Origin of the sequence: Aeromonas popoffii (assembly GCF_000820025.1) — a bacterium.
In the GTDB taxonomy this organism is placed as follows: Bacteria; Pseudomonadota; Gammaproteobacteria; order Enterobacterales; family Aeromonadaceae; genus Aeromonas; species Aeromonas popoffii.
The window spans coordinates 1-46,090 of sequence record NZ_CDBI01000024.1; the positions used below are offsets into that span (position 1 = coordinate 1).

The window sequence follows — 46,090 nt, forward strand, 5'->3', positions numbered from 1 at the left end:
TTCGGAACAGCTATTTAGAAAGTGCTGGATGTAATAGCGTTGATTCTTTACCTCTTTAGGTGCCCAAGATAGGGCCTTTTCCCGAAGGTAAGAATCAATCAGGAGAGACAGCCGCTTTACTTGCTGGTCAGCTTTGATGGGCTTTGTTGTCGCTGGTGTGGTCTTAGGCTTGGGCTCGGTCTCCCGTCTGATGGCAGATGTCCGAGAGCCCTTACAGGCCAACAAGTCAATTACCTTGGCTTGTGCTGCTCGCTTGTCCCTTGTTGCCAGTGACTTCTTGATTTCTTTACGACCCCCGCATGGGAGGATAGTCACCTTGCGAAAGTACCAAATGCCGTGCTTGCTTAACCATAAGTTCATCAGATTGACCCTATAAAGGTCATCCACTTGGTGTGTGCAAGATTGCTGGTTGGTCACTCAAGTGATTGATATTAAATAAGAAAGTTTTAATTATGCGGCTGGTGGGGCCACCACCTTTTTCAGAAAATCATCAAGTCACTCCCTATCTCCCTATCTCCCTATCTCCCTATCTCCCTATCTCCCTATCTTGTATCTCGGTAATCCACTTTGTATGGATGACTGGCAACACCCGCAATCATTCTCTGACTCAGTCACCATCAGGGACAGAGGCGTTTAATTTACCTCAGTACAGTCCGGTTCTATGGCTGCAATTGATGTCCTGTAAAACCACCACAACATATTTCGCTTGGCAAACAGGGACGACCATCCATGCCCAGGTTGTGTTCTCAACGTGTTCAAATTTCAGGCGCCGCAATGTTAAACCATGAACAGGGCATCTAAAGAGGCCCGTTCAGGTGATTTTGAAGTGAATAAATGCGGTATTTCTGGAAGGATGGGGCCCATAGAATGGGGCGAGCGTTTTTCGACTACTTTAGGAACGCAGCCTAATGCATATAAGGCAACAGGCGTTCCGTTTCCTGCTTGACCACCGAGTAACACTCACAGCTCAATTGCTCCAGTTTGGGGCGATCCAGTACTGTGATTTGGCCACGATGATATTCGATGACCCCCTGTTTTTGGAGCTTGCCCGCCGCATCTGTGACGCCTTCACGGCGTACCCCCAGCATGTTGGCGATCAATTCCTGGGTCATGGTCAGCTGGTTGCCGGGTAATCTGTCCAGTGATAGCAACAACCAACGGCACAACTGTTGATCAATGGAGTGATGCCGATTGCAGACCGCCGTTTGTGCCATCTGAGTCAGCAACGACTGGGTGTAACGCAACATGAGATGCAGCATATCGCCGTGGAGATGGAACTCGGATTTTAACCGCTGTCCTTTCAGGCGGTAGGCGTGACCTGCGCTCTGCACAATCGCTCGATTAGTGGTGCTTTCTCCGCCCATAAACAGTGCAATGCCGATCAACCCTTCATTACCGACGACAGAAATTTCGGCTGATGCCCTAATGCCAGTCAGTTAAGAGAATTTGAGTCCCAACCCGCAGGGGATAAGGGCTAAAGAGTGAGGGAGGCATGATGCCTCCCTCTTTTTATTGCATGCCAGTCAGGGCAAGGGTTGGAGCCAAATTGACTCTTTAACCATGGAACAGCTTTTGATATTCAATATCTCGAATATTTAGTCATAAAAATGCTTAACTGACTGGCATTACGGCTGATGCCCCGTTTTTCATCACATACAACAGCGAGACGATAGAATCGAGAGGAAAATAGACATGGTGCAGGGTATCGCCGGATTCATAGAGAACCATCCCTAACGGGAAACTCATCAATTCAAGATGGGGCTGCAATCTGCTATATGTGTCAGCTGATAGTGCAGCCAGCAGGTGATTTTGCTGGGGATGGTAATTATCCGTCATGCACATTCCAAATTATAAAAAAATCATTACCCAGCCTAACATAATCACACATCGCGCGCCTGCAGTTTGTGCGCTACAGCACATACGGGGATATAAATACGTGACGGTGATGGTACAAATGCGCTTTATGTGTTCTACCGTACAGACCCCCTTGGCCTGCAAGATTATGATCTTGATCGAAAAGGAATATATTGGTAGTCAAATTTATAGCGTGGTGAACGGATGTGGTAGGCTGAATTAGCCTCCCTGCAAATAGGGGTTATCCATTTACTCCTGCGTTGACCCGTGTCTTATGTAACACCGCCAGGTAATATTTTAATCCATGGCCGGTGTCCTTTCGCTAAGTCTCATGTTGTCAGGTCGGATAGTGATGGTTTCATCCGCCTTTTATCATATTGAATGGGAGAGCAATGATGAGTGAACAAAAGCAAGTCATGTCAGGCAAGAGTGTTTCTGATTCGGTTGACGATACCAGCAAGACGTTGCATGACGCTATCGACAGTACATCGCAGACAGTGTCTCCTGCGCTTAACAATTTGAGCGAATGCTCTCATAAAGCGGTGAATAAATTAGCTGACGTTGCTATTAATGTTGCCGAATCCCTTGAGCAGGAAAGTGATAGTCTGCGAAAAATGAAAATTAAACTTCTCGAACAGTGTCGTACACATATTAATGACAAGCCGCTCATGGTGCTCGGTCTTGCTATCTCCTCCGGATTTTTAGTGGGTTGGTTACTGAAGAAGCGTTAATGAAAATGAAGCGGACCTCAGATAGTGCACCCATTTCTGACGCAGAATTGACACCGACGAAACCGGTGTCAATTACCAGCTTGGCGACCTCTATTTGGGGGTTGCTTAGTGAACAACTGCAAGAGCGATTGCAGTTGTTCAGGCTGGAAGTTCAGCAAGCAGTGAGCAGCCTGATTGGCCTGCTTGTCTGTGGTCTGATCGGGGCTTTTTTATTAATCAGCTTGTGGTTGATGTTGGCTGCGGCCTCACTATTTTGGTTACTCGAGCAGGGAATGGCTACAAGTAGCGCCTTATTCATCATCAGTATTGGCAATGGACTTGCAATTGGCGGGGTTATGATAAGGTTTCGTCGTTATCAGCAGAGCATATGTATCAATGAGTAGTTAACCCATACCATCAATCAGATAAGCCCTCAACTATGCTTGGATCGTCTTTATGAAGCTGCCTGTAGCGTGTCACACCAGCCTCGTTATTCAAGGCTCCCGACAGGAGAAGATTGCCATCTTGAGGCAGCGGCTGCAGTCTCGTCAGTTGAAGATAGTCGGGCTGTCTCATCTCATGAAACGAGGGTTTCAATCGAACTTAACCCATCCTCTTACGCTTTGTTCTGCTGTCTGCGCTGGTTTTTTGCTCGGTTATGAGGGGTTGCAAAGGCAAGGTGCGCAAGTCACAACCAGCAGGGTGAAGTCACGTTTGGCGTCGGGAATAGATATGTTTTTGCTGGTATCTCGGTTGTTTAGTCAGCTTGAACAGAAAAATAAAGACATGTCACACCCTAAATAATACACGGCAGAAATGCTAAATATTATATTCATGAGCAATCATGACCCATTACTTAGGAGAGTGTATGCTATATACCCTTGCTATAATTATGCTTCTACTTTGGGCTGTTGGCCTGGTAACCGCCACCACACTTGGTGGTTTTATTCATGTGCTGCTTGTTATTGCGGTAGCTTTTGTTTTGCTGCGGATTATTCGAGGGAATCGAGGTCTATGACATGTTCGCTGATGCGCATGCTGAAAGTGGCTAATTTCAGTGGTTACCTTGTAAATATAGTTGAAGAGTAACTAAGCGTCATGTTCGTTAGCGCACAGACAGCAAGATGAGATGACAGTAAATTGGAGTGTAACAAGCCAGCCAATAAAATGTAGGCTGCTTTGTTAGAGAAAGGCGAATGCATATTTTGTGGTTCACAGTCCGCGCTTGCTATGCAAACGTCAGTATTCATAGATACGATTTTTAATGAATCATGCATTCCTGTTGTCGTAATTAGAATGTTTAACCTTATTTGGAGAAGACCTTAAATGAAAACTACAAATCGATTTTCAATTTTATTGGCTATTGCCGTTCTGATGACTGCGGTAGGCTGTGCATCAACATCAACCAAAGAAGGCACTGGCGAATATGTCGATGATTCTGTGATTACCACCAAGGTTGTCGCAGCCATATTTAAAGATCCGGATCTGAAATCGGCTGAAATCAATGTTGAAACCTTTAAAGGCGTCGTGCAATTGAGTGGTTTTGTTAAAGACAGGGCCAATATCAGCAAGGCGGTTTTTGTTGCAGGAAGCGTTAACGGTGTGACCTCTGTCAATAATGATCTGCGTTTGAAGTAGGGGGGAGGAAAGGCAAATCCAAGCCGGGTGACCCAGTGGCTTGACATCTGAATATAACCCGGAGCGGATCCTGTCATGCGATCCCTCCGGGCCCGCATTAATAAACGGGCTCGCACAAGCCAGTGTGATATTGAAGCCGACCGTCGATGTTATGCGCCTTATGCAGGGCGCGTTTTATCTTTATCGACGCAACGATTGCTCTGCGTGTAAGGGTGAGCTATTCGCCTGACACAGCTCTCCCAAGTGCAAGCCGTCTGAACAGGTTTGCTTCGTCTTCAACATTTCCGCAGTATCCCGCCCCATGTTGCACCTGATCCCCACGATAAAGCGTGCCATAGCACGGCGTTCGTTTAAGCGATCCCATGGCCAGGTCCTGTGCGCACCCCAAATGACGGTGTCTAGCCGGTGATCACGTGCTCCTGGGTATCAGCATGCGGTGCTACTAGAAGGGGGGGCGCGTCGTCATGGATGAGGGCACCTTGGTCGTTGGCCACCACAGTTTGGTTGCGACCACGATGCTTGGCTTCATAGAGCGCCTTGTCGGCCTGCTTCAACACGGCACTGAGATCGTCGTTACCCTCGCCAGGCCAATAGGCGACGCCGAGCGAGATGGTAATGTGCCCGGTGCCGGGCATGGGATGGGCGGCTACCCGTTGGCGCAGCCGTTCGGCGATCTCGTGGGAAAGGTGGAGCGGCAGCTCGGGCAGCAGCACCAGAAACTCCTCGCCACCGCTGCGACACAAGGCATCTGCCTGTCTGGCTCCCTGCTGCATCAGGCTGGCCAGCGCGCTGAGCACCTGGTCCCCGACATCGTGGCCGAAGCTGTCATTGATCTGCTTGAAGTGGTCTATATCCAGCGCTATCACGGCGAGGGGCCGGCCCAGGGCCTGATAGTGATCCAGCATCTGCTGCATGCCCCTTCGATTGGCGAGGCCCGTCATAGCGTCGGTGTGGCTGTCGCTGTGCAGCTTATCAATCTTGGTATTGAGCAGACCCAGCCCTTTGAGCATGGCTTGCTTGAGCTGGGCCGCCTCGAAGTACCAGACCCGGATCCTGGCGATGTTTTTCAGTGCCTCCTGCTGATCCATCAGCTTGGCCTTGTTGGCCAGTTGCCACAGGGGCCTGGAGATGAAGATGGCGGAAATCCAGATGAAGAGCAGGATCAGCAGATTGATGGGAATGAGCTTGAACAGTACTGTCATCATCTGCGTGTCCAGCCCGGCCAGGGTGGCGGTGCGGGGGCGCTGTGCGACGACTCCCCAGTGGGTCTGCTGGATGGGGGCGAATCCGGCCAGCATGTCAGTCCCCTCGTCATTTGTCAGTTCCAGCGCCCCCTCTTCGCCGTTTAGTACCTTGTCGACCACCGCATTGTCGCGGATCTTTTCGCCTACCCTGGCGTTGTCCGGGTGGTAGATGCGAGTTCTGTTGCGGTCAACCACATAAAGGGAAGAGCCATCCCGGTAGTAGTGCTGGCCCAATATGCCGGAGAGCATGTTCTGTGACTGGAGGTAGATGGTGCCCGTCACATAGCCCAGATAGGTTTGCTCTTTGTCGAAGATAGGGTAGGAGATGCTGATGAGATAGTTGCCAGAGAGTGAAACGAACGGATCCGTGATAATCGGCTGGTGGGTCGTGATGGACAGCTTGGCGCTTTGGGAGGTGAGCTTGGCACCCTTTATCTGCAGCGTATCGGGATAGACGGCCATGACCATGGCATCGGCATTCACGATGGCCACCGAGTTGAAGGTCGCCGTTTGCTGTTGCAGTCGCCGCACTTCGCTCAAGAGGGTATTGTGATCCGTCATGGCGGGGGCGAGGAGGGCGGCGCTGTAGGCCAGCTGGCTCTGACTGGACTGGATCATGGTGTTGGTCATCTCGGCCAGCTTGGCCGCATAGACGCGATTGGCATCCAGGGTGTTGCTGATCAGCAGTGCCCGCTGTGCCTCGTAAGTGGCATAAAAACTGTTGCCCAGGGTCGCCATGACGCTGATGACGGCCAGTACGAGTATGAGGCGGCGCAGGTCAATTTTCAGGAACCGAGGAAGTAGCATGAGCAGGAAGGCGTCCGGTATCAAGGTGCGGTAGTGGAAATCAGCCGGTTGATTCTAATGGAGCCAACTGTCGAAAAGCTACTACTATCCGGCCTGACCTACCTACCTTAATGCCTTGATCGAAAAGATGATCTGGTCTCTCTTCCCCATCATTGGCAGACGCGGTTCACGCAATAAAGGCCGTCATGGGGCCGCCATCCCTGGTGGGGACCTCTCCCGGGAGGGAGAGGCGGTGGGCGCGCGTGGCAGAGGTTAATCCGGTTCGACCGCTGGCGCCGTCATGGTAGCGATAATCTGCCAGAAGGCATCAATGAGCGGGCCCTTGCCGTGGGGCGGGCGAATGAGACCGATCGTCCAGCTTGCCTCGGCTTCGCGCAGGGGCAGGGTGAGCACATCCGGGTGCTCTATGGTGGTGGAGGAGGGCACCAGGGTCCAGGCGATATCCGCGGCTGCGGTGGCGACCCCGGCGGCGAAGTCATTCACGTACTGGATATCGCGAAAGCGCACTCCGCTCTGGGCAAGGTAGTGCATCAGGTTGTCGTAAAACGAGGGCGCCTTGTCCCGGCGCAGAATGGCCAGCGGCTTGTCCACCAGATCCGCCAGCTCGTGTACCTCTCTGTAACTGGCGGGCAGTACCGCGACAAAGTGTGCCTGCACCACAGGCAGGCAGTGCCACCCCTTGGGGGCAGGCAGGCGGCAAAAGCCGAGATCCAGCCTGCCTTCGCTCAGGGCCAGCAACTGGTGATGGGTGGAGAGGTCGTTGAGCTCTATGGTCACCTGCGGGCGCTCGGCCCGAAAGCGCGCGATGGCGGCGGGCACCAGTATCTTGGTGGCAACCCCGAAGCCGACGCGCAGGGTGCCGCTATTGCCTGCCAGCGCGTCGCGAGCGGTGCGCCCTAGCTGTTCGCTCTGGGCTACCAGGGCGCTGGCATCTTCATAGAGCGCCCGACCCAGCACGGTCAGGCGGGTGCTGCTGGCGTTGCGCTCGAACAGCTCACCGCCAAATTCCTCCTCCAGCCGCCTTATCTGCTTGCTCAGGGCCGACTGGGTGACATGCTGGCGCACTGCCGCCTGACCGAAGTGCAACACCTCCCCCAGGGTCACGAAGGCTTTCAGATCCCGTAGCTCCACCACAGCTCCTTTCATTCCTGTTGGGAATGTTGAATGGCCACATTTGTCATTGGACGGAATTTTAGAACTGTTCGATGCTTATGCCAATTTATTCGGGGCGCCTTGTATGGGGGCGTCGACGTATCAGAGATGGCTGAACCATCAGCGCAGAAGGAGCAACACCAGATGCATCACCACACGCTCAACGACTTCCCGAAAGATTTTCTGTGGGGCGCCGCCTCCGCCGCCTATCAGGTGGAAGGGGGCTGGAATGCCGATGGCAAGGGGCCCTCGGTGTGGGACCTCTTCACCAAGCTGCCGGGCAAGACCTTTGAGGGCAGCAACGGCGACGTGGCGGTCGATCACTATCACCGCATGGAGGAGGACGTGGCGCTGATGGCGGAGATGGGGCTCAAGGCCTATCGCTTTTCGGTTAGCTGGCCGCGCATCTTCCCCACCGGCCGGGGTGAGGTGAACGAAGCGGGTCTGGCCTTCTATGAGAAGCTGATTGACACCCTGCTGGCGCACAAGATCGAGCCGGTGCTTACTCTCTACCACTGGGATCTGCCGCAAGCGCTGCAAGAGGAGTACGGCGGCTGGGAAGACAGACGCATCATCGAGGATTTCGAGCGCTACTGCGTGACGCTGTATCAGCGCTTTGCCGGCAAGGTGAAGTACTGGGTGTCGCTCAACGAGCAGAACTACAACCTGACCAACGCCTATCAGCTCGGCACCCATCCGCCCGCAGTGCAAGATCGCAAGCGCTTCTTCGCTGCCAACCATATCGCATTTCTGGCCAATGCCCGGGTGATCAAGGCGTTTCGCCAGCATGTGCCAAACGGTCTGATCGGCCCGAGCTTCGCCTATTCGCCTGCCTATCCGGCGTCGTGTGACCCCGAAGACATGCTGGCGTTCGAAAATGCCGAGGAGTTCACCAGCTACTGGTGGCTGGATGCCTACTGCTTCGGCCGTTACCCCCAGGCGGCGCTTGCCTATTTGCGTGAAAATGGCGAGGCGCCTGAGATCCTGCCCGGCGATCTGGCGCTGCTGCGTGAAGGCATGCCAGATTATATTGGCGTCAACTACTACTACACCCTGACCTACACCGATAACCCCTTGGGCGGTCAGACCCTGCAGCGCATCAACACCACAGGGCAGAAGGGCACCACCCCCTCGAGCGGCATTCCCGGTCTTTACAAAACGGCGCCCAACCCGCATCTGGAAACCAGCAACTGGGACTGGGCCATCGACCCGACCGGGATGCGTATCGCCCTGCGCCGCCTCTCTTCCCGCTATGGTTTGCCGCTGATGATCACCGAGAATGGCCTCGGCGAGTTTGACCAACTGGGGGCGGGTGACAAGGTGGACGATGATTACCGCATCGCCTACCTCAAGAGTCATCTCATCGCCTGTCAGGAGGCGCTGCAAGACGGGGTTGAACTGATTGGTTATTGCGCCTGGTCCTTCACCGACATCCTGAGCTGGCTTAACGGCTATCAGAAGCGTTATGGCTTCGTTTATGTGGACCGCGATGAGCAGGGCGGATCCTTGCGTCGCATCAAGAAAGAGAGCTTCCACTGGTATCAATCGGTGATCGCAAGCGACGGCAAGACGTTGTAAATCACTCGGTTTGGATTGCGTTGGTACAACAGGCTCTGCCACATCAGGCAGAGCCTGTTTATTTATGGTGTGTATGGCGCGGATGACGGGCTGGGGGACGTAAAGAAGGTGCAATTCACACTTCAGATGCCGCTCTGGGTAGAGGCGACCATCTCATTAACCATGCCGAGATACATCTGACCGGAAAATATTCATCCAGCGTATTGAGCGTAACAACCTGACGCTCAGAACGTGCCTCAAGCGACGGGCCCGTAAAACCATCTGTTTTTCTCGATTTTTGAAATCCACGAGAAAGTCATCGGCGCCTTTATAGAAAAACACCACTGCAATGTATTGGAGGCATTACCTGGTTCCGCATGGGAACTTTCAACTCATATAAGGAGTTCATTTGCATCCCATCTTGGTTTTTAAAAACCTTTTTGATAATAGTGAATTATTGCGGCAAGTCACATTTTAAACTATATTACTCTGCTATGTTCAATATAAAATGCCGTTTGATTAATATCTATCTGCTAGCGGTAAAGGGCAGTAGTGGCAATTGAATTTTCCACCATTAAAATATGGTGATGTTGTAATAGGTGCATTTTCTTTATTAGCTCTGCATTTTAATTCTCATATAAAAACAATGAATGAGAATTTAATAAAACAAACACTCAGATGAAAGCAACGTTATCTATAAAAAGAGGTCTACATGTTAAAGCGGTTAACGATTGGGCAGAAGCTATTCGGTGCATTAGGCTTGGTGGGTATATTCATATTGAGTCTTATGTCGTATGAAGTGTCTAAAATATCCCATCTTGACGAAATAACAACGGTAATGGCTGAAAATCTTTTGCCATCTGTTAGTTATGCTGGAACAATGCAAAAAACATTGCAGAGCGCAAGGAGAAGTCAGCTGGCTGCAACGATTTATTTTTATAAAGGAAATCAGCCGGAGATCATTTCTCGGAAAGAACAAGTTAAAAATTTACAGTTGACCTATAATGCCGCCGCTCAAAACTATCTAGCTTTGGACTTTAACTCACCTGAGGAAGAGGCTGTTTTTCATGAGTTAAACAAGATGGGGAAAGAGTATTTAGCCTCACTGGAATCATATTACAATGCAATGATACGCAATGATACACATCAAGTTGATATGATTTTCAGCGACATTACAAGTATAAATAATGTTCTCCAGTTAGCTGACAAGTTGGATGATATAAATGTACGGGTAGGCCATACCCTTAATGATGAGTCTGAATTGGTTTATTATTCAGCCATGCGAAATAGTACTATACTAGGGATTGTATGTATTATATTCATGGTTTTTGTTTTGCGTTATTTAAATCGCCAAATTAAAACACCGATTAACGCGCTCCTTACAATAGTTGATGCAGTCTCTAACGGAGACCTTACAAAGACGGTCAAGTTACAAGAGTTTAATCTCGATGAGATAGGCATGCTTGCATCGGGCATTTCTAAAATGCAAAACAATCTACATAAACTAGTAAGTGAGGTTTCTGGTTCTATTGTGCAGTTAAGTTCCTCTGCGGAGGAAATTAGTGCGGTAGCAAAATTGTCTGCTGAGAGCATGAATAAGCAGCAAAATGAACTTCATCAACTTGCTACTGCGATGAATGAAATGCAAGCAACAGTTAAAGAAGTGTCAAGAAATACCTCTGATGCTGCCAACACTGCGACATTAGTGAGCCGTTCGGCGGAACATGGTTCAGAAACTGTAATTAATACAATTGCAAGCATAGAGAGTGTTGCTGAATCTATTGAAAAAACAGCATTAGTAATTAATCAACTTGATGAAAATAGTCATAATGTTGGTGTTGTACTGGATGTAATTCAAGGTATTGCGGAACAAACTAATTTATTAGCCCTTAATGCAGCAATTGAGGCCGCAAGGGCTGGTGAACAAGGCCGGGGATTTGCTGTTGTGGCTGATGAAGTGCGTACATTAGCAAAGCAGACTCAAGACTCGACCACAAAAATAAATACAATAATACAAGAGCTACAACAAAGAGCCTCACACGCCGGCCACACCATGCAACTTAGTCAAGCGATTGTACATGATACTGTCGAAAAGGCTCAAGAAGCTGGCACTGTGATCGCTAATATTCGTCTGGCGACAAACGAAATATCACAAATGAGCACCCAAATCGCAACAGCAACAGAAGAGCAAGAAGTAGTAAGTGAGGAGTTGAATCGTAACATCTCAAACATTAGCGTTGCAGCAGAGGATGTATCCGCTGGAGCGAATCAAATGTCGCAAGCTTGTGATGAATTAACGAGGCTTGCTAGCCAACTGCAGGGTTTGATTGGTAGCTTTCGTACATAATAATCAACGATAGCCCTAGGCTATTTATCGAATATAAATGCCTCAGTAATCGTTATGTACTGAGGCATTACTATATGATCCCAGTGAAGCGCAAAAACTGTTTACGCCATCATCAGTTCACAGATAAGCGCCGCATCATCTAACACAACGTTTTCGGTAGTTACTTGCCTTGATGCGAGTTTTTTAAGGCGCGCGGCACGGTGTAAATGCCAATGTAGCGGATGCGAGCGGTGGCACCGACACCTGAGCCGTTGAAGCTCATCTCGACAATCTTTTCTTTTACGCCAGGTTTACGGGCTTCATAGGTGTAAGTGAGCTGAAAAATGTGGGGACAGGCAGGGGGCTTACCGTGGCGATATACGCAGTCGAGTAGCAACGAGGGCAGTAAACGAGGATGGATGCCATGAAGATATGAGTCTCAAAAGCATCACAAACATGAGTTATCTATGTTTGAAGAAGATATTCTAATTCCTTTCCTTTATTTACATTTGAAGGGCAATGGTTATTAAAAATAACAAATGGTCCGGATGTCAATCAGCTGTACCCAGTTGTTGACCAAGCTGTGACTCTGCAGTTGGCTTGGGGTGCAATTGTCGATGGATTATCCATGGCCAAGATCCAGTAAGCGTCTGAGTTTTTCGTCATTGCAGTGAGCTTGACCCTGTCACGATCAAAAAGTCCCGCCAATGTCCGTTGGCGGGGCTTTGTTATGTGGACCATTTCATACCGGTCAGGATTAGAGCGCGGGCAGCATCCCGAGGCTGACGCTGACCTGTACTCCGACGATCAGCACGCCCATGGCGGCGGTCAGACCAAGTGCCACGACGCCACCTGGGGCCCGGTAGTGGTGGGCGGGCGCCTGTTTGCGGCTCTGCCATACCAGCGCCACCGGCAGCAGCACCGCCAGTATCGCCAGGGCGATGGCGGCGTAGCCGAGCGCCATGATAAAGCCCTGCGGGAAGTAGAGGGCAAACAGCAGGGGCGGTACAAAGGTGATAAGACCGGTCTGGCTGCGGCCCTGCCAGTTGTCCTTGCGGCGGGTCACCTTGGCCATAAAGTCAAACAGCCCCAGCGTCACTCCGAGGAAGGAGGTGGCGAGTGCCAGATCGGCAAACAGGTGCATCGCCTGATTAAACGTGGGCCAGCTCACCAGTTGACCGATGTTGGCCAACAGGCTATCGAGCGCACCGCCGGTTTGCAGCAGCGCTTGCTGGCCGAGCAGACCGAGGATCGCCACCTGCCACAGTACATAGAGGATCAGCGGCAGGGCAGAGCCCCACACAAAGACCCTGCGCAGCTGCTTGGGGCAGTCGCCAAGGTAGAGCATCACGCTTGGAATGGAGCCGTGAAAGCCGAACGAGGTGAAGATCACCGGCAGGCCCGCCAGCAGCAAGCCCTGACCCAGCGGCATGGAGAGCAGGTGCTGCCCTTCGGCGCGGGGTAGCAGCAGTGCCAGCACCGCCACCATGATCACCAACTTCACGGTGAACATTAGCCGGTTGAGGTAATCCACCTGCTTGGTACCGACACAGACCATGCCGCCAAACAGCAGGGTAAAGGCCCATGCCGCCTGCTCCTGAGTCAGCGTCATGCCCGCATCGGCCAGCGCTTGTGCCAGCAGGCTGCTGCCGCCGCTGATGTAGGCGGAAGCCAGCGAGTAGAACAGCATCAGGATACAGAAGGAGGCGATGCGCTTGCCCCAGGGGCCGAGCAGATGATCCGCCAGCTGGTGCAGGTACCACTTGCCGGTGTTGAGGCTCGCCTCCACCTGTAACATGGCGGTGAAGGCCATCAGGGCCCAGAGACCGACCATCAGCATCAGGGTGGCAGGGCCGCCAAGGGAAGAGGAGGCCAGCGGCAGGGCCAGCATCCCGGCGCCTATGGTGGTGCCAGCAATCAACAGGGTACAACCCAGGGTTTTGGTGTTCATGTTATCCATCCGAAAGTAGCGGTGTCAGTGCAAACCAGTGGTGCACAGTGTTTACGTCAACAAGAGGGCCAATGGGCGTGATCAGAAGGCGCCTCCGGGGATAAGGCCGGAGGCTAGCAATATCGGAACGGGAACATCTGTACCTAAAACCTGTCAGTTGTAAAAGATGGTTGCCACGTTAGCGGATCAAAATAACGGAAACAATCCCTTTTATGCGGATCTTGTGCTGGCTTGTGGCAATAAGTGGCAATAAAAGATGACAGACATGACTAAGTGCCGAAAAAATAGGCTGGAGCAGGGGGCGCCCATTCTTGCAAAGGCGCCAGGCATCGGGTTTGGGAGGGGTTGACTGCCGCAGGCAGAGAGTGTGCGGGCATGGGATGAAGAGAAGCAACGCTGCCGGACTTATGGGGTAAATCGGCCCGGCAGCGAGGTGGTCAGCGACGGCGTTTGAGGGTGCGGCTGACGTAGTACAAGCCACTCTGGTATTCGCCGTTGACGGCCTTGAGCGCCAGTTCCAGCGCCTGACTGGCCAGTGCATCGTGCTGCTGGGGCAGGGAGTTGATGCCAAAGGGGAGGAAGTCGAGCAGCCGATCGTCCCCGAAGGTGGCCATGGCGAGCTGGCTCATATCGGTTTCTTGTTCCAAGAGATAGTCGAGCACCCCCTCCATCAGGATATAGGAGGTGGTGATCAGTGCCTCCGGCAGCTGGCCCAGCTGCTGGTGCAGCGCCTTGATCAGGCGATACCCCTCGAGGCGGGAGAAGTGATCGCCCTCGCACAGGTGGCGCGCTGCGCTGTGACTGGCAACCGCCTGTTCGAAGCCGGCTTTGCGCTCCTCACTGATCGTGAGTGCTGGCAGGGCGGTGATCAAGGCGATATGGCGCAGGGCGGGGGTGAGCAGGGAGCTGGTGAGATCAAAGCTCGCCTTCTCGTTTTCACTGGCGACGGTGACGAACTGGTCGGCGGCCATGGCCCGGTCGATGGCGAGGATCTGGCTGCCTTGCGTTTGTAATTTGCCGTAGAAGGGGTCGTCCGGCGGCAGGCAGCTGGCGACCAGCAGGGCATCCACATGGCGGCTGACCAACATCTGGGCCAGCTCTTTTTCGGTGGCTGGATCATCTTCCGAGCAGACGATCAGCAGCTGATAGCCCTGCGCTCGCGCCCCCTGTTCCAGCCGCTTGGCCAGCTTGGCGTAACTGGCGTTTTCCAGGTCAGGCAGGATAAAGCCGAGGGTCTTGGTCTGGCCGCCCCGCAGGGAGGCGGCGCGGCTATCCGGCTGATAATTGTGAGCGGTGACCACCGCCATCACCTTGTCGCGGGTAGTCTGGCTGATGCGGTATTGGTCGGCCTTGCCATTGATCACATAGCTGGCCGTGGTGCGCGAGACACCGGCGAGGGCGGCGATTTCATCCAGTTTCATCATATTGGCTCTGTTTGAGTTGCAAGGCCCACGGTCACTGCCGGGTGAGGGCACCGAAAAGTGTGCGCAGGATCATATCATTGAAAAGCACCCTTGGTGGGTACTTGATCAATCCGCTGAAACGATTCAGTCTGAGTGTAGGTGAAACGATTCAGCCTGTCAGTAACGAATAGGCACAGTGGCCTGAAAATCGGGCCACGATCACAATCAACCCCGATCTTGTCTATTGTCAGCAGGCGAGTTACCCGAATGTTCAATTGTGTTGTACCGGCGCGGCCGGAACCTGATGGAGAGTCTCTATGTTGAAGTTGGCGCGAGAGCAAATCTTGCTGGGACAGTCGGTGGCGACCAAGTCGGAAGCCATTGCACTGCTGGCGGGCAAACTGACCGAAGCCGGTCTGGTAGAAGCAGGCTATGTGGATGGGATGCTGGCCCGCGAGGCGCAGCATGCTACCTATCTTGGCAGCGGCATCGCCATTCCTCACGGCACCACCGACACCCGCCATCTGGTGAAAAGCACCGGTGTCATGGTGGCCCAGTTCCCCCACGGCATCGAGTGGGATGAGGGGCAGATTGCCTATGTCGCCATCGGTATTGCCGCCAAGTCCGACGAGCATCTGGGCATTTTGCGTCAGCTCACCCATGTGCTGGGTGATGAGCAGGCTGCCGCGCAATTGAAAGAGGCCACTGATGCCGACACCATCATCAACATCCTGACCGGCGCCACGGCTGCGAAAGAGGCGCAATACCTGACCCTGGCGGATTTCCCGGCCGATGATCGCGACCAGCTGCTGTTGGGTGCTGCCGCCCGCGCCAAGTCAGCGGGTTGGGGCGATGCCACCATGGTGACGTCGCTGCTGGCAAGCGATCCCGCCTATCTGGGCGAGGGGATCTGGCTGGCTCGTGCGCAAGCCGCCCAGACCGGCTGGGTGCTGGCAACGCCGAGCAGTGCACTCACCGCAGGTGATCTGCCGGTCAACGCGATGCTGCTGCTGTGTGCCGCAGATAGCAGCCATCTGCCGCAACTTGAGAATCTGGCCAAACTGGCCGCAGCCGGTCAACTTGCAACGCTGGCGGGCAGCGATGGGCTGGCCATGCTGCAGGCTGGGCCCGCCAGTGGTCTTGCCGAGACCTTCACCATCATTAACCCCCATGGCCTGCATGCCCGTCCGGGTGCCATGCTGGTCAAGGTAGCCAAAGAGTTTGAATCGGACATTCGCGTTGCCAATCTGGACGGTAGCGGCGAAGCAGTCTCCGCCAAGAGCCTGATGAAGGTCATTGGTCTTGGCGTCAAGTGCGGTCACCGTCTGGCGTTTCGCGCCGAAGGGGTGGATGCCGAAGCGGCCCTCAAGGGGATCGGTGAGGCCATCGCTGCTGGTCTGGGTGAGGGGGCACACTGATGAAGATTGTCACCATTACCCTCAACCCGGCGCTCGATCTCACTACCCGTCTCGAGGCGATGAACCTTGGCGAAGTGAATCTGGTGAGCGAGGCGTCCTTACGCGCCGCGGGCAAGGGGATCAACGTCGCCATGGTGTTGAAAGATCTGGGCCGCGACGTGGGCGTGACCGGCTGGCTTGGCGCTGACAATGAGCAGAGTTTTGTTTCCCTGTTTACAGAGCGCGCGCTGGCTGATCACTTTGTGCGTGTGGCGGGCAGCACCCGTATCAACGTCAAGATCTCCGAGCACTCGGGCCGGGTGACCGATCTCAACCTGCCGGGGCTCACCATTCACGAAGGGGAAGTGAGTGCCCTGGAGCAGGCCATCGACGAGTTGGCACCGCAAGCCGAGTGGTTCGTGCTGGCGGGCAGCCTGCCCAAAGGGGTGGCCCCCAGTTACTGCGCCCATCTTATTCGCTTGCTCAAGGCCAAAGGCAAGCAGGTGATCTTCGATTGCAGCGGCGCGGCCTTAAGCGAAGGCATCAAGGCTGCGCCGACCCTGATCAAACCCAATCTGGAGGAGCTGAGCCAGTGGGCCGGTCGTCCCATCAAGACCCTGAGCGAGCAGGCCGCTTGCGCCCGCGAGTTACAGACTCAGGGGATCGCCCATGTGGTGATCTCCAATGGCGCCGATGGCCTCGTCTGGTTTGGTCCTGATGCCACCTGGCAGGCCATTCCGCCGCGTATGAATGTCATCAGCACAGTCGGTGCCGGCGACTCACTGGTGGCGGGGCTGACCCACGGTCTGAGTCTTGGCTGGGCGCCGGAGCAGATCCTGCGTCTGGCGACCGCCGTTTCGGCACTGGCAGTCAGTCAGGTGGCGGTCGGTTTTAGCGATCTCAGTGTGCTCAACCCCTTACTTGAGCAGGTGCGCGTACAGCGTCTGGATGATCTGGCACCGGTTCAATGCAATACCCCCTCAATGAAAAACTCAGGAGATGCCCAATGAAAGCAATCTTGGTTACGGCTTGCCCGGCGGGCATAGCCACCAGCTTTCTCGCTGCAAAACGGATAGAACAGCAGGCCAAACTGGCAGGCTGGGAGCTCACCCTCGACGTCGGCGCCAGCGTGCAACCCCGTCAGGTGCCGAACAAGGAGCAGATTGCCGCAGCCGACCTGGTGCTGGTCGTGGCAAGCGCCCCGGTGGATCTCGCCGCCTATGATGGCAAGCCGGTCTATCAGGGGAGCATGGATCTGGCGCTGCAGGATCCGGCCGCCGTGCTGGAAGCCGCGGCCAGCGGTGCCAGCGTCTATCGCCATCAGGCGGCCCCTGCTGTTGCCAAGCCGACAACGGGCGCCAAGCGCATTGTTGCTGTCACCGCTTGTCCGACCGGTGTGGCCCACACCTTTATGTCGGCGGAAGCGCTGGAGACCATGGCCAAGCAGCTTGGTTATCAGATCCGTGTCGAGACCCAAGGCTCGGTCGGTGCCCAGAATGCCCTGACCGCGGATGAGATTGCCGCCGCCGATCTGGTGTTCCTGGCGACCGATATCGAAGTGGACATGGCCCGCTTCGATGGCAAGCAGGTCTATCGCACCAGCACAGGTGCGGCGCTCAAGAAGACCCGTGCCGAGCTCGACAAGGCGTGGAACGAGGCGACACTCTATCGCCACAGCGGCGTCAACCAGCCCAAGAAAGAGGAAAAAGCAGGCCCCTACAAGCATTTGCTGACCGGTGTCTCCTTTATGCTGCCGATGGTTGTCGCGGGCGGTCTTATCATCGCGCTCTCGTTCGTGTTCGGGATTGAAGCGTTCAAGGTAGAAGGCACCCTGGCCGCCGCCCTGATGCAGATCGGTGGCGGCTCGGCTTTTGCCCTGATGATCCCGGTGCTGGCCGGTTACATTGCTTACTCCATTGCTGACCGCCCGGGTCTCGCGCCCGGCATGATTGGCGGTATGCTGGCAAGCTCGCTGGGCGCCGGTTTCCTTGGTGGTATCGTGGCCGGTTTTCTGGCCGGTTACAGCGCCAAGTACCTGAGTGACAAGGTACGTCTGCCGGTGACCCTGGAAGCGCTCAAGCCCATCCTCATTATTCCGCTGTTTGCCAGCCTGTTTACCGGTCTGGTGATGATCTACGTGGTGGGTGGTCCGGTGGCTGGCATCATGAATGCCATGACCGAATTCCTTAATAATATGGGCTCTGCCAACGCCGTGCTGCTGGGTGTCATTCTTGGCGCCATGATGTGCTTTGACATGGGCGGTCCGGTCAACAAGGCGGCCTATGCCTTTGGTGTGGGTCTGCTGGCCTCCAAAACCTACGCCCCGATGGCGGCTGTGATGGCGGCCGGTATGGTACCGGCACTGGGGATGGGGATCGCGACCTTCCTGGCACGCACCAAGTTCATCAAGGCGGAGCAGGAAGCGGGTAAAGCCTCCTTTGTGCTGGGTCTGTGCTTCATCTCCGAGGGGGCCATCCCGTTTGCCGCCAAGGATCCGATGCGCGTCATCCCGGCCTGTATGGTCGGCGGCGCCCTGACCGGTGCGCTCTCCATGCTGTTTGGCTGCGAGCTGATGGCCCCCCACGGCGGCCTGTTCGTGCTCTTTATTCCCCACGCCATCAGTAACGTCATGCTGTATATCGTGGCGATTGCGGCAGGCTCGCTGTTGACCGGTGTCTCCTACGCCATGCTCAAGCGCGGTGAAGCGCAGGGCAAGCTGGCGACGGCCTGAGTGGTGCAACGTAAATAAATGCAATTGATGACAAGGCGGCCTGCGGGCCGCTTTTTTGTGTCTGATGAGAAAGGGATAAAGAAGAGAGGGGGGAAAGTGGGGAAAAGTCAAAAGTCCCAGCCGGCCTGCTCTTGCTCACTGGCCTGGATGGCTTCTTGTGCCTTGCGACGCGCAGCGTCCACCCGGGCCTTGCGACCACGGCACAGGCGCATCACCTCCTGCTGCTCGGTGGGGGTCATGGTGAGCCAGTTGAAACGCTCCTCCCGGTTGCGCAGGCAGCCCTTGCAGTAGCCCTTGTTGTTGACTTCGCATACCCCGATGCAGGGGCTCTGCAGCGGGAAGATCTCGAGCTGTTCCATCCATGGCCTCTCACACCTTGTTACCTTGTTATAACCCAGAAGATCCCCTTAGGAGAAATCTGTTGCCAAGGGGCTGATGGCGTTTGCTTTCCCCCTGCAAATTTGGCATCTTCCCCGCCAAGCATGAGGCTTGGTGTTACATGAGGACATATGAATAAACATGCGTACTGGCTGACCGCCGCAGTGCTGGGGCTGGCCGGTTGTGCGGGCAACTCTGAGCAAGCACCGGTGCCCAAGAAGAAACCCGATGCCAGATGTTTTCTGAACTGCGAGGTGCCGGTCAATCTGGGCAAGCAGTATCTGGACGGCCCCCTGCCGGATGATCTGGTGCGGGTAGAAGGTGTCAACAGTCGCCAGCACGCTGACTTCAGTAAGTTTGGTCCCCAGAGCCAGCTGGTACTGGAGCGTTCCGGCAAGATGACCCGTCGCTATGGTGAGCTTTATAGCCAGCTCTCCCGCTGGGTGGCCAATGGCGGCAACCCGGCCCATATCACCCAGTACGGCATCAGCCTGGCCCAGATGGGGGGCGCCGATCGTATGGGCAACGTGCTGTTTACCGGTTATTACTCGCCGGTACTGGAGGTGCGTCATCGCCCGGATGCCAAGTACAAGTACCCCATCTATGCCATGCCCAAGTGCGGTGGCCGTTGCCCGAGCCGGGCCGAGATCCATCAGGGGGCCCTGGCCAACCGTGGGTTGGAGCTGGGTTACAGCAAATCCCTCATCGACAACTTCCTGATGGATGTACAGGGCTCAGGTTTTGTCCACTACGGCGATGACGATCGGCTGCAATACCTGGGTTACAGCGGCAAGAATGGTCACGGCTACGTGAGTATCGGCCGGGTGTTGATCGACCGGGGTGAGGTGCCCAAGGAGAAGATGTCCATGAAGGCCATCAAGGATTGGGCCAACAGCAAACCGGAGGAGAGCGTCAAGGAGCTGGTGGAGCAGAATCCTTCTTATGTCTTCTTCGAGCGTCGTCCCACCAATGACGTGATTGGGGCGGCCGGCATTCCGTTGCTGCCGCTGGCGGCCGTGGCGGCTGACAAGACCCTGCTGCCGATGGGCACGCCGATCCTGGCGGAAGTCCCCTTGCTCGACAAAGAGGGCAACTGGACCGGCAAACATCAGCTGCGGCTCCTGATCGCGCTGGATGTGGGGGGCGCCGTGAAGAAGGGGCACCTGGATCTCTACCATGGCATGGGTGAGGAGGCCGGTGTGGCCGCCGGTCACTACAAGCACTTTGGCCGGGTCTGGAAGCTGGGCCTGCACCAGGGGCCGACCGCTGCCCCCTGGCTGTGAGTCAAACCAGTTAGCCGCAATAAAAAAGCCGCCGGAGTCAAATCCGGCGGCTTTTTGTTTGGCAACGCGTGTGGTGCTTGCTGCGTCAGCCTTTCCTGATGTCCAGCCGGATGGCCCCGACCGGTTTGCAGCAGCAGGGTAGGCACTCGCCTGGGGAGACGAATGCCAACGGCACATGGGCATAGTGCACCGAGCCTGCCAGCAAGGGCGTGCGGCAGGCGCCGCAATAGCCGCTACGGCACTGGAACTCCACATGATGGCCGTGGCGCTCCAGGGTCTCCAACACGCTCTCGCCGGGATGGGCGAGCAGGGTACCGTCGCGGGTCTGCACCCGCGGCGCCTGTGTGGCCTCTTGCTGTGTTGCAGGCTGCGGGGCAGTTGCCAGCGTGTTGGTGGCGTCACTCACAGCTCAAAGTCACCGAGATCATTTGCGTGTACTTCGCTGTCGATCAGGTCGACCAGCATATCGGGTAGCTGACTCACAGCTCGAAGTCACCGAGATCGTCGGCATGTACTTCGCTGTCGATCTGGCCGACCAGGTAGGAACTCACTTCCACTTCCTGCGGGGCGACCTGCACGTTGTCAGAGGACAGCCAGGTGTTGATCCAGGGGATCGGGTTTTGCTTGGCGCCGGCAAAGGCTGACTGCAGACCGACCGCACTCATGCGCAGGTTGGTGATGTACTCCACGTACTGGCAGAGGATGTCCTTGTTCAGGCCGATCATGGAGCCGTCCTGAAACAGGTACTCGGCCCACTCTTTCTCCTGAATGGCGGCTTCCTTGAAGATCTCGAAGCAGGCCTGCTCGCACTCGGCGGCAATCTCGGCCATCTCGGGGTCGTCCTGGCCGGTGCGCATCAGGTTCAACATGTGCTGGGTGCCGGTCAGGTGCAGCGCTTCGTCGCGGGCGATCATCTTGATGATCTTGGCGTTGCCTTCCATCAGTTCGCGTTCGGCGAAGGCAAAGGAGCAGGCGAAGCTGACGTAGAAGCGGATCGCCTCCAGCGCATTGACGCTCATCAGGCACAGGTAGAGCTTCTTCTTCAGCTCGCGCAATGTGATGGTGCGCATGTGTCCGGCGACGCTATGGGTCCCTTCACCGTGCAGGTTGTAGAGTGCGGTCGCCTCGATCAGATCGTCGTAGAAGCAGCTGATGGAGCCAGCGCGCTTCAAGATCTGCTCGTTGGTGACGATGTCATCAAACACCTGGGCCGGGGTGTTGACGATATTGCGAATGATGTGGGTGTAGGAGCGCGAGTGGATGGTCTCCGAGAAGGCCCAGGTCTCGATCCAGGTTTCCAGCTCCGGAATGGAGACCAGCGGCAGCAGCGCCACGTTGGGGCTGCGACCCTGGATGGAATCCAGCAGGGTCTGGTACTTCAGGTTGGAGATGAAGATGTGCTGCTCGTGGGGCGGCAGGGCCTGATAGTCGATGCGGTCGTGGGAGACATCGACCTCTTCCGGGCGCCAGAAGAAGGAGAGCTGTTTCTCGATCAGTCGCTCGAACACTTCGTGCTTTTGTTGATCATAACGGGCCACATTGACCGATTGGCCAAAAAACATCGGCTCTTTGAGCTGGTCGTTTTGGGTTTGGCAGAAAGTTGAATAGGCCATGGTTACCAGAATGTATTAAATGGGTAAAACAGGAGAGCGGGAGCTTGTCGCTCCCGCCCGGTTGTCAGATCTTGCAATGGCTTATATTTTACAAGCCCCACCGGCACAACCGTCATCTTGCATATCGGCTTGTGCGTCATCCGCACCATCACGGGTGTTGTGATAGTAGAGGGTCTTGAGGCCGTATTTGTAAGCGGTCAGCAGATCCTTGAGCAACTGTTTCATCGGCACCTTGTTGCCTTCAAAACGGGCGGGGTCGTAGTTGGTGTTGGCGGAGATCGCCTGATCCACAAACTTCTGCATGATACCGACCAACTGCAGATAGCCATCGACGCTCGGTTGCTTCCAGAGCAGTTCGTATTGATCTTTCAGGCGATGATACTCGGGCACCACCTGTTTGAGAATACCGTCCTTGGAGGCCTTGACCGATACCAGGCCGCGCGGCGGCTCTATGCCGTTGGTGGCGTTGGAGATCTGGCTGGAGGTCTCGCTTGGCATCAGGGCGGTCAGGGTGGAGTTGCGCAGACCCACGGTGCGGATCTCTTCACGCAAGGTTTCCCAATCCAGGTGCAGCGGCTCGTTGCACAGGTTGTCGAGATCCTTTTTATAGGTATCGATGGGCAAAATGCCCTGGGCATAAGTGGTCTCGTTGAACGCCGGGCAGGGGCCGAACTCGCGGGCCAGCTGCACGGAGGCTTTCAGCAGGTAGAACTGGATCGCCTCGAAGGTGCGGTGCGTCAGCGCCAGACCGGAACCGTCGGAGTAACGGGCGCCGTTTTTGGCCAGGTAGTAGGCGTAGTTGATGACGCCTATCCCCAGGGTACGACGGTTCATGCTGCCTTTCTGGGCAGCCTTGAGCGGGTAGTCCTGATAGTCGAGCAGGGCATCCAGGGCACGCACGGCGAGATCGGCCATCTCTTCCAGATCTTCCAGCTTCTCGATGGCGCCGAGGTTGAACGCGGAGAGGGTGCACAGGGCGATCTCGCCCTCTTCGTCATCCACGTTGTTGAGCGGCTTGGTCGGCAGCGCGATTTCGAGGCAGAGGTTAGACTGGCGTACCGGCGCCACGCTCGGATCGAACGGGCTGTGGGTGTTGCAGTGATCCACGTTCTGGATGTAGATGCGGCCGGTACCGGCACGCTCCTGCATCATCAGGGAGAAGAGGTCGACCGCCTTGATGGTCTTCTTGCGAATGGCCGGGTCCTGCTCGTACTTGACGTAGAGTGCCTCGAACTTGTCCTGATCGGCGAAGAAGGCATCGTACAGGCCAGGGGCATCGGACGGGGAGAACAAGGTGATGTCGCCGCCCTTGATCAGGCGCTGGTACATCAGCTTGTTGATCTGCACGCCGTAGTCCATGTGACGGACCCGGTTCTCTTCCACGCCGCGGTTGTTTTTCAGGACCAGCAGGCTCTCCACCTCGGTGTGCCACAGCGGATAGAAGAGGGTGGCCGCACCGCCGCGCACGCCGCCCTGGGAGCAGCATTTGACCGCAGTCTGGAAGTATTTGTAGAAGGGGATGCAACCGGTGTGGAACGCTTCGCCACCACGGATGGGGCTACCCAGACCACGGATACGGCCAGCGTTGATGCCGATACCGGCGCGCTGGGAGACATAACGCACGATGGCGCTGGCGGTGGCGTTGATGGAATCCAGGCTGTCATCACACTCGATCAGCACGCAGGAGCTGAACTGGCGAGTCGGGGTCCGCACGCCGCTCATGATGGGCGTCGGCAGGGAAATTTTGAAAGTCGAGACTGCATCGTAGAAGCGCTTGATGTAGTCCAGACGGGTATCTTTCGGGTACTTGGAGAAGAGGCAGGCCGCTACCAGGATGTAGAGGAACTGCGGGCTCTCGTAGATCTCGCCGGTGACGCGGTTCTGCACCAGGTACTTGCCTTCCAGCTGCTTGACGGCGGCGTAGGAGAAGTCCATATCACGCCAGTGATCCAGGTGCTCGTTGAGCGCCTCAAATTCGGCCTGGGTGTAGTCGGTCAGCAGGTGCTTGTCATATTTGCCCATGTCTACCAGACGGGCGACGTGCTGGTAGAGATGGGGAGGTTCGAACTGGCCGTAGGCTTTCTTGCGCAGGTGGAAGATGGCCAGACGGGCAGCCATGTACTGGTAATCCGGGCTTTGCTCGGAGATCAGATCAGCAGTGGCCTTGATGACGGTTTCGTGGATATCGGCGGTACGGATACCGTCATAGAACTGGATGTGGGACTTGAGTTCCACCTGGGATACCGACACGTTGTCGAGTCCCTCGGCGGCCCAATCCAGCACGCGGTGAATTTTATCCAGATCGATGGGTTCTTTGTGGCCGTTACGCTTCGTCACAAACAAGTTCATTGGCTGATGACCTTTGTAGTTGATTCCCGAAAAACCATCGCACGGCCTTGACCGCCTGGTCGTGATCGACTGAGGGAGCGGGGGCATGTTGTGCGATGAATCACAAGATATAGTGTTATTTTAAGTTCGAGCTACAAGATAGTGAGGTCTACCCGGCTTTGCAATCTGTGGATAAGGCATTAGCTGTGGATAAATTGTGGGTGTTGCGACCCATGTTAGTGGCTGCTCACAGTGAGTGGGTTTTCATGCGTCCGATCCGGTAAATGCAAGCCTGATGATCGAACATGGAAAATTTAAATAACTTTTTTTGCTTGCGAAAACGGGGTGTTTTTACTAGCAAATTCAGTCTGGTTATCCCTTGTGCAGCCTGGGTCAAAAGGTGTCCTGTCCCTGTCGGTTAGCGGTTGCCAAACGGCAAAAATGGGAGATCACTCCTGACCTCCCATCGCATCCTTGCGTACCCCTATGCCCCAGCGGGTGGTGCTCAATTGGGTTTCTTTTGGCAACAAAACTGCCTTTATGATCCATCAATGCCTGTGACCAAGCGGATCATGGGGTCAGGCTACCTCGTAACGCAGCCAGTGGTGCAGGGCCTGTACCGTATCGAAGTGCAGATCTGCGCCCCAGTCGGCGGGATCCTCGTCATCGCTCAGATAACCCCAACCCGCGACGGCGGTGCGCATACCGGCGTTGCGGCCCGCTTCGATGTCGCGCACATGATCCCCTACGTAGAGGCAGTGGGCTGCCTCGACCCCTAGCTGGTCGCAGGCGAAGAACATGGGGGCGGGGTCGGGCTTGCGTACCGGCAGGGTATCGGCACTGACCGTCACGCCGCAGCTGGCAAGCTCAGGCAAGGCCGCCAACAGCGGCTCGGTGAGAAAGCCCGGCTTGTTGGTGACTATGCCCCATGGCAGGGCGCGTTCGTCCAGCCATTCAATGAGCTCCAGCATGCCCTCATAGGGACGGGTACCGACACACAGGTGGGCGGCGTAGAAGTCGAGCAGCGCGGCGCGCAGGCGAGTGGCGCCCAGCTCCTCGAGCAGCTCATCGCCAAGCCCGGCCCTGAGTAGCCCGAGCGCCCCGTTGGAGGTGGTCTGGCGAATGATGGCATCAGAGAGCGGGGCAAAGCCTTCGCTCACCAGCACATGGTTGACGGCCGCGCCCAAGTCAGGTGCGGTATCGAGCAAGGTGCCGTCGAGATCAAACAGCACGCAGCGCAGCGGCGCCGGGTGAGAGTCGCCCATCAGCCTTGCTCCGGGCGGATGAATTCCACCATGTAGTTGACGTCGACGTTCTTGCCGAGTTTGAACTGGCCGGTCAGCGGCGAATAGTGTACGCCGCTCATGTCCCGCACCAACAGACCCGCCGCTTCACCCATGCGGCACAGTTCGGCGGGGGTGATGAATTTTTTGTGATCATGGGTGCCCTTGGGGATCATCTTCATCAGGTATTCGGCCCCCAGGATCATCATCAGATAGGCTTTCGGGTTGCGGTTGATGGTGGAGATGAACACCCGTCCGCCGGGGCGTACCAAGGTGGCGATGGCGCGCAGCACTGAAGCCGGATCCGGCACGTGCTCCAGCATCTCCATGCAGGTGACCACGTCATACTGGCCAGGGGCCTGGCCGGCATGTTCCTCCGCCGTCATCTGCTGGTATTGGAGCTCCACGCCCTGCTCGAGGGCGTGCAGGCGGGCGACGCCGAGCGGCTCCTTGCCCATGTCGATGCCCATCACGCGAGCGCCCCGACGGGCCATGCTCTCGGAGAGGATGCCGCCCCCGCAGCCGATGTCGAGAACCTGCTTGCCAAACAGGCCGCCGCTCTTGTCGGTGATCCAGTCAAGGCGCACCGGATTGATTTGATGCAGTGGCTTGAATTCGCCCTCCATGTCCCACCAGCGGGAGGCGATGGCTTCAAATTTGGCGATTTCTGTCAGATCGACATTGGCATCACTATTCATTTTTTGATGATCCTGTGGCAGGGCGCGCAGGTAGCAAGACTTGGGCGCAATCTATTGTCCTGGCGGGCATTATAACGGACACATTTTGTCACACCAGCCCGACTTGTTATCCGGATTTGTGGCTTAAGGTATTTGGCTCAGTGTGTTACCATGGCGCGCTGTTTAAGCCAAAGAACAACTAATTAGGGATTAAGGCTTTCTATGAGCGATCTGGCCAGAGAGATCACGCCGATCAACATCGAAGAAGAGCTCAAGAGTTCCTATCTTGATTACGCCATGAGCGTGATCGTAGGACGAGCTCTGCCGGATGTGCGTGATGGCTTGAAACCGGTTCACCGCCGCGTTCTGTTTGCTATGAACGAGTTGGGGAACGACTGGAACAAGCCCTATAAAAAATCGGCCCGTGTGGTCGGTGACGTAATCGGTAAATACCACCCGCACGGCGACAGTGCCGTGTATGACACCATCGTCCGCTTGGCGCAGGATTTCTCCATGCGCTACATGCTGGTCGATGGTCAGGGCAACTTCGGTTCGGTCGACGGCGACAGCGCCGCCGCCATGCGTTACACCGAAGTGCGGATGGCCCGCATCTCCCACGAGCTGCTGGCCGATCTGGACAAAGAGACCGTGGACTGGGTGCCCAACTATGATGGCACCGAGATGATCCCGGCTGTCATGCCCACCAAGGTGCCCAACCTGCTGGTCAACGGCTCATCCGGTATCGCGGTGGGCATGGCGACCAACATTCCTCCTCACAACCTGACCGAGATAGTCAACGGCTGTCTGGCGCTGATCGAAAATAGCGATCTCACCATCGATGAGTTGATGACCTATATCACAGGGCCTGATTTCCCCACTGGCGCCATCATCAATGGTCGCGCCGGCATAGTGCAGGCTTACCGTACCGGTCGCGGCTCCGTCTATGTGCGCGCCAAGGCCGAAGTGGAAGTGGACGACAAGACCCATCGTGAGACCATCCTGGTTCACGAGCTGCCTTATCAGGTGAACAAGGCGCGGCTGATCGAGAAGATCGCCGAGCTGGTCAAAGAGAAGAAAGTCGAGGGCATCAGTGCCCTGCGCGATGAGTCCGACAAGGACGGCATGCGCATCGTTATCGAGATCAAACGTGGCGAGTCTGGCGAGATTGTGCTGAACAATCTCTACAAGCACACCCAGCTGCAGACCACGTTCGGCATCAACATGGTGGCGCTCGATAACAACCAGCCCAAGGTGATGAACCTTAAAGACATCCTGGATGCGTTCCTGCTGCACCGCCGTGAAGTGGTGACTCGCCGGACCGTGTTCGAACTGCGCAAGGCGCGGGATAGGGCCCACATCCTTGAAGGTCTGGCGGTCGCACTGGCCAACATAGACCCCATCATCGAGCTGATCCGTCACTCCGACACCTCTGCCGACGCCAAAGCCAAGCTTGTAGCTCGGGGATGGGATCTCGGCAACGTGGCCGGCATGCTGGAAAAAGCAGGCGACGACGCGGCCCGTCCGGAGTGGCTGGAGCCGGAGTTCGGCATCCGTGAAGGTCAATACTTCCTGACCGAACAGCAGGCCCAGGCCATCCTGGATCTGCGTCTGCACAAGCTGACCGGCCTCGAGCACGGGAAGATCCTGGAAGAGTATCAATCTCTGCTGGATCTGATCGCCGAGCTGCTGTTCATCCTGGCAAGCCCGGAACGGCTGATGGAAGTGATCCGAGATGAACTGCTGGCCGTGCGCGAGCAGTATGGCGACGAGCGCCGCACCGAGATCAGCGCCTCCAGTGCCGAGATCAACATCGAAGATCTGATCACCCCGGAAGACGTGGTCGTGACCCTGTCTCACCAGGGTTATGTGAAGTACCAGCCGCTCTCCGACTACGAGGCCCAGCGCCGCGGTGGTCGTGGCAAGTCGGCCACCCGGATCAAGGAAGAGGACTTTGTGGAACGTCTGCTGGTGGCCAACACCCACGACACCATTTTGTGCTTCTCCACCCGTGGCAAGGTCTACTGGCTCAAGGTGTATCAGCTGCCGGAGGCGTCCCGTGGCGCCCGTGGTCGTCCGATCATCAACTTGCTGCCGCTGGAAGAGGGTGAGCGCATCACCGCCATCCTGCCGGTGAAAGAGTATGCCGATGACAAGTATGTCTTCTTCGCCACCGCTGACGGTACCGTGAAGAAAACCAGCCTGTCTGCGTTCAGCCGTCCGCTCTCCTCCGGTATTCGTGCTATCAACCTCAAAGAGGGTGATGAGCTGATCGGGGTGGACATCACAGATGGCAGCAACGAGATCATGCTGTTCTCCGATGCGGGCAAGGTGGTTCGCTTTGCAGAAGGTAGCGGTCGTGCCGATGCCGCCGATGCCGATGTCAGCGATGATGTCGACGGGGATGACGAGAGTGTCATTGACGCCGGTAACGACGACGATGGCAGCGACAACGGCGAAGGCACCGAAAGCAAGGGTACCTTCAAGGGCGTGCGTCCCATGGGTCGTACCGCCGGTGGGGTACGTGGTATCCGTCTGCTCAACGGTGACAAGGTGGTGTCCCTGATCGTCCCCCGTGGCGAGGGTGCCATCCTGACCGCGACCGAGAACGGTTACGGCAAGCGTACCGCGCTGACCGAGTACCCGACCAAGAGCCGTGGTACCCAGGGCGTTCGCTCCATCAAGGTGGACGAGCGTAACGGCAAGGTGATCGATGCGATCCAGGTCGAAGATACCGACCAGATCATGCTGATCACCAATGGCGGTACCCTGGTCCGTACTCGCGTTGCCGAGGTGAGCGTCATTGGCCGTAACACCGGCGGTGTGCGTCTGATCCGTACCGGTGAAGACGAGACCGTGGTTGGCCTGCAGCGTATCGCGGAGAGCGACGAAGAAGAGAACGACATCGTGGCCGTTGACGGTGAGGTGTCCGAAGGCACTGATACCGCGCCAGATGCCGGCTCTGCCGATGCAGGATCCACTGAAGGGTCCACTGAAGAGGGTGCCGCGAGCGACGAATAATCGCCCGTTTGCCTTACATGCGAAAGAGCGGCCCTTTGGGTCGCTCTTTTTGTTGTTGCCGTTTGCCCCAGATGGCGAGCGCCCACAGGTCTGATGGATCAGCCTGATCCTGTTGCTGTACGCGTCGCTGATCACTTGCACCGCTAGCATTGCCGTGCTCCTCCTTAATGTCGTTGTCCCCAATTCATCATGCTTGCGTCATCCCCCTGTCATGGGATGAGGCCAAGCTACCCCTGTCGCATTTAACAGACGGCGATGTGTAGCCATCAAACAGGAGCACCTTATGACTAGCTGGGTAATGTGGGAGATCTGGTGGAGCCGGGTATGGGGCGAACATCAACCAGCATCGCTGACAGAGGAGTATGAGGACGAAGTGGCCCATGAGCCATCACGACTGCCAGCCGAATTGATCGCGCAGGGCAAGGCCACGCACTCGCCTCGGCCAAGGGGGTGAGGCCCTGCTTGTCGGCAGGGTTTGTGGTGGCCGGCGAAGAGGGCGTTGTGAGCGCGGTTGACTTGTCGGGGCGATCAGAACAGCCGCAGTTGTTCGCCCGGGCGAATGAAGCCGTCCCGCCGCAGTTGAAGATGGCGCTGGCCCAAGCCCAAGCGCTTGCTGATGAGCCGAAAGCGCTGGGCGAGCAAGTCGGCAAACTGGCCTTCACCGCGCATGCGGGCGCCAAAGGCGGGGCTGTTGAGTCCGCCATCCCGACTGGCCCGTAACTGGTTCAGGATGGCCTCCTTCTGGCCGGGGTAATGCTCATCCAGCCAGTCGCTGAACAGGGTGGTCAGTTCGTGGGGCAATCGTAGCAGTATGTAATCGGCGCAGTGGGCACCGGCCTCGGCCGCCGCCTTGATGATCTGTTCCAGCTCAGGCTCGTTGAGGCGCGGGATGATGGGCGCGGCCAGCACGCCGACTGGTACCCCGGCCTGTGCCAGCTTCTCGATCACCTTGAGCCGACCCGTGCCTGTGCTCGCCCTGGGTTCCAGCTGTCGCCGCAGGGTTTCATTTAATGTCGTCACCGACACCATCACCTGGCAGAGACCCTCCCGGCCCAGCGCGGCCAGCAGATCGAGGTCGCGCAATATCATGGCGCTCTTGGTGATGATGCCGACCGGATGGCGATGGGCCAGCATCACTTCCAGCAATTGGCGGGTGAGGCGATAGTGATGCTCGATGGGCTGATAAGGATCCGTATTGGCGCCCAGCACTATGGTCTGTGGCTGATAGGTTGGCTTGGCAAACTCCCGGCGCAACAGGGTGGCGGCGTTGAGCTTGGCAAACAGCCTGGTCTCGAAGTCGAGACCGGGGGAGAGCTCCAGGTAGGTGTGACTGGGTCTGGCATAGCAGTAGATGCAGCCATGCTCGCACCCCTGATAGGGATTGATGGAGCGACCAAAGGGCACATCCGGTGAGCGGTTGTAGCTGATGATGCTCCTGGCCTGAGTCTCGCGAACCTCGGTCTGGGGGGCAGGGGTGTTGAACGCCGGTTCCCACTCGGTTTGCTGCCAGCCATCGTCGACGGCCTCGACCAGCGGGCCACTGAAACGATGCTCGATATTGTGGGTGCTGCCTCGTCCTGCCATCACATCACACAGATACTGTTTATATATACAGTTATATTGCAAGTGAGCGCATCGAAATACAAGCCCCTGTTTAGTAATCGTTGCCTGAAACGGCATGGCAAATGGATCTCTTGCTTGATCCTGTCGCTACATTTCGTTTACATAGACAAAGTGCGAACTGGATCACGGAAATCATCATGAAACCCATTGTCTCCCGCTGGCTATTTATCGGTGTGCTTGGCCTGGTCATCTGGCGGCTGATCCCGCTCTCCACCGAGCAGGCGCTGGCATCGGCCAACCGGGCCTGGCGCAGCGGCCAGTTCGAGACGGCGACAAAGATTTGGCAACCGCTGGCCGAGCAGGGGCTCCCCCGTGCGCAGGCGCTGATGGGGTGGAGCCACGAAGTGGGGCAGGGCACAGATCAGGACATGGATCTGGCCATCAGCCTCTATCGCCAGTCGGCGCAGGCGGGCGATGCCTTCGGCCAATACCGGCTGGCGGAGGTCTATCTGCGCGGCGCCGGGGTGAAACGGGATCTGCGTCAGGCATTTCACTGGATGGAGCTGGCGGCCCGAAACGGTGACGTGCCCGCCATGCTCAAAGTCGGTGTGCTGCACCTGATGGGGGTGAGTGGCCGGGTCGATCTGCCTCAGGCCAAGCAGTGGCTCTATCAGGCGGCGCAAAAGGGTAACAAGCTTGCATTGAAGGTGTTGGAGGAGATCGCACTGGCCGAGGAGGGGAGCAGTACCTTCGATTTCAACTGGCAACCCCTGCTTGGTGGCTAACTGGCAAGCGCCTCATTTGGTTGTAGAAAATCTCATCAAACCCGATACACCCCCGCCTACTTCTGGTAGCATGGTTCGGTTTTTGGTTTGTCTTGTGCCGTTAAGCAAGCTGTTTGCGGTGCTGGGCGCCTCTGCAAAGTGCTGTAGAGAGCCAGAACATCACCCTTTTTGAATGATTTTTCCATCCCGCATGTGCCCTTTGGTAGGGGGCACCACTGTATAAGGAAACACACAATGCCAATCATTACTCTGCCTGACGGCAGCCAACGTCAATTTGCCCACTCCGTTTCCGTCATGGACGTGGCCGCGGACATAGGTCCGGGTCTTGCCAAGGCGTGCATTGCCGGTCGGGTAAACGGTGAACTGGTGGATGCCTGCGAGCTGATCGAAGCCGATGCTTCCCTGGCCATCATCACCGCCAAAGACGAAGAAGGTCTGGACATACTGCGCCACTCCTGTGCTCACCTGCTGGGTCATGCCATCAAGCAACTCTGGCCCCAGACCAAGATGGCCATTGGTCCCGTCATCGATAACGGTTTCTACTACGACGTTGATCTGGATCGCACCCTGACCGACGACGATCTGGCTGCCCTGGAAGAGCGCATGCTGGCGCTGGCCGCCAAGGATTACGACGTCATCAAGAAGAGAGTCTCCTGGCAGGAAGCACGCGACGTGTTCGACGCCCGTGGCGAGTCTTACAAGGTCGAGATCCTGGATCAGAATATTGCCCGTGATGATAAGCCCGGTCTCTATCATCACGAAGAGTACGTCGACATGTGTCGTGGCCCGCACGTGCCCAACATGCGTCACTGCCACCACTTCAAGTTGCAGAAGATGTCCGGCGCCTACTGGCGTGGCGATTCCAACAACAAGATGCTGCAGCGCATATACGGTACGGCCTGGGCTGACAAGAAGCAGCTCAAAGGCTACCTGCAGCGTCTGGAAGAGGCGTCCAAGCGCGACCACCGCAAGATAGGCAAGCAGCTCGACCTGTATCACATGCAGGAAGAAGCGCCTGGCATGGTGTTCTGGCACAACGATGGCTGGACCATCTTCCGTGAGCTGGAAACCTTCATCCGTGGCAAGCTCAAAGAGTACGACTATCAGGAAGTGAAGGGTCCCTTCATGATGGACAGGGTGCTGTGGGAGCGTTCAGGTCACTGGGAGAAGTATGCCCAGGCCATGTTTACCACCCAGTCCGAAAACCGCGAATACGCCATCAAGCCGATGAACTGCCCGGGTCATGTGCAGATCTTCAACCAGGGTCTGAAGTCCTACCGCGATCTGCCGCTGCGCATGGCCGAGTTCGGCTCCTGCCACCGCAACGAGCCGTCCGGTTCCCTGCACGGTCTGATGCGGGTGCGTGGTTTTACCCAGGATGACGCTCACATCTTCTGTACCGAAGAGCAGATCATGGCAGAGGTGTCCGCCTGTATCCGTATGGTCTATGACGTCTACGGCACCTTTGGCTTTGAAAATATCGTGGTCAAGCTCTCGACTCGTCCCGAGCAGCGTATTGGCTCCGATGAAGCCTGGGATCGCGCAGAGGCCGCCTTGGCCGAAGCTCTGGTGCTGAACGGCCTGAAGTACGATTTGCAGCCGGGTGAGGGCGCCTTCTACGGTCCCAAGATCGAATTTACCCTGCATGATTGCCTTGATCGTGCTTGGCAGTGTGGTACCGTGCAGCTCGACTTTGCCCTGCCTGGACGTCTGGGTGCCACTTATGTGGGTGAAGACAACGAACGCCACGTACCGGTGATGATCCACCGGGCCATTCTGGGTTCACTCGAGCGTTTCATCGGTATTCTGACCGAAGAGTACGCCGGGCTGTTCCCGACTTGGTTGGCTCCGACTCAGGCTGTGGTCATGAATATCACAGATAATCAGGCCGATTATGCGGTAAAAGTAGCCAAAGCATTGAATGATGCGGGTCTTCGCGCAAAAGCGGACTTGAGAAATGAGAAGATTGGCTTTAAAATCCGCGAGCATACTTTGAAGCGAGTACCTTTCATGCTGGTCTGCGGCGATAAAGAAGTTGAAGCCGGTAAGATTGCAGTACGGACTCGTAAAGGGGCTGACCTGGGCACTTATCCTGTTGAAGAGCTAGTGGCTCTGTTGACCCAGGAAGTTCAGACCCGCGGACAAAAGAAAGTGGAGGAATAAGCTATAAAAGGCGGAAAAAAACTGGGCAAGCAACCGCAAGCCCGCGCTCACCGGATCAATACCGAGATTCGTCTGAAAGAAGTTCGTCTCACTGGTATTGACGGAGAGCCTTTGGGTGTCGTCGAGATCCATGATGCACTGAACTTGGCCCTTGAGGCTGGAGTAGATCTGGTCGAGATCAGCCCTAACGCTGAACCGCCCGTTTGCCGGATCATGGATTACGGCAAATTCCTCTACGAAAAGAGCAAAACAACCAAAGAACAGAAGAAAAAGCAGAAAGTCGTCCAGGTCAAGGAAATCAAATTCCGTCCTGGCACTGACGAAGGCGACTATCAGGTAAAACTACGCAACCTGGTTCGCTTTCTGGAAGACGGGGACAAGGCTAAGGTCACCCTGCGCTTCCGTGGTCGTGAAATGGCCCACCAGGATCTTGGTATCAAGGTTCTGGAGCGCGTCAAAAACGATCTGGAAGAGTTGGCCGTAGTAGAGTCGTTCCCGAAAGTCGAAGGCCGTCAAGCAGTGATGGTCCTCGCACCTAAGAAGAAATCTTAAGGCCCACAAGAAATTGACTCATGGGTTCGCCCATGAGTCGGTTCGCCTTGCGATTTTGTTGTCACTCACAATGCGGAGTATGAAATGCCGAAGATGAAAACCAACCGGGGTGCTGCAAAGCGCTTCAAGAAGACTGGCTCGGGTCGCTTCAAGTGCAAGCACAACCACCTGCGTCACATCCTGACCAAGAAGAGCAGTAAGCGTAAGCGCAAGCTGGGGCCGAAGTTCATGGTTTCTGCTGCCGACCACAAACGTGTTGTCGCTTGTCTGCCGTACGCATAAGGGGGATGTGAAAAATGCCAAGAGTTAAACGTGGTGTGACTGCTCGCGCTCGTCACAAGAAAGTAATGAAAGCCGCCAAAGGTTACTACGGCGCCCGTTCCCGAGTTTACCGCGTAGCGGTACAAGCGGTAACCAAAGCTGGTCAGTATGCCTATCGTGACCGTCGCCAGAAAAAGCGTCAGTTCCGTCAGCTGTGGATTGCGCGTATCAACGCTGCAGCCCGTCAGAATGGTCTGTCCTACAGCCGTCTGATCAACGGTCTGAAGAAAGCTTCTATCGAGATCGATCGCAAGATCCTGTCCGATATCGCCGTTCACGACAAGTTGGCTTTCACCGCCCTGGTTGAAAAGGCTAAAGCAGCGCTGGTTTAATCCGGTCCTGTTATGAAAGATAAAAGGAGGCTTCGGCCTCCTTTTTTGTTGCTCGTCTTTTGCTGCCCGTCATTCTTCTATCCTGTTATTGAGCCCACCCAGTGCGCTTCATCCCTGCAACAAGTGCCTTCATATGCCAACAAGCTAGTATTCTTTCCCCATATTTAATGCAAGTAGAGGGCAGGGTAGGCTGCTTACCCGATAACAAAATGATTTCTAGGGAGAAAAGCCCACCATAACTATGGTCAGCCACGGGGCTTTTTTTGTATTATTCTCCTCTTGACCTTATTTAGCCTAACAGGCTCCTGTTTCGGGAGTGGTGACGAGGAAGACATGCAACAGCTTGAAGAAGTAGTCGGCCAGGCCAAGGCCGAGATTGAGGGCGTCAATGACGTTGCGACCCTTGACGAGATCCGGGTCAAATATCTGGGTAAAAAGGGCTTTTTTACCGAGCAGATGAAGACATTGGGCACCTTGTCCGCCGAAGAGCGTCCCGCTGCGGGGGCCGTGATCAACCAGGCCAAGCAGCAGGTTCAGGATGCGTTGAACGAGCGTCGTGAGACCCTCGAAGTGGCTGTTCTGAACCAGAAGCTGGCAGCCGAGACCATCGACATCAGCCTGCCGGGCCGTCGCATCGAGAACGGTGGTCTGCACCCAGTGACTCGCACTGTCGAGCGCATCGAACGCCTGTTTGGCGAGATGGGTTTCAAAGTGGAACGCGGTCCCGAGATTGAAGATGGCTTCCACAACTTCGATGCGCTGAACATTCCGGCTCACCACCCGGCGCGTACCGATCATGATACCTTCTACTTCAATCCCGATCTGATGCTGCGTACCCACACCTCCGGTGTACAGATCCGTACCATGCAGCAGCAACAGCCGCCGATCCGCATCATTGCGCCGGGCCGCGTCTATCGTAACGACTACGACATGACTCACACCCCGATGTTCCATCAGGTTGAAGGCCTGCTGGTTGACGAACATGCCAGCTTTACTGAGCTGAAGGGCATTCTGCACGACTTCCTGCGCAACTACTTCGAGGAAGACTTGACCATTCGCTTCCGTCCTTCCTATTTCCCGTTCACCGAGCCGAGCGCTGAAGTGGACGTGATGGGCAAGAACGGTAAGTGGCTGGAAGTGCTGGGCTGCGGCATGGTGCACCCGAACGTACTGCGTTCGGTCGGTATTGATCCGGAAAAATACTCCGGCTTTGCCTTCGGCATGGGCGTTGAGCGCCTGACCATGCTGCGTTACGGGGTCAACGACCTGCGTGCCTTCTTCGAAAACGATCTGCGCTTCCTCAAGCAGTTCAAGTAAGGGCGAGAGAACATGAAATTCAGTAAATCCTGGGTGATGGAGTGGGTCCGCACCGAGTTGAGTGACAATGCACTGGCTGAGCAGATCACCATGGCCGGTCTGGAAGTGGACGCCGTGGAAGCGGTGGCTGGCCAGTTCAACAATGTGGTCGTGGGTGAGGTGGTTGAGTGTGCCCAGCATCCGGACGCCGACAAGCTGCGGGTGACCAAGGTCAACGTGGGCGAGGCCGAGTTGCTGGATATCGTCTGCGGCGCGCCGAACTGCCGCGCCGGCCTGAAAGTGTGCGTGGCCAAAGTAGGGGCGACCCTGCCGGGTGATTTCACCATCAAGAAAGCCAAGCTGCGTGGCCAGCCGTCTCACGGCATGCTCTGCTCTTTCAGTGAGCTGGGTATCGACGTCGAAGCTGATGGCATCATCGAGCTGCCGCTGGATGCACCCATTGGCACCGATATTCGCGACTACCTCGATCTTAATGATGTGGCGATCGACGTGGACCTGACCCCGAACCGTGCCGATTGCCTCGGCATCGCGGGGCTCGCCCGCGAGATCGGCGTGCTCAACAGCGTGGACGTGGTCGAGCCGACCTGGACGCCAGCTGCTGCCACCTGTGATGCGACCTTCCCGATCCGGGTTGAGGCTCCGGCCGATTGCCCCCGTTATCTGGGTCGCGTGATCAAGGGGCTGAACCTGCAGGCCCAGAGCCCGCTCTGGATGCAAGAGAAGCTGCGCCGTGGCGGTATTCGCTCCATCGACGCCATCGTCGATATCACCAATTACCTGCTGCTGGAATACGGTCAGCCGATGCACGCCTTCGATCTGGCTCGGCTTGACGGGGAACTGGTGGTGCGTCGCGCCCACGCTGACGAGCCGATGACCCTGCTCGATGGCAATGAAGTGAAGCTCAAAGAGACCACCTTGGTGATTGCCGATGCCAAAGGCCCTGCCTGCATGGCCGGTATCTTCGGCGGTAATCGCACTGGCGTCTCTGAGACCACCACCGACATCCTGCTGGAGTGCGCTTTCTTTGCGCCGCTCTCCATCACAGGTCGTGCCCGAGCCTATGGTCTGCACACCGACTCTTCCCATCGCTTCGAGCGCGGGGTTGATCCCGAGCTGCAAGCCAAGGTGATGGATCGTGCCACCCGCCTGCTGCTGGATATCTGCGGCGGCGAAGCGGGCCCGGTCATCGAGGTCAAATCCGATGCCCATCTGCCGAAAGCGGCCCCTATCCGCTTGCGTCGCACCAAGCTCGACAAAGTGATCGGTATCAGCGTGGCTGATGCTCAGGTGGTCGAGATCCTGACCCGCCTCGGCATGCAGGTGACGGTTGATGCTGATGGCTGGACTGCGCTGGCACCCTCCTGGCGTTTCGATATCGCCATTGAGGAAGACCTCATCGAGGAAGTGGCCCGCATCTACGGCTACAACAACATCCCGAACCTCAAACCGGCCGCCTCTCTGGCGATGGTTGAGCAGGCAGAAGGGCAGGTGACCTTGAAGCGGGTCCGTGATCTGCTGGTTGACCGCGGCTTCCAGGAAGCGATCACCTACAGCTTCGTCGATCCCAAGACCCAGCAAACCCTGTTCCCGCAGAGCGATGCTATCGTGCTGCCTAACCCGATTTCGGTCGAGATGTCCGCCATGCGCGTCTCTCTGTTCCCAGGTCTGGTACAGGCGGTGGTCTACAACCAGAACCGTCAGCAGCCGCGCGTGCGCCTGTTCGAGCAGGGTCTGCGTTTCATCAAGGATGAAAGCGCCGAGAACGGCATCCGTCAGGAGCCGATGCTGGCCGGTATCATCATTGGCAACCAGAGTGATGAACACTGGGACATCAAGAGCCGCGCCGCCGACTTCTTTGATTTGAAAGGAGACTTGGAAGCGATACTGGATCTCACCGCCGAAGGGGCCACCTTTACCTTCGAGCGTACCGAGCACAGCGCCCTGCATCCGGGCCAGAGCGCAGCCATCTTGCGTAATGGCGAGGTCATCGGCCATATCGGCGTGATCCACCCGAGCCTCGAGAAGAAGCTGGGTCTCAAGAGCCGCGCCGTCATGTTTGAACTGGAGCTGGACAAGCTGACGCCTGCCCAGGTGCCGGTTGCAACCGAGGTCTCTCGCTTCCCTGCCAACCGTCGCGATATCGCAGTGGTGGTCGACGTTGCGGTTCTGGCTGGCGATGTCCTTGCAGTAATTAAAAAAGTTGGCGGAAATCAGGTAGTTGGAATAAACTTGTTTGACGTATACCAGGGTGCTGGTATGGCAGAGGACAAGAAGAGCCTGGCCATCAGTCTTGTATTGCAAGACACCCAGCGCACCCTGGAGGAGAAAGAGATTGCCGAGACCGTAGACAATGTCGTGCGGGCCCTTGGTGAAGAGTTGAATGCATCCTTGAGGGATTGATCTATGGCGCTTACCAAAGCCGACATTGCAGAGCACCTGTTCACCCAGCTGGGGATGAGCAAGCGTGAAGCCAAAGATATGGTGGAAGCCTTCTTTGAGGAAATCAGACAGGCGCTAGAGCGTGGTGAACAAGTCAAGATTTCAGGCTTCGGTAACTTTGACCTTCGTGAGAAGAATCAGCGTCCCGGACGCAACCCCAAAACGGGCGAGGATATTCCTATCAGCGCTCGTCGTGTGGTGACCTTCCGGCCTGGCCAGAAGCTCAAGGCTAGGGTAGAAAATGTTGAACCCAACGAGTGATAAAAAGCCAGGCAACCGCCTGGCTTTTACTTTTTCATGATAAAAAACCACCTTTTACTCACACTGCTGCTGGCAATGCCGGTGCAGGCTATGACCTTACCCCTGTCGCCGGCCACCCAGGCCTATACCGACGCACTCAAGCCGCTGACCATCTGCTATCCGGCCCTGATCCTGCCACCCTATCTCGAAGAGTCGGGGGGCTTGCTGATCGATCAGCTGGAGCGGCTGGCCGAGCAGCTGCCGGTACCATTGCTGCACGAAAAATTGCCAAACTGGTCCGCCGTGCAGCAGGGGCTGCTAGCGGGACGCTGTGATCTCATCCCGTATGTCGGCTCTTCACTACAGGTATTGCCGGGCATGGCCCTGAGCCGCGCTCTGCTGGAGGCCGAATCCGCCATTGTCTATCGCGGTGAGCTGGAACGCGCCACCTTTCTGGTATCGCCCGTCTGGCAGGCGAGTGAGGTGCTCAAGTCGCTCTATCCCCATGCAACCCAGTTGGCCCTGACCGACGCTGACAACTGGTATGCGGCGTTGGTGGCAGGCAAGGGGACTGCCTATCTCGGTGACTACCTGCAACTGCGTTACCTGATGCGCGAATATCCGGATGAGGGATTGCGGTTGCGCCGGTTGCGCAACGATGAACTGGTGATCAGTTATCGCCTTATGATGCGGGACAAACCGGAGCTCAGGGAGCTAATCGACACGGCGCTCCGCTACATGTCCCCCGGTAGCCTCTACAAGGATCTGGATCGCTATCTAGAACAGGGAGAGCAGGACATCAATCCACTGCACTTCACCGATGAGGAGCAGGCCTTGCTGGTCGGTACCTCCCGCACCATCAAACTGGTGGTGGATCCTGCGCTTATGCCCTATAGCGGCATCGACGGGCAGGGGCAGCTAACGGGCTGGAGCGCCGATGTGCTGCGCCGGGTTAGCCTGCAGACCGGACTGAACTTTCATGTGGTGCCAGCCCGGGACAGGGAGGAGGCCCTGGACAAGCTGCGCAGTGGCGAGGCGGACATGATGGCGGGCCTGCTGGAGACCCCGGCCCTGACCCGCGAGTTCGACTTTACCCGCATCATGGTCGAGAGTCGCTATGCTCTGGTCAGCCGCAAGTCTCAGCCGTTCGGACGACTGGAAGCACTCAAGGGGGAGGTACTGGTGCCTGCCAGCCTCTATGACTCCGACATGCTGGCACATTTTGGCCAGCATGAGTGGCGCAAGAGCGAGACGCTTGAGTCAGGCATTGCGAAGGTGCGGGCAGGCAAAGCCGATGCCATGCTGACCGAGCTGTATCAGCTGCAATATCCACTGCGCAACAACCAGCTGGATGGCTTAAATATCAAGGAGTTGCCGGTCCGCTTCGGGCTTGGCTTTGCCATAGGCTCCCGCAGCCCCAAACTGGCTGGGGTGATGGAACAGAGTCTTATGACCCTCACCGGCAGGCAGAATGATGAACTCAACCAGCGCTGGCGCCGGCTGGTGCTGACCCAGCAGGCGGGGGTCAGTTACGGTATCTGGCTGGGATCCATATTGCTGGCACTGCTGATCAGTGCCAGCGTCATCTGGCTGATCTGGCGCTCCCGCCAGCAGCTGGCGCGGGAGGTGAATCAGCGCCAGGAGATGGAACAGATCTTGGCGCTGGAGAGCCAGTTCAGGGAGTCCCTGTTCCAGGCGCTGCCGGCCCCCGTCTTCCTGCGGAACAATCAGGGTGAGATCATCAAGCGCAACAAGCAGGCCAAACGGCTGGAGGCCCGTTATCTGACCGAACTCAGCCTGCCATCGCCCCAGTTACAGGGGACGGAAGGAACCTTGTCCCTCGGGGATCAGGTGTTCTCCTACGCCCAGATCCCGCTGCAGCTGGGCAAGCCGACACAGGCAGGGGATCTGATCGCACTGTCCGATATCAGCGCTCTGCGCGAGCGCACCCGTTTGCTGCATCAGGCCGAGCGTCGCCTGCGTGCCCTCACCAATACAGTGCCCGGGGTCGTCATTCAGTTCATCCTGCAGCAGGGCAGCATAACGCAGGTCGAGTTCATCAGCCGCGGCAGTTACGAGCTGTTGGGGTTGGCCAGTCAGCAGATCCGCCGCGATCCCGACATCGTGCTCAGCCGGCTGTTGCATCAGGACAGGCGCGAGATGCGGATGCCCATGCTGGTCATGTTGCAGTCAGGGCAACCCTTCTCCTATGCGCTGCGTTATGCCCATCCGGGCAAAGGAACGCGGTGGTTGCAGTTCTATGGCCGGGGTCGCAGCCAGCCGGAAGGGGGGTGGCGCGTTTACGGCGTGGTGCAGGATGTGACCGCCCGAGTCGAGCAGGAGCATGCCCTGCAAGCCTCCCACGAGCGGGCCGAGCAAGCTGTGTTGGCCAAGGGGCGCTTTCTCGCGGCGGTGAGCCATGAGATCCGTACCCCCATGAATGCCATTCTGGGGCTGCTGGAGTGGCTCGATCAAACCCCCTTATCGGCAGAGCAGCGCTCTGCGCTCTCCCATGTGAGACAGGCGGGGGACGAGCTGCTCGGCTTGCTCAACGATGTGCTCGATTTCAGTCGCAACGAGAACCGGCAGCTGGCGCTCTCTCCCCAGCCGACCGATCTGGTGGACTTGTGTGAGCATATAGCGGCGGTGCACTGGTCCAAGGCCCGCTCCAAACGGTTGCAACTGCGACTGGATATCGATCATCACTTGCCCGCACAGGTTGAGCTGGATCCCCATAGGGTGCAGCAGGTGCTGCATAATCTGCTCGCCAACGCCATCAAGTTCAGCCCTGCCGGTGAGGTGGTGCTGTGGGCCCGGCGTGAAGAGAACTGCCTGCTGTGTGGGGTTGATGATGAAGGGCCAGGCATCAGTGACGATCTGTTGCCTCGTCTGTTCCTGCCATTCGAGCAGGGAGGAGAGGAGGGGCAGCCCAGAGCTCAGGGCACCGGACTGGGGCTGGCTATCAGCCATCAGCTGATGGAGCAGATGGGCGGCGAGATCCGGGTCGAGCCGCGTCCCCTCGGGGGCAGCCGTTTCACCTGCACCTTGCCGTTGGTGTTGTTGCATGAGGCGCCGCGCTGGCAACCGAAAGTGGCCTGCGTCAATATCCAGTTGAACGATACGGAGCGTGCTTATCTCTTGCCCTGGCTTGGCGAGCTCGGCCTGAGCGAGGATCCCACCGGTCCCCTGTTGCGCGCCGCCGACGATGATCAGGGACTGCGTTACTGGGACTGGCAGGGCGAACCCTGGGTACCAGGCGCTGTGGTCAGCTTGTTGCAGCCCAGGCTGGTGTCCTCTGCTCAAGAGGAGATGAGTCTGCCGGGGCAGGGGATGCGGGTGCTGCTGGTCGAAGATCACGAGGTAAATCGGGTGTTGATCAGCATGCAGCTGACCCAGCTGGGGGCCCAGGTACTGAGTGCGGCCAATGGCCAGCTGGCGCTCGACATTTTGCAGCACGAGACGGTGGATCTGGTGCTGACCGATCTGCAGATGCCAGTGATGGATGGTGCCCAGCTGTGTCAGCAGTTGCGTGACTCGGTGCGCTGGCAGCATCTGCCAGCCTACGTGATCACCGCCGATCTCAGCGAGCAGGCGGCCCAGCGATTGGCCAGTTGCGGTTGCCGGGGACATCTGGACAAGCCCCTGCTACTCAAGGATTTGGCCAACTTGCTGCGCAGCCTGCCGACGTCAGGTGACACAGTCCCGCCCCCGCTCAAGGCATCAGACGAGGATCTGGCGCCGGAATGGCCGACACAGGCGCTGCCGCTGCTGAGCGCTGAACTTGTCACCCTCTATCTGGAGGCCACTCGCCAAGATTTGGCCGACATTGATCACTACATCGCACAAGGGGATGAGATGGCGCTCGATGCAGCTTTACACAAGGTGAAGGGGGCCGCCAAAATGGTCGGGGCCACCCCGCTGATCCAGGTGATCGAGCAGTGGAAACAAGATCCACGGCAACCCCTTATATCCCCACTGCGGCACGCTCTGGATGAGGTCTGCCGGCGATTAGGTGAGAGAGTCTGACATGATCATCACAGATGAAGAGTTATTGGCGTTACTGGATTCGGAAGGAACACAAGAGCGTTTCTTCTATCCCGTGACCATCTATGCGCTGGATGGGATTGCCTATCGGGCGGCCCAGGCGGTCAGCCTGCCCGAGTTTGCGACCCTGCGTCGCACCAGGCCAGACGCCTGCTGGCACTGGGAGGGGGTGTTTGCCGCCGGTGCCATCGCCCTGTTTGACCCAGCCTCGCACGCTGGCGCCGACTATCTGCCGCAACTGGTGGCGCAGGGTGAGGGCATCTATCGGCTCTCGGATGACTGGCTAGCGGGCGTGCATGACCGTTATCAGCAGTGGCGGCAGTGGCTGGCCGGGACACAGATCTTGTTGCTGGAGGATCACCCGTTTCAGGGTGCTCACATTCAGCAAGAGATCCAGGGGGTGGGACTCTCCTGTCAATGGGTGCAGGATGGCAATGCCTGTATCCAGGTGTTGGCGGAGGGGAAGGTCACACTGCTCATCAGCGATCTCAGTCTGGTGGAGCAGGATGCCATCAGCCTGTTGATGAGCCAGCCCCAGTACCGGCAAAGCGGCCTGCCCATTATCTTGCTGTCTGCGCATGACCAGACCCTGATCGACGGTGCACGGCGCCTGTTGCATGACGCCGGTTTCAACGTGGTGGCAGCCCTGGCCAAGCCCCTGTTGACTGACGATCTGCTGCGCTTGCTCAAGGTGTTTTACCTGGGGCCCCAGCGGCAACAGCGGCTCAGTGGCCAGCGTCGCACCATTCGTACTTGGCAGGGAGCTGAGAAGGGGCTGTTGGGGCTTATCTCGGATCCCCCCTCCAAGTTGCCTGTCTGGTTGGCGGTGACCGGCTTGCCACCACGCTGGGAGCTGGTGCGGGAGTGGTTGGGCAAGCAGGGGCGAGACGCCAGTGACCTGACGCTGGTCATTCACCGCCGTGACCACCTGCTCAGTCAGGCGGATCGGTTTGCCCTGGTGCTACAGGCGAGTCTGGCCGGGGCCAGGCTCGCCTTGCTGCTCGACAATGATCAGCATATGCCGTTCGATCTGCTGGAACGTATTCCCCTGCAGCACCTGCTGCTGGGACAGAGCCTGCTGCCCGGGCTGGAGGCCATGACGCCGGACTCCCTGATCGGGCGTTTCATCAACCGCGCCAGGGAGCTCGGCATCGCCCTCTATCTGGATGACCCCTTCAACCTGCTCGATAACGAGCTGTGGCGTGATCGCGGCATGACAGGGCGCTGGTAACCCGTGCCCCGCTACTTGTGTTGGCCTCCCGATAAAGCGCGCTTGCGCCACAGCCTGGCTGGCTGGCTGCATCCCACCTCGCGGGCATCCTTGCCCCTGATGATGGAAGTGGGGGGCATCCCCTGCCGGTTGCAAGAGCTGGCGGGGGCCGATCCCGAGTGTATCAAGGCGGCTTATGAAGCACTGAGCGAGCAGAGCATTTACTTGCGCTTCATGCGGGCCAAACAGCCCCCCACCGCCGATCAGATCGCTTTTTTTCTCGATTATCCCAGAGCGCCCCAGATAGGCTTGTTGCTCACCGATGGTCTGGGGCGGCCGCTGGCCCAGGCCCAGTCCATCCGGCGGCGGCTGCACCCGGATCGAGCCGAGTTCTCCTGCCTGGTGGCGGATCACTTCCAGCACAGGGGGGCGGGCAGGCGCATCTTGTTGGCACTGGCGCTGCTGGCGCGCGCGGAAGGTATTCGTGAATGGACGGCAGAGGTGCTGGCCCAGAATCGCCCCATGCTGGCACTCCTGCGCGGGCTGGGGCTGCCGCTCACCCTGGTGACGGGGCGGGAGCTGGTGTTTGTTCGGCTTGATCTGAGCGTGCTTGATACCCTGTGATGCGGGTATTCTCATAAGACCAAGGGCGAATAGGCCTGTTTTTCACCCTGTGCTAAGGTCAGCCTTGTATGCGGTCAGAGGAAAATCATCATGGTGCAGTCAGCTAAACACATCGTCATCCTTACCGGCGCCGGGATCTCTGCTGAATCCGGCATCAAGACCTTCCGTGCCTGCGACGGTTTGTGGGAAGAGCACAGGGTGGAGGATGTGGCGACCCCGGAAGGGTACGCGCGGGATCCCGCCCTGGTACAAGGCTTCTACAACGCGCGCCGCCATCAGTTGCAACAGCCGCAGATCCACCCCAACCCGGCCCACTATGCGCTGGCTCGCCTCGAGCGCCTGCTGCCGGGCACAGTCACCCTGGTGACCCAGAATATCGACAACCTGCACGAGAGTGCCGGTAGCACTAACCTCATCCACATGCACGGGGAGCTGCTCAAGGCCCGCTGTCCCGAGTCGGGCCAGGTGATCGAGTGGCGTGGCGATCTGCATCAGGATGAGCTCTGCTCCTGCTGCCAGTTTCCTCAGCCATTGCGCCCGCACGTGGTCTGGTTTGGCGAAATGCCGCTCGGGCTGGATCGCATCTACGGCGCGTTGGCCCAGTGCGATCTCTTCATTTCCATCGGCACCTCGGGGGCTGTCTATCCCGCCGCCGGTTTCGTGCATGAGGCCGGGCTGAATGGTGCCCATACCATAGAGCTCAATCTGGAGCCGAGCGAGGTGGGCAGCCAGTTTGACGAGAAGCGCTACGGACCGGCGTCCTTGCTGGTGCCCGCCTTCGTTGACGAGCTGCTGCAACATTGTGGTGTGCATCAACCCAAACAGATCGATGGTCACAACTGGATGGAGATGCGCGGTTCCTGAGCTACTGTGTCATGCCACCGCTGCAATGACCTGGTGAAATCGCCACACTGACAACCCAAACGTGGGACTTTTTTGGCACAAATAGTCATATAACCTGCTGCTGGAACCGTTGTTGATACGCCTGGCACCGGGTGCGCAGTGAGCTGCAGGCCTTATTGGCTGCGATAAAAAGGGCGAACCAGGGGTTAACGTCAGTCAGTTAAGCATTTGTGTGACTGAATATTCTAAATTTCGAATAACAGGAGCGGTACCATGGTTAATGGCTTACACCTTTGCCCTGACTGGC

38 protein-coding genes and 3 pseudogenes are annotated in these 46,090 nt (G+C 57.0%); 26 read left to right on the forward strand and 15 right to left on the reverse strand.

What is annotated here, in order from left to right; all coding sequences use genetic code 11:
• The 3 genes and pseudogenes from BN1129_RS23960 to BN1129_RS23105 all read right to left on the reverse strand — a co-directional run.
• A pseudogene (locus BN1129_RS23960) lies at positions 1 to 360 on the reverse strand (integrase); the annotation flags it as partial.
• Between the two features lie 545 nt (positions 361 to 905).
• Entirely contained in the window at positions 906 to 1,385 is a 480-nt protein-coding gene (locus BN1129_RS05150; protein ID WP_244463018.1) for a Crp/Fnr family transcriptional regulator, read from the reverse strand.
• Between the two features lie 226 nt (positions 1,386 to 1,611).
• Positions 1,612 to 1,836, reverse strand: a complete 225-nt coding sequence (locus tag BN1129_RS23105; RefSeq protein ID WP_244463019.1) for a cyclic nucleotide-binding domain-containing protein — start codon at positions 1,834 to 1,836, stop codon at positions 1,612 to 1,614.
• Between the two features lie 410 nt (positions 1,837 to 2,246).
• Between BN1129_RS23105 and BN1129_RS05155 the strand changes: the two genes are divergently transcribed.
• From BN1129_RS05155 to BN1129_RS05170, 5 genes are all read left to right on the forward strand, one after another.
• Positions 2,247 to 2,585, forward strand: coding sequence for an ElaB/YgaM/YqjD family protein (locus BN1129_RS05155; RefSeq protein WP_042034915.1), 339 nt, complete (start codon positions 2,247 to 2,249; stop codon positions 2,583 to 2,585).
• Complete coding sequence (locus BN1129_RS05160) at positions 2,585 to 2,968, forward strand: phage holin family protein (protein WP_042034917.1); 384 nt, start codon at positions 2,585 to 2,587, stop codon at positions 2,966 to 2,968. Before BN1129_RS05155 ends, BN1129_RS05160 begins: the two co-directional genes overlap by 1 nt.
• 52 nt (positions 2,969 to 3,020) lie before the next feature.
• Positions 3,021 to 3,368: a hypothetical protein gene (locus tag BN1129_RS05165; RefSeq protein ID WP_042034918.1), complete on the forward strand. Its 348-nt coding sequence runs from the start codon at positions 3,021 to 3,023 to the stop codon at positions 3,366 to 3,368.
• 64 nt (positions 3,369 to 3,432) lie between these two features.
• Positions 3,433 to 3,582 (forward strand): lmo0937 family membrane protein, encoded by a 150-nt coding sequence (locus BN1129_RS23110; RefSeq protein ID WP_157013264.1) that lies wholly within the window; start codon positions 3,433 to 3,435, stop codon positions 3,580 to 3,582.
• Between the two features lie 308 nt (positions 3,583 to 3,890).
• Positions 3,891 to 4,202 carry a BON domain-containing protein gene (locus BN1129_RS05170; protein ID WP_042034919.1) on the forward strand — a complete coding sequence of 104 codons (312 nt, stop codon included), beginning with the start codon at positions 3,891 to 3,893 and terminating at the stop codon, positions 4,200 to 4,202.
• A 398-nt stretch (positions 4,203 to 4,600) separates the two neighbouring features.
• Here BN1129_RS05170 and BN1129_RS05175 read toward each other — a convergent pair whose 3' ends face one another.
• Positions 4,601 to 6,253, reverse strand: coding sequence for a sensor domain-containing diguanylate cyclase (locus BN1129_RS05175; RefSeq protein ID WP_084204579.1), 1,653 nt, complete (start codon positions 6,251 to 6,253; stop codon positions 4,601 to 4,603).
• Positions 6,254 to 6,505: 252 nt separating this feature from the next.
• Complete coding sequence (locus BN1129_RS05180) at positions 6,506 to 7,384, reverse strand: LysR family transcriptional regulator (RefSeq protein ID WP_042034921.1); 879 nt, start codon at positions 7,382 to 7,384, stop codon at positions 6,506 to 6,508.
• A gap of 165 nt (positions 7,385 to 7,549) precedes the next feature.
• On the opposite strand from BN1129_RS05180, the gene BN1129_RS05185 reads away from it, so the two are divergent.
• From BN1129_RS05185 to BN1129_RS05190, 3 genes and pseudogenes are all read left to right on the forward strand, one after another.
• Positions 7,550 to 8,983: a glycoside hydrolase family 1 protein gene (locus tag BN1129_RS05185; RefSeq protein WP_042034922.1), complete on the forward strand. Its 1,434-nt coding sequence runs from the start codon at positions 7,550 to 7,552 to the stop codon at positions 8,981 to 8,983.
• A gap of 184 nt (positions 8,984 to 9,167) precedes the next feature.
• Positions 9,168 to 9,304: pseudogene (locus BN1129_RS22255) on the forward strand (IS1 family transposase); the annotation flags it as partial.
• 370 nt (positions 9,305 to 9,674) lie between these two features.
• Positions 9,675 to 11,309: a methyl-accepting chemotaxis protein gene (locus tag BN1129_RS05190; protein WP_042034923.1), complete on the forward strand. Its 1,635-nt coding sequence runs from the start codon at positions 9,675 to 9,677 to the stop codon at positions 11,307 to 11,309.
• Between the two features lie 113 nt (positions 11,310 to 11,422).
• Here BN1129_RS05190 and BN1129_RS24565 read toward each other — a convergent pair.
• The 3 genes and pseudogenes from BN1129_RS24565 to cra all read right to left on the reverse strand — a co-directional run.
• Positions 11,423 to 11,737, reverse strand: a pseudogene (locus tag BN1129_RS24565) (IS1-like element transposase); the annotation flags it as partial.
• A 308-nt stretch (positions 11,738 to 12,045) separates the two neighbouring features.
• Positions 12,046 to 13,239: an aromatic amino acid transport family protein gene (locus tag BN1129_RS05200; protein WP_042034924.1), complete on the reverse strand. Its 1,194-nt coding sequence runs from the start codon at positions 13,237 to 13,239 to the stop codon at positions 12,046 to 12,048.
• 437 nt (positions 13,240 to 13,676) lie between these two features.
• Positions 13,677 to 14,663, reverse strand: a complete 987-nt coding sequence (gene cra / locus BN1129_RS05205; protein WP_042034925.1) for a catabolite repressor/activator — start codon at positions 14,661 to 14,663, stop codon at positions 13,677 to 13,679.
• Positions 14,664 to 14,959: 296 nt separating this feature from the next.
• Here cra and fruB point away from each other — a divergent pair, with 296 nt between their 5' ends.
• Genes fruB through fruA form a run of 3 tightly spaced genes read left to right on the forward strand, consistent with a single transcriptional unit; the run spans position 14,960 to position 18,770 of the window.
• Positions 14,960 to 16,060, forward strand: coding sequence for a fused PTS fructose transporter subunit IIA/HPr protein (fruB, locus tag BN1129_RS05210; protein ID WP_042034926.1), 1,101 nt, complete (start codon positions 14,960 to 14,962; stop codon positions 16,058 to 16,060).
• The gene (gene pfkB / locus BN1129_RS05215; RefSeq protein ID WP_042034927.1) at positions 16,060 to 17,049 is read left to right on the forward strand and encodes a 1-phosphofructokinase; all 990 of its coding nucleotides are present in this window, start codon (positions 16,060 to 16,062) and stop codon (positions 17,047 to 17,049) included. The genes fruB and pfkB overlap by 1 nt, the downstream gene beginning before the upstream one ends.
• Positions 17,046 to 18,770 (forward strand): PTS fructose transporter subunit IIBC, encoded by a 1,725-nt coding sequence (gene fruA / locus BN1129_RS05220; protein ID WP_042034929.1) that lies wholly within the window; start codon positions 17,046 to 17,048, stop codon positions 18,768 to 18,770. Before pfkB ends, fruA begins: the two co-directional genes overlap by 4 nt.
• A 107-nt stretch (positions 18,771 to 18,877) precedes the next feature.
• On the opposite strand, the gene BN1129_RS05225 is transcribed toward fruA, so the two are convergent.
• Positions 18,878 to 19,129 carry a DUF1289 domain-containing protein gene (locus BN1129_RS05225; RefSeq protein WP_042034931.1) on the reverse strand — a complete coding sequence of 84 codons (252 nt, stop codon included), beginning with the start codon at positions 19,127 to 19,129 and terminating at the stop codon, positions 18,878 to 18,880.
• A 150-nt stretch (positions 19,130 to 19,279) separates the two neighbouring features.
• Between BN1129_RS05225 and mltA the strand changes: the two genes are divergently transcribed.
• Entirely contained in the window at positions 19,280 to 20,431 is a 1,152-nt protein-coding gene (mltA, locus tag BN1129_RS05230) for a murein transglycosylase A (protein ID WP_042034932.1), read from the forward strand.
• A gap of 85 nt (positions 20,432 to 20,516) precedes the next feature.
• Here the strand turns inward: mltA and yfaE are convergent, their stop codons facing one another.
• The 5 genes from yfaE to ubiG form a co-directional block, all read right to left on the reverse strand.
• Positions 20,517 to 20,837: a class I ribonucleotide reductase maintenance protein YfaE gene (yfaE, locus tag BN1129_RS05235; RefSeq protein WP_042034933.1), complete on the reverse strand. Its 321-nt coding sequence runs from the start codon at positions 20,835 to 20,837 to the stop codon at positions 20,517 to 20,519.
• A gap of 73 nt (positions 20,838 to 20,910) precedes the next feature.
• Positions 20,911 to 22,044, reverse strand: a complete 1,134-nt coding sequence (gene nrdB, locus BN1129_RS05240; RefSeq protein ID WP_042034934.1) for a class Ia ribonucleoside-diphosphate reductase subunit beta — start codon at positions 22,042 to 22,044, stop codon at positions 20,911 to 20,913.
• A gap of 81 nt (positions 22,045 to 22,125) precedes the next feature.
• The gene (gene nrdA / locus BN1129_RS05245; RefSeq protein ID WP_042034935.1) at positions 22,126 to 24,393 is read right to left on the reverse strand and encodes a class 1a ribonucleoside-diphosphate reductase subunit alpha; all 2,268 of its coding nucleotides are present in this window, start codon (positions 24,391 to 24,393) and stop codon (positions 22,126 to 22,128) included.
• 557 nt (positions 24,394 to 24,950) lie between these two features.
• Positions 24,951 to 25,637: an HAD family hydrolase gene (locus BN1129_RS05250; protein WP_042034936.1), complete on the reverse strand. Its 687-nt coding sequence runs from the start codon at positions 25,635 to 25,637 to the stop codon at positions 24,951 to 24,953.
• Entirely contained in the window at positions 25,637 to 26,353 is a 717-nt protein-coding gene (gene ubiG / locus BN1129_RS05255; RefSeq protein ID WP_042034937.1) for a bifunctional 2-polyprenyl-6-hydroxyphenol methylase/3-demethylubiquinol 3-O-methyltransferase UbiG, read from the reverse strand. Before ubiG ends, BN1129_RS05250 begins: the two co-directional genes overlap by 1 nt.
• A 201-nt stretch (positions 26,354 to 26,554) precedes the next feature.
• On the opposite strand from ubiG, the gene gyrA reads away from it, so the two are divergent.
• Positions 26,555 to 29,350, forward strand: a complete 2,796-nt coding sequence (gene gyrA / locus BN1129_RS05260; RefSeq protein WP_042034938.1) for a DNA topoisomerase (ATP-hydrolyzing) subunit A — start codon at positions 26,555 to 26,557, stop codon at positions 29,348 to 29,350.
• 283 nt (positions 29,351 to 29,633) lie between these two features.
• Positions 29,634 to 29,804 (forward strand): hypothetical protein, encoded by a 171-nt coding sequence (locus tag BN1129_RS23735; protein ID WP_167335265.1) that lies wholly within the window; start codon positions 29,634 to 29,636, stop codon positions 29,802 to 29,804.
• Positions 29,805 to 29,878: 74 nt separating this feature from the next.
• On the opposite strand, the gene BN1129_RS05265 is transcribed toward BN1129_RS23735, so the two are convergent.
• Positions 29,879 to 30,934, reverse strand: a complete 1,056-nt coding sequence (locus tag BN1129_RS05265; RefSeq protein ID WP_042034939.1) for a PA0069 family radical SAM protein — start codon at positions 30,932 to 30,934, stop codon at positions 29,879 to 29,881.
• 176 nt (positions 30,935 to 31,110) lie between these two features.
• Between BN1129_RS05265 and BN1129_RS05270 the strand changes: the two genes are divergently transcribed.
• The 12 genes from BN1129_RS05270 (at position 31,111) to cobB (ending at position 45,804) form a co-directional block, all read left to right on the forward strand.
• Positions 31,111 to 31,698 carry a tetratricopeptide repeat protein gene (locus tag BN1129_RS05270; RefSeq protein ID WP_042034940.1) on the forward strand — a complete coding sequence of 196 codons (588 nt, stop codon included), beginning with the start codon at positions 31,111 to 31,113 and terminating at the stop codon, positions 31,696 to 31,698.
• A 234-nt stretch (positions 31,699 to 31,932) separates the two neighbouring features.
• Positions 31,933 to 33,861, forward strand: coding sequence for a threonine--tRNA ligase (gene thrS / locus BN1129_RS05275; RefSeq protein ID WP_042034941.1), 1,929 nt, complete (start codon positions 31,933 to 31,935; stop codon positions 33,859 to 33,861).
• A gap of 21 nt (positions 33,862 to 33,882) precedes the next feature.
• Positions 33,883 to 34,413 carry a translation initiation factor IF-3 gene (gene infC / locus BN1129_RS05280; RefSeq protein ID WP_155603220.1) on the forward strand — a complete coding sequence of 177 codons (531 nt, stop codon included), beginning with the start codon at positions 33,883 to 33,885 and terminating at the stop codon, positions 34,411 to 34,413.
• A gap of 84 nt (positions 34,414 to 34,497) precedes the next feature.
• Positions 34,498 to 34,695, forward strand: a complete 198-nt coding sequence (gene rpmI / locus BN1129_RS05285; protein WP_005315535.1) for a 50S ribosomal protein L35 — start codon at positions 34,498 to 34,500, stop codon at positions 34,693 to 34,695.
• Positions 34,696 to 34,709: 14 nt separating this feature from the next.
• Positions 34,710 to 35,066, forward strand: a complete 357-nt coding sequence (gene rplT / locus BN1129_RS05290) for a 50S ribosomal protein L20 (protein ID WP_005300683.1) — start codon at positions 34,710 to 34,712, stop codon at positions 35,064 to 35,066.
• A 333-nt stretch (positions 35,067 to 35,399) separates the two neighbouring features.
• Complete coding sequence (gene pheS / locus BN1129_RS05295; RefSeq protein ID WP_042034942.1) at positions 35,400 to 36,383, forward strand: phenylalanine--tRNA ligase subunit alpha; 984 nt, start codon at positions 35,400 to 35,402, stop codon at positions 36,381 to 36,383.
• A gap of 12 nt (positions 36,384 to 36,395) precedes the next feature.
• Positions 36,396 to 38,783 (forward strand): phenylalanine--tRNA ligase subunit beta, encoded by a 2,388-nt coding sequence (gene pheT, locus BN1129_RS05300; protein ID WP_042034943.1) that lies wholly within the window; start codon positions 36,396 to 36,398, stop codon positions 38,781 to 38,783.
• Between the two features lie 3 nt (positions 38,784 to 38,786).
• Positions 38,787 to 39,083, forward strand: a complete 297-nt coding sequence (gene ihfA / locus BN1129_RS05305; RefSeq protein WP_005300715.1) for an integration host factor subunit alpha — start codon at positions 38,787 to 38,789, stop codon at positions 39,081 to 39,083.
• Positions 39,084 to 39,119: 36 nt separating this feature from the next.
• Positions 39,120 to 43,088 (forward strand): ATP-binding protein, encoded by a 3,969-nt coding sequence (locus BN1129_RS05310; RefSeq protein ID WP_042034944.1) that lies wholly within the window; start codon positions 39,120 to 39,122, stop codon positions 43,086 to 43,088.
• A 1-nt stretch (position 43,089) separates the two neighbouring features.
• Positions 43,090 to 44,337 (forward strand): response regulator, encoded by a 1,248-nt coding sequence (locus BN1129_RS05315; protein WP_042034946.1) that lies wholly within the window; start codon positions 43,090 to 43,092, stop codon positions 44,335 to 44,337.
• Between the two features lie 3 nt (positions 44,338 to 44,340).
• Entirely contained in the window at positions 44,341 to 44,940 is a 600-nt protein-coding gene (locus BN1129_RS05320) for a GNAT family N-acetyltransferase (protein ID WP_042034947.1), read from the forward strand.
• A gap of 90 nt (positions 44,941 to 45,030) precedes the next feature.
• Entirely contained in the window at positions 45,031 to 45,804 is a 774-nt protein-coding gene (cobB, locus tag BN1129_RS05325; protein ID WP_042034948.1) for a Sir2 family NAD+-dependent deacetylase, read from the forward strand.
• Positions 45,805 to 46,090: the final 286 nt, after the last annotated feature.

Bases quoted from the DNA above. Each gene is read 5' to 3' on its own strand.
- BN1129_RS23105 (WP_244463019.1), bottom strand. From the start codon at position 1,836: ATGACGGATAATTACCATCCCCAGCAAAATCACCTGCTGGCTGCACTA.
- BN1129_RS05155 (WP_042034915.1), top strand. From the start codon at position 2,247: ATGATGAGTGAACAAAAGCAAGTCATGTCAGGCAAGAGTGTTTCTGAT.
- BN1129_RS05160 (WP_042034917.1), top strand. From the start codon at position 2,585: ATGAAAATGAAGCGGACCTCAGATAGTGCACCCATTTCTGACGCAGAA.
- BN1129_RS05165 (WP_042034918.1), top strand. From the start codon at position 3,021: ATGAAGCTGCCTGTAGCGTGTCACACCAGCCTCGTTATTCAAGGCTCC.
- BN1129_RS23110 (WP_157013264.1), top strand. From the start codon at position 3,433: ATGCTATATACCCTTGCTATAATTATGCTTCTACTTTGGGCTGTTGGC.
- BN1129_RS05170 (WP_042034919.1), top strand. From the start codon at position 3,891: ATGAAAACTACAAATCGATTTTCAATTTTATTGGCTATTGCCGTTCTG.
- BN1129_RS05175 (WP_084204579.1), bottom strand. From the start codon at position 6,253: ATGCTACTTCCTCGGTTCCTGAAAATTGACCTGCGCCGCCTCATACTC.
- BN1129_RS05185 (WP_042034922.1), top strand. From the start codon at position 7,550: ATGCATCACCACACGCTCAACGACTTCCCGAAAGATTTTCTGTGGGGC.
- BN1129_RS05190 (WP_042034923.1), top strand. From the start codon at position 9,675: ATGTTAAAGCGGTTAACGATTGGGCAGAAGCTATTCGGTGCATTAGGC.
- BN1129_RS05200 (WP_042034924.1), bottom strand. From the start codon at position 13,239: ATGAACACCAAAACCCTGGGTTGTACCCTGTTGATTGCTGGCACCACC.
- cra (WP_042034925.1), bottom strand. From the start codon at position 14,663: ATGATGAAACTGGATGAAATCGCCGCCCTCGCCGGTGTCTCGCGCACC.
- fruB (WP_042034926.1), top strand. From the start codon at position 14,960: ATGTTGAAGTTGGCGCGAGAGCAAATCTTGCTGGGACAGTCGGTGGCG.
- pfkB (WP_042034927.1), top strand. From the start codon at position 16,060: ATGAAGATTGTCACCATTACCCTCAACCCGGCGCTCGATCTCACTACC.
- fruA (WP_042034929.1), top strand. From the start codon at position 17,046: ATGAAAGCAATCTTGGTTACGGCTTGCCCGGCGGGCATAGCCACCAGC.
- BN1129_RS05225 (WP_042034931.1), bottom strand. From the start codon at position 19,129: ATGGAACAGCTCGAGATCTTCCCGCTGCAGAGCCCCTGCATCGGGGTA.
- mltA (WP_042034932.1), top strand. From the start codon at position 19,280: ATGAATAAACATGCGTACTGGCTGACCGCCGCAGTGCTGGGGCTGGCC.
- nrdB (WP_042034934.1), bottom strand. From the start codon at position 22,044: ATGGCCTATTCAACTTTCTGCCAAACCCAAAACGACCAGCTCAAAGAG.
- nrdA (WP_042034935.1), bottom strand. From the start codon at position 24,393: ATGAACTTGTTTGTGACGAAGCGTAACGGCCACAAAGAACCCATCGAT.
- BN1129_RS05250 (WP_042034936.1), bottom strand. From the start codon at position 25,637: ATGGGCGACTCTCACCCGGCGCCGCTGCGCTGCGTGCTGTTTGATCTC.
- ubiG (WP_042034937.1), bottom strand. From the start codon at position 26,353: ATGAATAGTGATGCCAATGTCGATCTGACAGAAATCGCCAAATTTGAA.
- gyrA (WP_042034938.1), top strand. From the start codon at position 26,555: ATGAGCGATCTGGCCAGAGAGATCACGCCGATCAACATCGAAGAAGAG.
- BN1129_RS23735 (WP_167335265.1), top strand. From the start codon at position 29,634: ATGACTAGCTGGGTAATGTGGGAGATCTGGTGGAGCCGGGTATGGGGC.
- BN1129_RS05265 (WP_042034939.1), bottom strand. From the start codon at position 30,934: ATGGCAGGACGAGGCAGCACCCACAATATCGAGCATCGTTTCAGTGGC.
- BN1129_RS05270 (WP_042034940.1), top strand. From the start codon at position 31,111: ATGAAACCCATTGTCTCCCGCTGGCTATTTATCGGTGTGCTTGGCCTG.
- thrS (WP_042034941.1), top strand. From the start codon at position 31,933: ATGCCAATCATTACTCTGCCTGACGGCAGCCAACGTCAATTTGCCCAC.
- rpmI (WP_005315535.1), top strand. From the start codon at position 34,498: ATGCCGAAGATGAAAACCAACCGGGGTGCTGCAAAGCGCTTCAAGAAG.
- rplT (WP_005300683.1), top strand. From the start codon at position 34,710: ATGCCAAGAGTTAAACGTGGTGTGACTGCTCGCGCTCGTCACAAGAAA.
- pheS (WP_042034942.1), top strand. From the start codon at position 35,400: ATGCAACAGCTTGAAGAAGTAGTCGGCCAGGCCAAGGCCGAGATTGAG.
- pheT (WP_042034943.1), top strand. From the start codon at position 36,396: ATGAAATTCAGTAAATCCTGGGTGATGGAGTGGGTCCGCACCGAGTTG.
- ihfA (WP_005300715.1), top strand. From the start codon at position 38,787: ATGGCGCTTACCAAAGCCGACATTGCAGAGCACCTGTTCACCCAGCTG.
- BN1129_RS05310 (WP_042034944.1), top strand. From the start codon at position 39,120: ATGATAAAAAACCACCTTTTACTCACACTGCTGCTGGCAATGCCGGTG.
- BN1129_RS05315 (WP_042034946.1), top strand. From the start codon at position 43,090: ATGATCATCACAGATGAAGAGTTATTGGCGTTACTGGATTCGGAAGGA.
- cobB (WP_042034948.1), top strand. From the start codon at position 45,031: ATGGTGCAGTCAGCTAAACACATCGTCATCCTTACCGGCGCCGGGATC.